The organism is Nocardioides sp. Root140, from assembly GCF_001426745.1.
Lineage (GTDB): Bacteria > Actinomycetota > Actinomycetes > Propionibacteriales > Nocardioidaceae > Nocardioides.
Genome location: NZ_LMFI01000001.1, coordinates 1,248,875 through 1,303,253 on the forward strand (window position 1 = coordinate 1,248,875; position 54,379 = coordinate 1,303,253).

The 54,379-nt window shown below is 68.8% G+C and carries 62 protein-coding genes and 1 riboswitch (2 of these 63 cut by a window edge); of the genes, 31 read left to right on the forward strand and 31 right to left on the reverse strand.

The annotated features are described in order from the left end of the window. Positions 1–1,198: the 5' portion of a KamA family radical SAM protein gene (locus tag ASD30_RS06100; RefSeq protein WP_056678227.1), read on the reverse strand. It extends 257 nt beyond the left edge of the window; 1,198 of the gene's 1,455 nt are visible here — the first part of the coding sequence; its start codon is at positions 1,196–1,198; the stop codon falls past the left edge of the window. A gap of 624 nt (positions 1,199–1,822) precedes the next feature. Here ASD30_RS06100 and lnt point away from each other — a divergent pair. From lnt to ASD30_RS06115, 3 genes are read left to right on the forward strand one after another with little or no spacing between them, the layout of a single operon-like run. Next, on the forward strand, positions 1,823–3,358 hold the full coding sequence (lnt, locus tag ASD30_RS06105; RefSeq protein WP_056678229.1) for an apolipoprotein N-acyltransferase: 1,536 nt from the start codon (positions 1,823–1,825) through the stop codon (positions 3,356–3,358). Between the two features lie 26 nt (positions 3,359–3,384). After that, positions 3,385–4,110: a polyprenol monophosphomannose synthase gene (locus ASD30_RS06110; protein ID WP_056679411.1), complete on the forward strand. Its 726-nt coding sequence runs from the start codon at positions 3,385–3,387 to the stop codon at positions 4,108–4,110. A 5-nt stretch (positions 4,111–4,115) separates the two neighbouring features. Continuing rightward, the gene (locus ASD30_RS06115) at positions 4,116–4,601 is read left to right on the forward strand and encodes an FxsA family protein (protein WP_056679413.1); all 486 of its coding nucleotides are present in this window, start codon (positions 4,116–4,118) and stop codon (positions 4,599–4,601) included. Here the strand turns inward: ASD30_RS06115 and ASD30_RS06120 are convergent. From ASD30_RS06120 to ASD30_RS06130, 3 genes are all read right to left on the reverse strand, one after another. Beyond that, the gene (locus tag ASD30_RS06120) at positions 4,598–4,984 is read right to left on the reverse strand and encodes an RNA polymerase-binding protein RbpA (RefSeq protein WP_056678231.1); all 387 of its coding nucleotides are present in this window, start codon (positions 4,982–4,984) and stop codon (positions 4,598–4,600) included. The genes ASD30_RS06115 and ASD30_RS06120 overlap by 4 nt on opposite strands. A gap of 180 nt (positions 4,985–5,164) precedes the next feature. After that, positions 5,165–6,523 carry an MFS transporter gene (locus ASD30_RS06125; RefSeq protein ID WP_056678233.1) on the reverse strand — a complete coding sequence of 453 codons (1,359 nt, stop codon included), beginning with the start codon at positions 6,521–6,523 and terminating at the stop codon, positions 5,165–5,167. A 4-nt stretch (positions 6,524–6,527) separates the two neighbouring features. Beyond that, entirely contained in the window at positions 6,528–7,322 is a 795-nt protein-coding gene (locus ASD30_RS06130; protein WP_235532514.1) for a glycerophosphodiester phosphodiesterase, read from the reverse strand. A 105-nt stretch (positions 7,323–7,427) separates the two neighbouring features. Here ASD30_RS06130 and ASD30_RS26850 point away from each other — a divergent pair, with 105 nt between their 5' ends. After that, the gene (locus ASD30_RS26850) at positions 7,428–7,694 is read left to right on the forward strand and encodes a TFIIB-type zinc ribbon-containing protein (RefSeq protein WP_056678236.1); all 267 of its coding nucleotides are present in this window, start codon (positions 7,428–7,430) and stop codon (positions 7,692–7,694) included. Between the two features lie 38 nt (positions 7,695–7,732). Here the strand turns inward: ASD30_RS26850 and ASD30_RS06140 are convergent, their stop codons facing one another. Further along, on the reverse strand, positions 7,733–9,262 hold the full coding sequence (locus ASD30_RS06140; protein WP_056678238.1) for a UDP-N-acetylglucosamine 1-carboxyvinyltransferase: 1,530 nt from the start codon (positions 9,260–9,262) through the stop codon (positions 7,733–7,735). Positions 9,263–9,328: 66 nt separating this feature from the next. Here ASD30_RS06140 and ASD30_RS06145 point away from each other — a divergent pair, with 66 nt between their 5' ends. Then, positions 9,329–10,345: a zinc-dependent alcohol dehydrogenase family protein gene (locus ASD30_RS06145; protein ID WP_056678240.1), complete on the forward strand. Its 1,017-nt coding sequence runs from the start codon at positions 9,329–9,331 to the stop codon at positions 10,343–10,345. Next, positions 10,342–10,530 (forward strand): hypothetical protein, encoded by a 189-nt coding sequence (locus ASD30_RS06150; RefSeq protein ID WP_056678242.1) that lies wholly within the window; start codon positions 10,342–10,344, stop codon positions 10,528–10,530. Before ASD30_RS06145 ends, ASD30_RS06150 begins: the two co-directional genes overlap by 4 nt. A 106-nt stretch (positions 10,531–10,636) precedes the next feature. Here ASD30_RS06150 and ASD30_RS06155 read toward each other — a convergent pair whose 3' ends face one another. Together ASD30_RS06155 and ASD30_RS06160 are read right to left on the reverse strand one after the other, a co-directional pair. Next, a complete protein-coding gene (locus ASD30_RS06155; RefSeq protein ID WP_056678243.1) occupies positions 10,637–10,951 on the reverse strand; it encodes a hypothetical protein in 315 nt (104 codons plus the stop codon). Between the two features lie 106 nt (positions 10,952–11,057). Beyond that, entirely contained in the window at positions 11,058–11,384 is a 327-nt protein-coding gene (locus ASD30_RS06160; RefSeq protein WP_162250919.1) for an HU family DNA-binding protein, read from the reverse strand. A gap of 209 nt (positions 11,385–11,593) precedes the next feature. On the opposite strand from ASD30_RS06160, the gene ASD30_RS06165 reads away from it, so the two are divergent. Then, positions 11,594–12,925, forward strand: a complete 1,332-nt coding sequence (locus ASD30_RS06165) for a TrkH family potassium uptake protein (protein ID WP_056678247.1) — start codon at positions 11,594–11,596, stop codon at positions 12,923–12,925. Between the two features lie 19 nt (positions 12,926–12,944). Continuing rightward, a complete protein-coding gene (locus tag ASD30_RS06170; protein WP_056678251.1) occupies positions 12,945–13,589 on the forward strand; it encodes a potassium channel family protein in 645 nt (214 codons plus the stop codon). A gap of 10 nt (positions 13,590–13,599) precedes the next feature. Here the strand turns inward: ASD30_RS06170 and ASD30_RS06175 are convergent, their stop codons facing one another. Then, positions 13,600–13,914, reverse strand: coding sequence for a DMT family transporter (locus ASD30_RS06175; protein WP_056679416.1), 315 nt, complete (start codon positions 13,912–13,914; stop codon positions 13,600–13,602). An 11-nt stretch (positions 13,915–13,925) separates the two neighbouring features. Next, positions 13,926–13,989: riboswitch (guanidine-III (ykkC-III) riboswitch) on the reverse strand. 71 nt (positions 13,990–14,060) lie between these two features. On the opposite strand from ASD30_RS06175, the gene ASD30_RS06180 reads away from it, so the two are divergent. Next, positions 14,061–14,600 (forward strand): MOSC domain-containing protein, encoded by a 540-nt coding sequence (locus ASD30_RS06180; protein ID WP_056678256.1) that lies wholly within the window; start codon positions 14,061–14,063, stop codon positions 14,598–14,600. Positions 14,601–14,658: 58 nt separating this feature from the next. Here ASD30_RS06180 and ASD30_RS27075 read toward each other — a convergent pair whose 3' ends face one another. Continuing rightward, complete coding sequence (locus ASD30_RS27075; RefSeq protein WP_200950022.1) at positions 14,659–14,817, reverse strand: hypothetical protein; 159 nt, start codon at positions 14,815–14,817, stop codon at positions 14,659–14,661. 167 nt (positions 14,818–14,984) lie between these two features. Between ASD30_RS27075 and ASD30_RS06185 the strand changes: the two genes are divergently transcribed. Beyond that, entirely contained in the window at positions 14,985–15,443 is a 459-nt protein-coding gene (locus ASD30_RS06185; RefSeq protein WP_056678258.1) for an SRPBCC family protein, read from the forward strand. A 208-nt stretch (positions 15,444–15,651) separates the two neighbouring features. On the opposite strand, the gene ASD30_RS06190 is transcribed toward ASD30_RS06185, so the two are convergent. Next, entirely contained in the window at positions 15,652–16,206 is a 555-nt protein-coding gene (locus ASD30_RS06190; RefSeq protein ID WP_056678261.1) for a pyridoxamine 5'-phosphate oxidase family protein, read from the reverse strand. Between the two features lie 98 nt (positions 16,207–16,304). Between ASD30_RS06190 and ASD30_RS06195 the strand changes: the two genes are divergently transcribed. Beyond that, positions 16,305–16,772: a GNAT family N-acetyltransferase gene (locus ASD30_RS06195; protein ID WP_056678265.1), complete on the forward strand. Its 468-nt coding sequence runs from the start codon at positions 16,305–16,307 to the stop codon at positions 16,770–16,772. Positions 16,773–16,806: 34 nt separating this feature from the next. On the opposite strand, the gene ASD30_RS06200 is transcribed toward ASD30_RS06195, so the two are convergent. After that, on the reverse strand, positions 16,807–17,265 hold the full coding sequence (locus ASD30_RS06200) for an HIT family protein (RefSeq protein ID WP_056678268.1): 459 nt from the start codon (positions 17,263–17,265) through the stop codon (positions 16,807–16,809). A 67-nt stretch (positions 17,266–17,332) separates the two neighbouring features. Here ASD30_RS06200 and ASD30_RS06205 point away from each other — a divergent pair, with 67 nt between their 5' ends. From ASD30_RS06205 to ASD30_RS06240, 8 genes are all read left to right on the forward strand, one after another. Then, positions 17,333–17,689: a VOC family protein gene (locus tag ASD30_RS06205; RefSeq protein WP_056678271.1), complete on the forward strand. Its 357-nt coding sequence runs from the start codon at positions 17,333–17,335 to the stop codon at positions 17,687–17,689. A gap of 79 nt (positions 17,690–17,768) precedes the next feature. Beyond that, positions 17,769–19,073: a lipase family protein gene (locus ASD30_RS06210; protein WP_082563576.1), complete on the forward strand. Its 1,305-nt coding sequence runs from the start codon at positions 17,769–17,771 to the stop codon at positions 19,071–19,073. 116 nt (positions 19,074–19,189) lie between these two features. Further along, positions 19,190–19,576, forward strand: coding sequence for a helix-turn-helix transcriptional regulator (locus ASD30_RS06215; protein WP_235530119.1), 387 nt, complete (start codon positions 19,190–19,192; stop codon positions 19,574–19,576). Between the two features lie 20 nt (positions 19,577–19,596). Next, entirely contained in the window at positions 19,597–20,019 is a 423-nt protein-coding gene (locus tag ASD30_RS06220) for a VOC family protein (RefSeq protein ID WP_056678276.1), read from the forward strand. A 10-nt stretch (positions 20,020–20,029) separates the two neighbouring features. After that, the gene (locus ASD30_RS06225) at positions 20,030–20,854 is read left to right on the forward strand and encodes a phosphotransferase family protein (RefSeq protein ID WP_056678278.1); all 825 of its coding nucleotides are present in this window, start codon (positions 20,030–20,032) and stop codon (positions 20,852–20,854) included. A gap of 2 nt (positions 20,855–20,856) precedes the next feature. Further along, positions 20,857–21,363, forward strand: coding sequence for a GNAT family N-acetyltransferase (locus ASD30_RS06230; RefSeq protein WP_056678282.1), 507 nt, complete (start codon positions 20,857–20,859; stop codon positions 21,361–21,363). A gap of 63 nt (positions 21,364–21,426) precedes the next feature. Next, positions 21,427–22,365, forward strand: a complete 939-nt coding sequence (locus tag ASD30_RS06235; RefSeq protein ID WP_235532516.1) for a GrpB family protein — start codon at positions 21,427–21,429, stop codon at positions 22,363–22,365. 76 nt (positions 22,366–22,441) lie between these two features. After that, positions 22,442–22,759 carry a GNAT family N-acetyltransferase gene (locus ASD30_RS06240; RefSeq protein WP_056678288.1) on the forward strand — a complete coding sequence of 106 codons (318 nt, stop codon included), beginning with the start codon at positions 22,442–22,444 and terminating at the stop codon, positions 22,757–22,759. 15 nt (positions 22,760–22,774) lie between these two features. Here ASD30_RS06240 and mraY read toward each other — a convergent pair whose 3' ends face one another. The 4 genes from mraY to ASD30_RS06255 all read right to left on the reverse strand — a co-directional run bounded on the left by mraY (position 22,775) and on the right by ASD30_RS06255 (position 26,044). Beyond that, the gene (mraY, locus tag ASD30_RS06245) at positions 22,775–23,860 is read right to left on the reverse strand and encodes a phospho-N-acetylmuramoyl-pentapeptide-transferase (RefSeq protein WP_056678291.1); all 1,086 of its coding nucleotides are present in this window, start codon (positions 23,858–23,860) and stop codon (positions 22,775–22,777) included. Positions 23,861–24,276: 416 nt separating this feature from the next. Continuing rightward, the gene (locus ASD30_RS26405) at positions 24,277–24,492 is read right to left on the reverse strand and encodes a hypothetical protein (protein WP_156393518.1); all 216 of its coding nucleotides are present in this window, start codon (positions 24,490–24,492) and stop codon (positions 24,277–24,279) included. An 83-nt stretch (positions 24,493–24,575) separates the two neighbouring features. Continuing rightward, on the reverse strand, positions 24,576–25,217 hold the full coding sequence (locus ASD30_RS06250; RefSeq protein WP_056678293.1) for an HAD family hydrolase: 642 nt from the start codon (positions 25,215–25,217) through the stop codon (positions 24,576–24,578). Next, positions 25,214–26,044: an inositol monophosphatase family protein gene (locus tag ASD30_RS06255; RefSeq protein WP_056678296.1), complete on the reverse strand. Its 831-nt coding sequence runs from the start codon at positions 26,042–26,044 to the stop codon at positions 25,214–25,216. The genes ASD30_RS06250 and ASD30_RS06255 overlap by 4 nt, the downstream gene beginning before the upstream one ends. 88 nt (positions 26,045–26,132) lie before the next feature. On the opposite strand from ASD30_RS06255, the gene ASD30_RS06260 reads away from it, so the two are divergent. After that, on the forward strand, positions 26,133–26,666 hold the full coding sequence (locus ASD30_RS06260; RefSeq protein ID WP_056678299.1) for a DUF402 domain-containing protein: 534 nt from the start codon (positions 26,133–26,135) through the stop codon (positions 26,664–26,666). 10 nt (positions 26,667–26,676) lie between these two features. Here the strand turns inward: ASD30_RS06260 and ASD30_RS06265 are convergent, their stop codons facing one another. The 6 genes from ASD30_RS06265 to ASD30_RS06290 form a co-directional block, all read right to left on the reverse strand. Then, entirely contained in the window at positions 26,677–27,318 is a 642-nt protein-coding gene (locus ASD30_RS06265) for a hypothetical protein (protein ID WP_056678303.1), read from the reverse strand. Positions 27,319–27,368: 50 nt separating this feature from the next. Further along, a complete protein-coding gene (locus tag ASD30_RS06270) occupies positions 27,369–27,881 on the reverse strand; it encodes a hypothetical protein (protein WP_056678306.1) in 513 nt (170 codons plus the stop codon). A 15-nt stretch (positions 27,882–27,896) separates the two neighbouring features. Beyond that, positions 27,897–28,553: an anti-sigma factor family protein gene (locus tag ASD30_RS06275; RefSeq protein ID WP_056678309.1), complete on the reverse strand. Its 657-nt coding sequence runs from the start codon at positions 28,551–28,553 to the stop codon at positions 27,897–27,899. Further along, on the reverse strand, positions 28,546–29,055 hold the full coding sequence (locus tag ASD30_RS06280) for a sigma-70 family RNA polymerase sigma factor (protein ID WP_082563662.1): 510 nt from the start codon (positions 29,053–29,055) through the stop codon (positions 28,546–28,548). The genes ASD30_RS06275 and ASD30_RS06280 overlap by 8 nt, the downstream gene beginning before the upstream one ends. 157 nt (positions 29,056–29,212) lie before the next feature. Then, positions 29,213–30,748 (reverse strand): M1 family metallopeptidase, encoded by a 1,536-nt coding sequence (locus ASD30_RS06285; protein ID WP_056678311.1) that lies wholly within the window; start codon positions 30,746–30,748, stop codon positions 29,213–29,215. A gap of 107 nt (positions 30,749–30,855) precedes the next feature. Then, positions 30,856–31,299 (reverse strand): hypothetical protein, encoded by a 444-nt coding sequence (locus tag ASD30_RS06290; RefSeq protein ID WP_056678313.1) that lies wholly within the window; start codon positions 31,297–31,299, stop codon positions 30,856–30,858. An 84-nt stretch (positions 31,300–31,383) separates the two neighbouring features. Here ASD30_RS06290 and ASD30_RS06295 point away from each other — a divergent pair, with 84 nt between their 5' ends. Beyond that, entirely contained in the window at positions 31,384–31,809 is a 426-nt protein-coding gene (locus tag ASD30_RS06295; RefSeq protein ID WP_056678318.1) for a hypothetical protein, read from the forward strand. Between the two features lie 24 nt (positions 31,810–31,833). Then, complete coding sequence (locus ASD30_RS06300; protein ID WP_056678320.1) at positions 31,834–32,604, forward strand: thioesterase family protein; 771 nt, start codon at positions 31,834–31,836, stop codon at positions 32,602–32,604. Positions 32,605–32,612: 8 nt separating this feature from the next. Here ASD30_RS06300 and ASD30_RS06305 read toward each other — a convergent pair whose 3' ends face one another. Continuing rightward, the gene (locus ASD30_RS06305) at positions 32,613–32,825 is read right to left on the reverse strand and encodes a hypothetical protein (RefSeq protein WP_156388657.1); all 213 of its coding nucleotides are present in this window, start codon (positions 32,823–32,825) and stop codon (positions 32,613–32,615) included. 179 nt (positions 32,826–33,004) lie between these two features. On the opposite strand from ASD30_RS06305, the gene ASD30_RS06310 reads away from it, so the two are divergent. Next, positions 33,005–34,159: a GDSL-type esterase/lipase family protein gene (locus ASD30_RS06310; RefSeq protein WP_056678328.1), complete on the forward strand. Its 1,155-nt coding sequence runs from the start codon at positions 33,005–33,007 to the stop codon at positions 34,157–34,159. Between the two features lie 8 nt (positions 34,160–34,167). Here the strand turns inward: ASD30_RS06310 and ASD30_RS06315 are convergent, their stop codons facing one another. Beyond that, a complete protein-coding gene (locus tag ASD30_RS06315) occupies positions 34,168–34,812 on the reverse strand; it encodes a class I SAM-dependent methyltransferase (RefSeq protein WP_056678331.1) in 645 nt (214 codons plus the stop codon). Between the two features lie 158 nt (positions 34,813–34,970). On the opposite strand from ASD30_RS06315, the gene ASD30_RS06320 reads away from it, so the two are divergent. Both ASD30_RS06320 and ASD30_RS06325 read left to right on the forward strand, forming a co-directional pair. Further along, on the forward strand, positions 34,971–35,996 hold the full coding sequence (locus tag ASD30_RS06320) for a methyltransferase domain-containing protein (protein ID WP_235532517.1): 1,026 nt from the start codon (positions 34,971–34,973) through the stop codon (positions 35,994–35,996). A gap of 10 nt (positions 35,997–36,006) precedes the next feature. Then, positions 36,007–36,684 carry a transporter substrate-binding domain-containing protein gene (locus tag ASD30_RS06325; protein ID WP_056678338.1) on the forward strand — a complete coding sequence of 226 codons (678 nt, stop codon included), beginning with the start codon at positions 36,007–36,009 and terminating at the stop codon, positions 36,682–36,684. Here ASD30_RS06325 and ASD30_RS06330 read toward each other — a convergent pair. Further along, a complete protein-coding gene (locus ASD30_RS06330; protein WP_235532518.1) occupies positions 36,653–37,354 on the reverse strand; it encodes a sortase domain-containing protein in 702 nt (233 codons plus the stop codon). The genes ASD30_RS06325 and ASD30_RS06330 overlap by 32 nt on opposite strands. 111 nt (positions 37,355–37,465) lie before the next feature. Here ASD30_RS06330 and ASD30_RS06335 point away from each other — a divergent pair, with 111 nt between their 5' ends. Next, a complete protein-coding gene (locus ASD30_RS06335; protein ID WP_056678343.1) occupies positions 37,466–38,224 on the forward strand; it encodes a YwaF family protein in 759 nt (252 codons plus the stop codon). On the opposite strand, the gene ASD30_RS06340 is transcribed toward ASD30_RS06335, so the two are convergent. Both ASD30_RS06340 and ASD30_RS06345 read right to left on the reverse strand, forming a co-directional pair. Continuing rightward, the gene (locus ASD30_RS06340; RefSeq protein ID WP_056678346.1) at positions 38,208–42,185 is read right to left on the reverse strand and encodes a S8 family serine peptidase; all 3,978 of its coding nucleotides are present in this window, start codon (positions 42,183–42,185) and stop codon (positions 38,208–38,210) included. The two genes, ASD30_RS06335 and ASD30_RS06340, sit on opposite strands and share 17 nt — an antisense overlap. A gap of 205 nt (positions 42,186–42,390) precedes the next feature. Then, positions 42,391–45,267, reverse strand: coding sequence for a helix-turn-helix transcriptional regulator (locus ASD30_RS06345; RefSeq protein WP_162250920.1), 2,877 nt, complete (start codon positions 45,265–45,267; stop codon positions 42,391–42,393). Positions 45,268–45,360: 93 nt separating this feature from the next. Between ASD30_RS06345 and ASD30_RS06350 the strand changes: the two genes are divergently transcribed. Beyond that, on the forward strand, positions 45,361–46,095 hold the full coding sequence (locus ASD30_RS06350) for a peptidylprolyl isomerase (RefSeq protein ID WP_056678361.1): 735 nt from the start codon (positions 45,361–45,363) through the stop codon (positions 46,093–46,095). 12 nt (positions 46,096–46,107) lie between these two features. On the opposite strand, the gene ASD30_RS06355 is transcribed toward ASD30_RS06350, so the two are convergent. Then, positions 46,108–47,013: an oxidoreductase gene (locus ASD30_RS06355; RefSeq protein ID WP_056678364.1), complete on the reverse strand. Its 906-nt coding sequence runs from the start codon at positions 47,011–47,013 to the stop codon at positions 46,108–46,110. A gap of 24 nt (positions 47,014–47,037) precedes the next feature. Then, positions 47,038–47,466 (reverse strand): OsmC family protein, encoded by a 429-nt coding sequence (locus ASD30_RS06360; protein ID WP_056678368.1) that lies wholly within the window; start codon positions 47,464–47,466, stop codon positions 47,038–47,040. A 92-nt stretch (positions 47,467–47,558) separates the two neighbouring features. On the opposite strand from ASD30_RS06360, the gene ASD30_RS06365 reads away from it, so the two are divergent. Continuing rightward, complete coding sequence (locus tag ASD30_RS06365) at positions 47,559–47,840, forward strand: Fe-S cluster assembly protein HesB (RefSeq protein ID WP_056678371.1); 282 nt, start codon at positions 47,559–47,561, stop codon at positions 47,838–47,840. Between the two features lie 54 nt (positions 47,841–47,894). Here the strand turns inward: ASD30_RS06365 and ASD30_RS25935 are convergent, their stop codons facing one another. Together ASD30_RS25935 and ASD30_RS26410 are read right to left on the reverse strand one after the other, a co-directional pair. Continuing rightward, complete coding sequence (locus ASD30_RS25935; protein ID WP_200950025.1) at positions 47,895–48,065, reverse strand: LuxR C-terminal-related transcriptional regulator; 171 nt, start codon at positions 48,063–48,065, stop codon at positions 47,895–47,897. A 144-nt stretch (positions 48,066–48,209) separates the two neighbouring features. Then, positions 48,210–48,347 (reverse strand): hypothetical protein, encoded by a 138-nt coding sequence (locus ASD30_RS26410; protein ID WP_156388658.1) that lies wholly within the window; start codon positions 48,345–48,347, stop codon positions 48,210–48,212. A 169-nt stretch (positions 48,348–48,516) separates the two neighbouring features. Between ASD30_RS26410 and pepN the strand changes: the two genes are divergently transcribed. Beyond that, on the forward strand, positions 48,517–50,985 hold the full coding sequence (gene pepN / locus ASD30_RS06370; protein WP_056678375.1) for an aminopeptidase N: 2,469 nt from the start codon (positions 48,517–48,519) through the stop codon (positions 50,983–50,985). A gap of 60 nt (positions 50,986–51,045) precedes the next feature. Here pepN and ASD30_RS06375 read toward each other — a convergent pair whose 3' ends face one another. Further along, entirely contained in the window at positions 51,046–51,810 is a 765-nt protein-coding gene (locus ASD30_RS06375) for an MOSC domain-containing protein (RefSeq protein ID WP_056678379.1), read from the reverse strand. A gap of 66 nt (positions 51,811–51,876) precedes the next feature. Here ASD30_RS06375 and ASD30_RS06380 point away from each other — a divergent pair, with 66 nt between their 5' ends. Both ASD30_RS06380 and ASD30_RS06385 read left to right on the forward strand, forming a co-directional pair. Continuing rightward, positions 51,877–53,046, forward strand: a complete 1,170-nt coding sequence (locus ASD30_RS06380) for an exonuclease SbcCD subunit D (protein ID WP_056678381.1) — start codon at positions 51,877–51,879, stop codon at positions 53,044–53,046. After that, positions 53,046–54,379: the 5' portion of an AAA family ATPase gene (locus tag ASD30_RS06385; RefSeq protein WP_056678384.1), read on the forward strand. The gene runs 1,666 nt beyond the window's last position; the window shows 1,334 of its 3,000 coding nt (coding positions 1–1,334); it begins with the start codon at positions 53,046–53,048; the stop codon falls past the right edge of the window. Before ASD30_RS06380 ends, ASD30_RS06385 begins: the two co-directional genes overlap by 1 nt.

Genomic DNA, 54,379 nt, shown 5'->3' on the forward strand with positions numbered 1-54,379 from the left:
TGCCGACGAACGGCACGTCACACACGATCCGCGGCGTCGCGAAGCCTGGCAGGTAGCCCATGATGTGGTGCTGCAGGCGCTGCGCGTCGGCGACCGAGACCCGCCAGTGCTCGGAGTAGGGGATCATGTCGCACATGTAGAAGTAGTAGGGCATGATCTGCGCCCCGTCGAGCAGTCGGAAGCACAGGTCGAGCAGCGCGTGCGGGTCGGCGTTGACGCCGTTGAGCAGCACGCCCTGGTTGCGCACGTCGCGGATGCCGGTCTCGAGCATCGTGGCCGCCGCCTTCGCCACCAGCGGCGTCACCGAGTTCGCGTGGTTGACGTGGGTGTGTATCGCGATCGACACACCACGCGACCGGGCCAGCGTGGCGACCCGGGTCATGCCGTCGACGACGTCGTCCTGGAGCCAGTGCTGGGGGAGTCCCATGAGCGCCTTGGTGGCCAGGCGTACGTCGCGGATGTTCTCGATCTCGAGCAACCGCATCAGGAAGTCCTCGAGCCGCGCCCACGGCATGTTGGCCACGTCGCCACCGGAGACGACCACGTCGCGCACCGTCGGCGTACGGCGCAGGTAGTCCATCATCGAGTCGAGCCGGTCGACGGGCTTTGCGGTGAACTTCAGCTTCTCGATCACCGGCGTGGAGTTGCCGACGAGGTCCATGCGGGTGCAGTGGCCGCAGTACTGGGGGCAGGTCGGCAGCAGCTCGGCCAGCACCTTGGTGGGGTAGCGGTGGGTCAGGCCCTCGGCCACCCACATGTCGTGCTCGTGCAGGGAGTCACGGGTGGCGTGCGGGTGTGAGGGCCAGTCGGTACGGCGGTCGGAGAAGACCGGCAGCATGTAGTGGCGCACCGGGTCGGCGTAGAACGCGTCGGTGAGTGAGCCCGGGCCCGTGGGTTCGGTGGTGGGCGCCATCGTGTTCATCATCTGCGGCGGCACCAGCATCGACATGGTGGCCCGCTCGGTCTGGTCACGCTCGAGGTCGGCGTAGAACCGGTCGTCGACGAGGTCGCCGAGCAGCTCGCGCAGCTGCTTGAGGTTCTTGATGCAGTGCGAGCGTTGCCACTGCACGGATTCCCACTCCGCGACGGTGACGTCCTTCCATCCGGGGAAGCGGGTCCAGTCGGGTTCGACCAGCTCGGTGCGGCGGTAGGGGTACGGCTGACCGGTGAGGGAGGCGATCGAGGTCTCGATGCTCATCGGAGGCTCCTGTCGGGACGACGTGGGGACGCATGGCGAGGCGGAAGGTGTGACGTGGGCCTCAAAGACCAGAATAGATGGAGATTATCCTGCAGTTCAAATGCAACACCGTAAATTGTCCCGCAAGATGAGTCCTGGTGCGGAATTGCCACCGAAGGCGGACCTCGCGTCGGATTTCGTGGGTGAACAGCGGTTGTCCTGGCGCCCTCCGCGGGCCGGTCTGGACCGCGCTTCCGGCGTGTCTCGCGAGACACGCCGGAGCTGCTGGAAAACAATGATGAATTCTTGGCGACCAGGCCCCCTGCCTGACCTGCGACAACGCGAGTTTGTGCAGGTCAAGGCCGTGTTGACAGCGCCCGGACTGGTGGGCAAAAGTGCCCGGGTCCGCCCATGCAGATCGTGATGGCGGACCGACGTCCAGGTGGTCGTCGGAGACGGTGCGAGCACCACGTGCCGGTCCCCGATGACTCGCGGAGGTCGGTCCCGCCGCTCGAGGGCGGATGCGGGAGGGCCTCCAGCTCCGTAGACAACTTCGCACCGACGGCCGCCAGTCGCCGATGAGGAGGTCCGAAGGGTTGCCTGGCCCTCCCGCGCCTGCATGAACCCCGCAGGTAGCCTTGCCGGGTGCTCCGCATCCTGCTCGCCCTGGTCAGCGGGATCGCCGTGGGACTGGCCTTCGAGCCGGTCGCAGCAGCCGTCCTCCTGCCACTCGGCCTGGCCCTCTTCCTGTGGTGCGTGCACCAGCAGTCGACGCGGTATGCCGCGCTGCTCGGCCTGGTCTTCGGGCTCGCCAACATGCTGGTCCTGCTGTTCTGGCTGCGCGTCATCGGCATCGACGCCTGGCTGGCGCTCTCCGCGTTCGAGGCGCTCTACTTCGCCCTGGCCGGCGTCGGCCTCGCCGCGGTGTCGCGGCTGCCGGGGTGGCCGGTGTGGTCAGCCGTGGTCTGGGTGGCCGTCGAGACGTTCCGCGGTGCCTGGCCGATGAGCGGGCTGACCTGGGGCCGGGTGTCGTTCGCGGTCATCGACACCCCGTTCGAGCGCTGGTTCCCGTGGGTCGGCGCCAACGGCGTCAGCCTCCTGGTCGTGCTGTGCTCGGCAGTCCTGCTGTGGTGCCTGCAGAACCTCCGCAACCGGCAGGTGCTGGCCGGGGGAGTGCTCAGCGGCACGGTCCTGGCCGTGGTCGTGCCCTGGTTCGTGCCGATCCACGCGACCTCCGACGAGACCGCGACCGTGGCGGTCGTTCAGGGCGACGTGCCCGGCAACGGCGACGACCTGATCGCCCACCACCGCGAGGTCACCGCCAGCCACATGGCACTCACCCAGGAGCTGGCGGAGCAGGTGGAGGACGGCAAGGCCGAGCGCCCCGACTTCGTGGTCTGGCCGGAGAACACGACCGCGGTCGACCCGTTTCTCGACAGCAGCGTCCGCCAGATGCTCTGGCTGACCTCGCAGATGATCGGGGTGCCGATCCTGGTCGGCGCCATCGTCGATGCCGATCGGGAGCACGTGCTCAACCAGGGGATCGTCTACGACCCGGTGACAGGTGCGGGCGACCGCTACACGAAGCGTCACCCCGTGCCGTTCGGCGAGTACATCCCGTATCGGCAACGCTTCGGCACCGCCAACTTCGGCCGTCTGGAGATGGTGCCGCGCGACATGCTCAGCGGCACCGGCGTCGAACCCCTGCGCGTCGACGGCCTCAAGGTGGCCGACGTGATCTGCTTCGACGTCTCCTACGACGACACGGTCACCGACCAGGTACGTCGTGGGGCCGACCTGCTCGTCGTACAGACCTCCAACGCGATGTTCATCCACACCGGCCAGATCGAGCAGCAGTTCGCGATCAGCCGACTGCGCGCCCTCGAGACCGGGCGCACCGTCGTGGTGGCGGCGGTGAACGGTCGCAGCGGAGTCATCGGTGCCGACGGCAACGTGATCAAGGCGATCGAACCGCGCACCCGCGACGTCCTCGTGCAGGAGGTGCGCCTGGCGGACGGCACGCCGCCGGCGATGGTGGTCGGTCCGTGGCTCGGGCGACTCGCCGTGCCGCTCGCCCTCGGTGCGGCGCTGTTCCCCCTGCTGTCGTATCGTCTGCAACGCAGGAAGCGGGTCCCCCACGAGGCGGATCCCGAGCCGGACGACCAAGGGGACAACGCGTGACGTACGACGGACTGGGCCGCGTCGTGATGGTGATTCCGACGTACAACGAGTCGCTCAACATCGAGTGGATCGTCGCGCGTCTGCGCGAGGCCCAACCCGGCGTCGACGTGATGATCGTCGACGACAACTCTCCCGACGGCACCGGCAAGCTGGCCGACAAGCTCGCCGAGGCCGATCCCCAGATCACCGTCGTGCACCGCACGGAGAAGGCCGGGCTCGGTGCGGCGTACCTGCACGGCTTCCGGGTCGCCCTTGACCTGGGCTACGACGTGATCGGCGAGATGGACGCCGACGGGTCCCACCAGCCCGAGCAGCTGCACAGGCTGCTCGACGCGCTGCGCACCGCCGACCTGGTCATCGGCTCCCGGTGGATCCCGGGCGGTTCGGTGGTCAACTGGCCCAGGTCCCGTGAGTTCCTCTCCCGGGGCGGCAACCTCTACGTCCGCCTGTTGCTCGGCGTGAAGATCAAGGACGCCACCGCCGGGTTCCGGGTCTTCAAGCGGGCCACGCTGGAGGCCATCGACATCGACACGGTCGAGTCCACCGGCTACGTCTTCCAGACCGACATGGCGTGGCGCACACTGCAGACCGGCGGCACCGTCGCCGAGGTGCCGATCGAGTTCATCGAGCGCGAGCGCGGCGACTCCAAGATGAGCGGTTCGGTGGCGACCGAGTCCCTGAAGCGGATCACCCGCTGGGGCCTGCACGAGCGGTGGGCCCGCCTCAAGCGCACCTTCCGGCGCGGGCGCTGACGACCATGCCTCGCCGTCGTCGGCTGCCCGGACTGCTGATCGCGGTCCTGTTCTTCGGGATCCCGCTGCTCGAGATCTACGTGCTGATCCAGGTCGGCCAGGTGATCGGCGTCGGCTGGACGATCCTGCTGCTGATCGCCGACAGCCTCCTCGGCGCCTGGTTGATCAAGCATGAGGGCGCCCGCGCGATGTCCGCGTTCAGCCAGGCGCTCTCCAGCGGCCGGATGCCGGCCAAGGAGATCGCCGACGGCATCCTGGTGCTGTCCGGCGGCATGCTCATGCTCTCGCCCGGTTTCGTGCTCGACATCGTGGGCCTGCTGCTCGTCCTCCCGTTCACCCGACCGTTGGCCCGCCGAGGACTGTCCCGGTTCGTCGCGGCACGGCTGGTCACCGACCTGCCGTTCGGGGGCGGAAATGACAAGCGCCCCCGACCCGGTTCACAGGGAACCGTGGTCGAGGGCGAAGTCGTCGATGACGACCCGTCGAACTAGACGGACGCCTTCTTCTTGCTCTTCGAGGCGCGGTGCAGGTGCGCCGGGCCGATCTCTCCACCGCGGAGCAGCTCGAGCCGCTCGCTGAGGATGTCTTCGAGCTCCTTGATCGAGCGACGCTCGAGCAGCATGTCCCAGTGAGTACGAGCCGGCTTCTCAGCCTTCTCCTCGGGGAGGATGCCGTCGACGTTCAGCGCGACCGCCCCACACTTGGGGCATTCCCAGTTGGCCGGGATGTCCGCCTCGACGGACATCGGGACCTCGAACTTGTGACCCTGCGGGCAGGCATAGCCCACCTGCTGACGTGCTGCGAACTCGATGCCGCGCTCGTCCTCGAAGCTCTGGCCTCCGAGCCGGGCTCCGCGCAATGTGCGCTCCGCCATGAGCTACCTCCGATTGACGTTCTGATTTGTCTCTTCGTGGTTGAGACGGAGTCCCCCCACAACCATGACGGGGCTTTCGTGCGTGCCACGTCACACCTACAAACGTACGACGGGGGCCAAGGATTCCTCAGGAGAGCTGAATGTGGCCGAACGCACGTTCGGGGCTCACTCCGGGAGGATCTAGATGACCGACGGCTCCACGTTACCGGCTTCGCGGATCCCGCGCGCGGTGTCCACCTTCAGGAGCAGCAGGCCACCGAGGACGAAGAACGCGATGAGGGCGAAGATGGCCGGCCGGTAGGAGTCGGTCAGCTGGTAGACCACACCGAAGGTGAGCGTGCCGAACCACGAGGTACCTCGGTCCATCGCGTGGTAGAAGCTGAAGAACTCACCCTCACGCCCGCGGGGGATCAGCAGGGAGAAGTAGGAGCGGGCCAGTGCCTGCGTGCCGCCGAGCACCAGACCGATCGCGAAGCCCATCGCCAGGAACGGCACGATCTGCTCCTTGGGCAGGACCAGGGCCACCGCCACGATGGCCATCCAGATGACCAACCCGACGAGGATGACCTGTTTCGCGCCGTACTTCTCGGCTGCCTTGCCGAAGACCAGGGCGCCCGCGAACGCGACGAACTGGACCATCAGGATCGTCCCGATCAGCACCGACGTGCCGAAGCCGAGCTCCTCGGCGCCATAGATCGAGGACGACGCGATGACGGTCTGGATGCCGTCGTTGAAGAAGAGGTAGGCGCCGAGGAAGGTCAGCGCCATCGGGTAGTTCTTCATGTCCTTGAGCGTGGCCCAGAGCTGGCCGAAGCTCTGCGAGATGATGCCGCCCTCCTCGGCGACCACGTGGACCGGCTCGTGGTTGCGCAGGCGCAGGTAGGGGATGAACGTGAACCCCGCCCACCAGATCGCCGCCGAGAGCATGCTCAGCCGCACCGAGAAGCCCTCCGACATGCCGAACGTGTCGTGGAACAGGAACATGACCAGGTTCACGACCAGCAGCAGTCCGCCGCCGAGGTAGCCCCAGGCCCAGCCCCGCGAGGAGACCCGGTCGCGTTCCTCCTCGGTGGAGATCAACGGCAGGATCGAGTCGTTGAACACGGTGGACGCGCCGAGGCAGAGGTTCGCCCCGATCACCGCGATCGCACCGATCTGCCAGTTCTCGCCCTTGCAGAAGAACAGCAGGGAGGCGAACGCGGCACCGGTCCACGCGAAGCCGGCGAGCAGACCCTTCTTGTTCGCCGTACGGTCGGCCACCGCGCCGAGCAGCGGCAGCAGGATCGCCGACAGGATCGTGGAGAAGGTGACGAGGTACGACGGCAGGGCCCCGGGTGCGATCGAGAGTCCGAGGACGTCGATGCGGTTGTCGACCGCCGCGTTCTTCGCGATCGCGATCAGGTAGGGGCCGAGCATGACCGTCGACACGGTGGTGACGTAGGCCGAGTTGGCCCAGTCGTACCAGTACCAGGCCTTCTGCTCCCGTGCCCGCGCCAGCGGCCTCAGGTCCGCAATCCCGCTGACTCCGTTGTCCGCCATGTGCTCATCCCTCCCAGTGGCCGTGCTCGACGAGCACGGTCTTGAGTATGTCGGTGCGATCGGTCATCAGACCGTCGACACCACGTTCGAGCAGCTCGACCATTTCGGCCGGCTCGTCGATCGTCCAGACGTGCACATGGGTGCCGACGGCGTGCGCCTTGCGCACCAGCCACCGGCTGGCCACCGGGATCGGCCCCCTGCGGTGGGGGATCTGCAGCGCGGCGACGTGGCCGCGGGTCAGCAGCCGGGCGATCCGTCCGGTGGGGGAGAGCACCCAGACCACCACCTCCAGCGGGTGCGCGCTGGTGGGCACCCGTCCGCCGGTCAGCCTGCGGAACTGGCCGAGGCTGCGACCGTTGAAGGAACCGACCAGGACCCGGTCGTGGGCCTCACGGGCTCCGATGAAGTCGGCCAGCGGGCGTACGGCGGCAGCCGACTTGATGTCGATGTTGAACCGGGCTCCGGGGAACGCGTCGAAGAGCTCGGCCAGGGTCGGCACCCGCTCCTTGCCACCGATCAGCGCGCCCTGCACCTCGGCGTAGGTCAGCGCCGCGATCTCGCCCTTGCGGTCGGTGACCCGGTCGAGGACGGTGTCGTGGAAGGCGAGCAGGACGCCGTCGCGGGTGGCGTGCACGTCGGTCTCGAGGTAGCGGTAGCCGAGGTCGAAGGCGTGCTGGAATGCCGCCATGGTGTTCTCCAACCCCTCGATCTCGGGGTGGAAGGCACCGCCCCGATGGGCGAAGGCGAGCGGTCCGGTGGGCTCGTCGAGGAACGGGAATCCTGTGGGGCGTCGGGTCACGACTGCATTCAACACGCACATGGGGCAATCGTGTCCCCGAAACGACGGCGCGGCATGCGCCCGGATACTCAGATTCCTTGCCCACAAAGGAGTAACGTGCGCCCCATGGAGGACTCGCTGAAGTGCCCGAACTGCGGCGCCGAGATGGTCGAACGCGATCTCGGCCGGATGAGTGTCAACCAGTGCCCCGAGGGGCACGGCGTGTTCCTGGCCCGGGCCGACCTGGGCGAGTTCATCGACGCCGAGAACGACTGGCACCGTGAGGGCGGCGGCTTCCACACCGCCCCGCTCCCACGCATCACGGCCGACATGAGCAAGCCCCCGCCGATGGCACCACGGGCTCCCGCGTTCATCGCCACGCTCTTCACCTGAGCCCGGTCGCCCCGCGCGGGGCGACCGGCCCGCGAGCCTCAGATGTCGCGGAAGGTGACGATGTTGGCACCGAGGGTGTTCAGCCGCTCGGCGAGGTCCTCGTAGCCACGGTGGATCACGTACGTCGAACGCAGCACCGAGGTGCCCTTCGACGCCAGCATGGCCAGCAGGATCACCACGGCGGGACGCAGCGCGGGCGGGCAGACGATCTCGGTGCCCGACCAGCGTGTGGGCCCCTCGACCAGCACCCGGTGCGGGTCGAGCAGCTTCACCTGTGCGCCGAGCTTGGTCAGCTCGGTGAGGTAGATGGCGCGGTTCTCGTAGACCCAGTCGTGCAGCAGCGTCTGGCCCTCGGCGACGGCGGCGATCACCGCGAAGAACGGCAGGTTGTCGATGTTGAGGCCCGGGAACGGCATCGGGTGGATCTTGTCCATGGGTGCCCGCAGCTGCGACTGGCGCGTGGAGACGTCGACAAGACGGGTGTGGCCGTTCTCCGCGAAGTACTCCTCGGAGCGGCTGTAGTTGAAGCCCATCTCCTCGAGGGTGGCCAGCTCGATCTCGAGGAACTCGATCGGCACCCGGCGGATGGTGATCTCGGAGTTGGTCACGATGGCCGCGGCCAGCAGTGACATCGCCTCGATCGGGTCCTCGCTGGGCGCGTAGTCCACGTCGACGTCGATCTGGGTGCGGCCGGTGACCGTCAGGGTGGTCGAGCCGATGCCCTCCACCGTGACGCCGAGACGCTGCAGGTAGAAGCAGAGGTCCTGGACCATGTAGTTGGACGACGCGTTGCGGATCACCGTGGTGCCGGGGTTCAGGGCGGCGGCCATCAGGGCGTTCTCGGTGACGGTGTCGCCGCGCTCTGTGAGCACGATCGGACGCAGCGGCTCGATGGCCCGGTTGACCGTGGCGTGGTAGCTGCCTTCGGTCGCCTTCACGTCGAGGCCGAACGGGCGCAGTGCGGCCATGTGCGGCTGGACCGTGCGGTCGCCGAGGTTGCAGCCGCCGGCGTACGGCAGGTCGAAGACGTCTTCACGGTGCAGGAGCGGGCCGAGGAACATGATGATCGAGCGGGTACGGCGCGCGGCCTCCTCGTCGATGTTGGCCAGGTCGAGCTGGGCCGGCGGCACTATCTCGAGGTCGTTGCTGTCGTTGAGCCACCGGGTCTGGACGCCGATGCTGTCGAGCACCTCGAGCAGGCGGTTGACCTCTTCGATGCGGGCGACCTTGCGCAGCGTCGTACGCCCCTTGTTGAGCAGGGAGGCACAGAGTAGGGCGACACCGGCGTTCTTCGACGACTTCACGTCGATGGTGCCCGAGAGCGTCGTCGGCCCGGTGACCCGCAGGTGGGTGGGTCCGCCGGCGCCGAGCGCCACGATCTCGGAGTCGAGGGCGGAGCCGATGCGGGCCAGCATCTCGAGGGAGAGGTTCTGGTGACCCTTCTCGATGCGGTTGACCGCAGACTGACTGGTGGCGAGCAGGTCGGCCAACTGCTGCTGGGTGAGTCCGCGGTGCTTGCGGGCATCGCGGATCAGGTTGCCGATGCGTCCGAGGTAGTCCTGAGTCATGCCGACGACGGTATCTCAGATATGAGATACGTCAAAAGTCCCACGCCGCGTGCAAGGATTCTTCACATGCGCGCCACCACCATCCACGGCACTCGGGACATCAGGATCTCCGAGGTGCCCGACCCGACCATCGATGCCCCTACCGACGCCATCGTCAAGGTCGTGGCGGGCTGCGTCTGCGGCTCCGACCTCTGGCCCTACCGGGGAGAGAACCGGATCACGGCGGGGGACACCATCGGCCACGAGGCCGTCGGGGTCGTGGAGGAAGTCGGGGCGGCGGTGACCAGCTTCAAGCCGGGCGACTTCGTGGTCATCCCGTTCTGTCACGCTGACAACACCTGCCCGCACTGTGCTGTCGGCATGCACTCGGTGTGCGACAACCTCGGATTCACCCACAGCGGCCAGGCGGAGTACACCAAGGTGTTCCAGGCCGAGGGCTCCTTGGTCAGGACCGACGGCATGCCCGACGAATCGCTGATCCCGTCGCTGCTGGCCCTGGCCGACGTGATGCCCACCGGCTGGCACGCAGCGACCGCGGCTCGGGTGAAGGCCGGCGACACGGTCGTCGTGGTCGGTGACGGCGCGGTCGGACTCTGCGGAGTCCTCGCTGCGGCACAGATGGGCGCCGAGCGCGTGGTCGCGATGTCGCGCCATGAGTCGCGCCAGGAGATCGCCCGCACCTTCGGGGCCACCGACATCGTCGCCGAACGCGGCGACGAGGGCGCGCAGCGGATCGCCGAGATCACCAACGGCATCGGCGCGGACGCCGTGCTCGAGTGCGTCGGCACCGACCAGTCGATCAAGACCGCCTTCAGGATCGCCCGGCCGGGAGCCACCGTCGGCTTCGTCGGCGCTCCCCACGGCGTCGAGCTCCCGGTGCGCAAGATGTTCGAGCGCAACGTCGGCCTGGCCGGTGGCATGGCGCCGGTCCGGGCCTACCTGCCCGACCTGCTCCAGCGCGTCGTGGACGGCACGATCAACCCCGGCCTCGTCTTCGACCTGACCCTGCCACTCGACCAGGTGGCCGATGCCTACAAGGCGATGGACGAGCGCACCGCGACGAAGGTCATGGTGCAGCCATGAGCCGCGGCATCCGCATCACCGTCGGCGTCCTTCTGGTCCTCCTCGGGTTCCTCTTCTGGGGCCAGGGCCTCGGCGCCATCGAGGGAAGCGCGATGACCGGCAGCACCTTCTGGGCGTACGCCGGCCCCGTCATCGCCGGACTCGGTGTGGCCCTGTTGTTCGTCACGTTCCAGAAGCGCCGCTGACCAGGTTCTCGTCGGGGGAGCTGAAGTTGAAAACACCTTCCTGGGTGCGGCGAGTGGTTTCGAGACAGGCGCTGGCGGGCCTTCCTCGACCATCGTGCGCTTGAGGTCAGCTGCGGGCGATCTCCGCGGCTGCTGCACGCAAGGCGGCTGCCGCGTGAGGCCGGGGGACCTGGTCCGCGATCTCATCGAGGGTGCGGGCCAGCAGCCACAGCAGCTCTTCACTGTGGTGCGACGTACGCCGGAGCAGGGGCAGCCGTCCGTGACACCAGCCGCGCACCAGCGGAGCGATCGACCGCGCCGGGTCGGCACCCCGTGCGTCAGCGGTGACAGCCACCCGCACCATGCGGTGCGCAGTGCAGACGATGCTGATCTCCTGGCGGGCCAGCGAGACCGGTCGGTCGTGCTTGAGGGCGAAGGTCATGTGCGTGAGGAGTCCGGCGGTGCACTCCAGATACGCAGGGGTCCCGACGCGACGAACCCCGCCCCGGTCAGGTGACGGGGCGGGGTTCGTGTCTGAGCGGTTGGCGTCAGCCGCGAGCCTTGCGGATCGCAGCCTGGTCCTTCTTCGACGCGGCCACGTAGGTCTTGAAGCCGGTGCCGGCCTTGAAGGCGGGCACGTTGGTCTTCTTGATCTTGATGGTCTCGCCGGTCTGCGGGTTGCGGGCCTCGCGGGCCGCGCGCTCACGCTTCTCGAAGGAGCCGAAGCCCGGGATCTGCACGCGGTCGCCCTCGGCAACGGCGTCGCTGATGGTGTTCACGACTGCATTGAGGCCCTGTTCGGCCTCCTTGCGGGTCCAGCCGGTCTGCTCGACGATCGCGTCCACCAGTTCACGCTTGTTCAATTTCTCCACCATTTCGGGTCTTGGGGATGTCCGTACACCCCGAAACTAACGACAGGGCCCCAAGAAATCGGCGCAGGACACCCCGAAACCCCCAAGAACTGGGGGTTTCGGGGCCATCGACCGCGGAAAGCCGGGCCTGACCTGGTCGCCGGAGCCGACCGCGCGGGAGTGCCGTCACCGGATGTCCATGCCCTAGGGTGTTCCCGATTCCGGGAGGTTCGATGAAGCGCACGCTGATGCACCCGACGCGCATCGTTCCTCTGGCGTTCCTGATGGCCATCGTGGTCGGCACGCTGCTGCTCTCCCTGCCGGCGGCGACGCCCGGTCCGAACCGCCCTCCCGTGCTGACCGCTGCCTTCACCAGTGTCTCCGCGGTCTGCGTCACCGGGCTCACCACTGTCGACACCGCGACCTACTGGTCGCCGTTCGGGCAGGTCGTGGTGCTGAGCCTGATCCAGGTCGGCGGCTTCGGCATCATGACCCTGGCCACCCTGCTCGGCCTGCTGGTCAGTGGCCGCCTGCGGCTCAGCTCCTCGTTGATCGCGCAGGCGGAGACGCACACGATGAACATCGGGGAGGTGCGCCACGTCGTACGCCGGGTGGCGATCACGATGCTGTCCTTCGAGGCCGTGTTCGCGCTCATCCTGGCCGGCCGTTTCCGGGCCAACTACGACGACACATGGGGCACGGCGCTGTGGCACGGCCTGTTCCACTCGGTCTCCGCGTTCAACAACGCCGGCTTCGCGCTCTACAGCGACAACCTGATCGGCTTCGTCTCCGATGCGTGGATCGCTTTCCCGATCTGCGTCGCGATCATCGTCGGCGGCCTCGGTTTCCCGGTGCTCTTCGAGCTCCGGCGCAAGTGGCGACGACCGCGCATGTGGACGGTGCACACCCGACTGACCGTCTACGGATCCGTGTTCCTCCTCGTGGTCGGGACCCTGGCCTTCCTCGCCCTCGAGTGGACCAACCAGGGCACTCTGGGCGGGCTGTCACCGTGGGGCAAGGTCGTCGGCGGCGTCACCGGCGGTGTCGTGCCCCGCACGGCTGGCTTCAACAGCGTCGACTACGGGGCCATCACGCCCGAGACGATGGCGGTCAACTACCTGCTGATGTTCATCGGCGGGGGCTCGGCCGGCACGGCGGGTGGCATCAAGGTCACCACGTTCTTCCTCCTCGCGTTCGCGATCTTCGCCGAGATCCGCGGCGAGCGGGACACCACCGTCGCCCACCGCAGCGTCAGTCACTCCACCATCCGCCAGGCCCTCACCGTCGTGCTGCTCGCCATCGCGGCGATCGCCACGGGGACCATGGTGATCCTGATGGCGACGGACTACGCGCTCGACGTCGTGCTCTTCGAGTCGATCTCTGCCTTCGCCACGGTCGGCCTGTCCACCGGCATCACGCCCGACCTTCCGCCCGTCGCTGAGGTGACCCTGATGGTGCTCATGTACGTCGGCCGCGTCGGCACGATCACCGTCGCCTCCGCACTGGCCTTCAGACGCGGACACCGCCACTACCAACTGCCCGAGGAGAGACCCGTCGTTGGCTAAGTTCAAGAAGGAAGAGCCCATGTCGATCATCGTGATCGGCCTGGGACGTTTCGGCACCGCTGTCGCGACCTCGTTGGTCCGGTTGGGTCGCGAGGTGCTCGCCGTCGACGAACGTGACGACCTCGTGCAGCGGTGGTCCGACGAGCTCACCCACGTCGTCCAGGCCGACAGCACCGACGAACAGGCCCTGCGCCAGCTCGGGGTCGGTGAGTTCGACCGCGCGGTGGTCGCCATCGGCACCGACATCGAGGCCAGTGTGCTCACCGTGCTGGCTCTCGCCGAGGCCGGCGTCCCGGACATCTGGGCCAAGGCGATCACCCGCAAGCACGGCAAGATCCTGCAGCGCGTCGGGGCACACCACGTGGTCTATCCCGAGTTCTCGATGGGGGAGCGGGTGGCCCACATGCTCACCGGCGGAATGATGGACTACATCGAGTTCGACGACGACTTCTCCATCGCCCGCGCCCCTGCCCCGCCGGAGACGTGGGACAAGACCCTGGCCGAGTCGTCCCCGCGGACCCGTCACGGCGTGACCATCGTCGGTGTGAAGCGCCTGGGCGAGGACTTCACGTATGCCCGCCCGGAGACGAGGGTGGCCCGACACGACCAGTTGATCGTGTCGGGTCCCACCGCCAAGGTGGAGAAGTTCTGCACGCTGCGCTGAGGGCGTCGGCTCAGTGCACGTACTTGAGGCCGACCACGCAGCCGATGAGGCCGGCGACCAGCAGCACCTTGGCCAGCGACACCGGTTCGGCGCCGGTGGCCATCGCCCACGCCACGGTCAGCGTGGCGCCGATGCCTACCCACACGGCGTACGACGTGCCGACCGGCAGCTCACGCATCGCCCAGGCCAGGCCCCCCATGCTGAGCACGAGCGCCACCACGAACGTGGCCGTGGGCACGGGACGGGTGAAGCCCTCGGACTTGTCGAGCGCGGTCGCCCAGACCGCTTCGAGGACACCGGAGACAATGAGCACGAGCCAGGACATGACGTTCTCCTCAGGCGCCGTCTTGTCGCACACCGGGTACGGCACACCTCGTCCGGGAGCCACGTCGGGCTCTTCGCTGATCGTCTCAAAGGTGCTGCGCGGGGGCAACTCGAGCGGTGCACGAAGGGCGATGCGAGACTGGGCACGTGCCCGCCACCGTCGCCGCCGTCCACCTCAGTGACACGCACGCCTTCAGCAAGGACCCGACCGACCGGATCAGGCTGATCGAAGGCCAGGGCGTGGAGGGTGACGCGCACTGCGGTGTCACCGTGCAGCACCGGTCCCGGGTGGCGGTCGACCCTTCGCAACCCAACCTGCGGCAGGTTCACCTGATCCATGCGGAACTGCTCGACGAGCTGTCGGCGTCCGGCTTCGACATCGCACCGGGGCAGCTGGGCGAGAACGTCACCACCACCGGACTCGACCTGCTGTCGTTGCCCGTCGGCACCCGGCTCGAGGTGGGCGGCGCGGTGGTCATCGTCACCGGGCTGCGCAACCCGTGCCAGCAGATCAACACCTTCCGCGACGGTCTGCTCAAGCAGGTCGTGCGCACCGGCGAGGACGGCGCGGTCGAACGGCGCGCCGGTGTCATGGGCGTGGTCGCGCGCGGGGGAGACGTCGGCCCGGGTGACCCGATCGAGGTCACGCTGCCTCCGCAACCGCACCTTCCGTTGACCCGGGTCTGATCACCGGTTAGTCCGTGCGGAGCGGCTGCCGCCGGCTCGTCGTACGGGCGCGGTTGCCTCAGGCGGCGGAGTAGGCGCCGACCGTGCCGGGCAGCGGCTGCGGAACACACGCACAGCTGTCTGAGCACGACAGGTAGGTGTGGACTGCGTGGCCGCAGCCGGGGCACGGCAGGTCGTGCGAGAGGTGTGCCGAGTGGTTGTCCACGGTGTCCCACATGATGGTGCTCCTTCCTGCGGTGTCGTAGGTCAAGGTGTGTCCGGTTTGCCTGCTGATACCCACTTTGACCCCGACCACCGACAAGATTCATCGAATTCCCACTGAATGGGCCGTTCGAAGGGGGAGAACTACCCGATCGGGTGACCCCCACATGGCAGGGTTCGACCATGCGAGGAGCAGTCACGGTGCACATGAAGGCAGCACCCGAGAAGGTCTGGGGTCTGGTCAGCGACGTCACGAGGATCGGCGAGTTCAGCCCGGAGACGTTCGAGGCCGAGTGGACCGACGGTGCCACCGGCCCCGAGGTCGGCGCCCAATTCCGTGGCCACGTGAAGCGCAACGGCGTCGGGCCGGTCTACTGGACGAACTGCAAGGTCATCACCTGCGAGCCGGGGAGTGACTTCGGCTTCGCGGTGTACGCCGCCGGGCAGCGGGCCAACACCTGGCGCTACCAGTTGCGGGAACGCGACGGCGGCACCGACGTCACCGAGTCCTACGAGCTCGGGACCCATCCCGCGTTGCGCCTCTACGGACTCGTACTCGGCCCGTTGCGCGGGCGCACCAACCTGCGGGGCATGCGGCAGACGCTCGAGCGCATCAAGGCGGTCGTCGAGGTCGGGAGCTGACGCGGTCCGTCGAGCGGGGAGGGCGCGAGCCTCGGCCACCGGGAATTGCAGGGCGAACGGACCATTCAACATGCAGTTCGCTGTTCCGGATGCTGTTTGACGCTCACGGCTCGCCGGTTCGGCATGAACTGCATGTTCGATGGTCCGCCTGTGCTCGATCGTCAGCCGCAGGTTCAGGCGCCGAGTGCGGCCACGCCCTGCTCGCGGCTCAGGATCGAGCGTGCTCGGGAAGGCCGGTCGGGAAGCCGTCGATGCTGAGCAGGTTCTTCTGCTGCTGGTAGACGTCGATGCCGTCGTCGCCCTTCTTGCGGGCCCAGTTGTCCATCAGGTCGCGTTGTCCCTGGAGCTCCATCAGCGGCACGCCGTAGCCGCACGAGGTCTGCACCAGGTCGATGTCGAGGACGAAGATGTTGCGGGCGCCGAGCATCGGCGGGAAGAGCGACTGGAGGTCGTCCCAGTCCGCGTCGTCGGGGTGCACGGCCCTGGCGTCGCCGTACAACCGCAGGATCAGCGGCTCGCGCACGAACGAGCAGAACATGATCGTCATCCGCGGGGTGTCGAGCAGGTGGGCCGCGGTCTCGTTCCCGCTGCCGGTGCCGTTGAGCCACACGACGCGCGTGGGGGAGAGGACCCGCAAGGAGTCGACGCCCTTCGGCGAGACGTTGACCCGGCCGTCGCGGGCGGCGGTGGCCACGAAGTACATGGACTGCTCGGCGATGAAGTCGCTCAGTCGGTCGGTCAGCTCCGGGAACTGCTTGGCCATTGATCCTCCAGGTCGGCTCGTCCCGCCATCTTCACGCCGACCCTGCGGCTCCGCAAATCCTTTCGGCTGCGCGGGCTCACCATGGCAGGATCCCGTGGATGGACTCGATCAGAACGGCCGTTCCTGCGGACGCACCCGCACTGGCGGAGCTGCACCTCGAGGTCTGGGACGACGGGTACGCCGGCCTGGTCCCGCAGTCGGTCCTCGACGCGCGGCGAGCCGAGCCGTCGTCGAAGCGGATCGCGCGTTGGGAGACCAGGCTCGAGAACTCGCCGACGTGGGTGGCCGAGGACGAGCAGGGGCTCGTCGGGTTCGCCAGCTGTGGACCGGGTCGCGACGACAGCGACCTCCTGGAGCTGATGGCGCTCTACGTGCGGGCCCGCGTCTACGGGACCGGTGTGGGGCATCGGCTGCTCTCGGCATCCGTCGGCGAACGGCCGGCGTACCTCTGGGTGCTCGACGGCAACACCCGGGCGATCACGTTCTATGAACGGCAGGGCTTCCGGTTCGACGGGCAGGTCCAGGACTGCGACGAGGGACCCGAACGGCGCATGGTGCGCCGCTGATCCCACCCGCACGGATCAGCGCCCCAACCAGCGCTCACGGCAGGGCAGCGCGTACGGCGAGCGCGATCTCGTCGCGACGGGAGTGCGGCAGCCACTGGGTCTGGTCCGGGCTCAGGTAGCTGAACACCTTCGGCCCCATCGCCGTGGCGGGCTGGTCGGGCATGCGCGGCACGAGGTGCAGGTGCAGGTGTGAGAAGCCCTCGGCCTCGGAGAACTGCATCAGGTAGGTCTTCACGCACCCGGTGACCTGCTCGAGCGCGATGCCCAGCCGGCGTACCAGTCCGCCCAGCTCGTCGGCAGCCTCGGCCGACAGCTCCGTGAACGAGGTGAGGTGCCGGGTCGGCAGCAGCACCAGCCACCCGGGCATGGTCGAGTTGAACGCATGGACCACCCGCCAGTGCTGCGTGTGCAGCAGGTCCTCCCGCGGCGGCCGGGACACCGCGCCCTGCAGCTCGCAGGGGAAGCATCCGGGCTGCAGGGCGTCGTGGGTCATCGGAGCAGGCTAGCCGCGTCGCGGAAGAGGACGGGGAACGTCCGCAACCGTCCGTAGCGTGTCGGGCATGCCCATCGCACAGTTCCCGTCCTTCGTCCTCGACTGCCCCGACGCCGCCGTCCTGGCCTCGTTCTACGCCGCGATCCTCGAGTGGGAGGTGAAGGAGCAGGACGGCTGGTTCGACATCCGCGCCGACAACGGCAACTGCATCTCGTTCCAGCAGGTCGACGACTACCGGGCGCCGACGTGGCCGACCCAGGAGGTCCCGCAACAGATGCACCTGGACGTCGTCGTCGCCGACCTCGACGTGGCCGAGGATGCCGTGGTCGAGCTCGGCGCCACCCGTCACGAGCACCAACCCGGCACCACGTTCCGGGTCATGCTCGATCCGGCCGGGCACCCGTTCTGTCTCTGCCTGAGTTGAGCAGCGGTGAAACCTACGGTTCGGTAACCTTGGTCTGATCCACCGGATCTCCCCGCGGTGGCAGGCAAAGGAGAGCGGCGTGGCCGAGACCATCGCCCATGCGGACGACGTGTCGCCCGACGACGACACCGTGGCCACCGGACGACCCCTGCGACCGCGGGACGACCCCTTCCACGACGCGCCGCCGAACCTCGGCGCCCTCGCCGACGGCACCGTGATCCGCAGTCGGCGAGTGCGCCTGGGATTCCTCGGGCTGGTGCCGCAACGAGGGCTCACCGCCTGGCAGCTCGCGCACCGCAGCAACGATCTCGACGGGAAGGCCGAGGTCGCCGTGACCACCGTTCTCGTGCCGCGCGGCTACGACCCGACCCGGCCGCAGCGGGTGATCGCCTACCAGTGCGCGATCGACGCCATCTCCGACAAGTGCTTCCCGTCCTATGCCCTGCGCCAGGGCGCACGGTCCTGGGGTGCCCTGCCGCAGTTCGAGCTGCTGTTGATCTCCGGACTGCTCGACCGCGGCTTCGTCGTGTCGCTCTCGGACCACGAGGGCCGCGGCGGGCACTTCGCGGCGCCGCGGGAGCCCGGCCACCGGGTGCTCGACGGCATCCGCGCCGTGCTCCGCTTCGAGCCGCTCGGGCTCGCCCACGACACACCCGTCGGCATCTTCGGCTACTCGGGCGGCGGGATGGCCTCTGCGTGGGCGGCCGAGCTTGCGCCGTCGTACGCACCGGAGCTGCGGGTGGTCGGCGCCGTGCTCGGGTCGCCGGTCGGTGACCCGGGGGAGGCCTTCATCAAGCTCAACACGGGCCTCAACGCAGGGCTGCCTGCGCTGGTCGTCTCGGGGCTGCGCCATGTCTATCCGGGGTTGGCCCGGGTGATCCGGCAGCACGCCAGCGCCGGCGGCCAGAGGCGCCTCGACGCCCTCGGCGAGATGACCACGGTCAGTGCCGTGCTGCGCTACGCGTTCGACGACTTCGACGACTATCTGGATGCTCCGCTGGCCGATGTGCTGGCCCTGCCCGAGGTGCTCGCGCTCTTCGACGACCTGCGCCTCGGCAAGAACGTCCCGGCCTGCCCGCTTCTGGTGGTGCAGGCCGTGCACGACCAGGTCATCGACAAGGCCGAGGTCGACGCCCAGGTGGCCAAGTACGTCGACGGCGGCGCCGACGTTCGCTACCTCAGTGACCGGCTCAGTGAGCACATCAGCCTGATGGTGCTGGCGATGCCGACGATGCTGGGCTGGCTGGAGGATCGCTTCGAGGGCGCTGAGGTGCCCACCGGCAGCGACACCACCTTCTCCGTGGCCCTGTCGCCGCGTGCGTGGATCGGCTACGCGCGCATGCTGGCGTCGGCTGCCAGGGCCACCGTCGGCCGCGCCGGCTGAATCGTGTCGGCTGGCCGGGTCTCCGTGCCCGTGGCACGATCGTGGGTGTGACCAGCACACCGGCCAACGACGATCGGCTGCGTGACCTCGCCCTGCTGCGGCGGGTCCGCGACCGGATGGACCGTGAGTACGCCCAGCCGCTCGACGTCGAGGCACTCGCCCGTGGGGTGCACATGTCGTCCGGCCACCTGAGCCGCCAGTTCAAGCAGGCGTACGGCGAGTCGCCGTACTCCTACCTGATGACGCGACGCATCGAGCGTGCGATGGCGTTGCTGCGCCGCGGCGACCTGAGCGTCACGGAGGTCTGCTTCGAGGTGGGTTGCTCGTCGCTCGGCACGTTCAGCACCCGTTTCACCGAGCTGGTCGGTGTGCCCCCGAGTGTCTATCGGCAGCGCGCCCCGGAAGCCCATCCGACCACCGGCATCCCTTCCTGTGTGGAGAAACAGGTCACCCGGCCGGTGCGCGAGCGATCAATCAGGAATGAAGAAGCGCCCACGTCCTGAGCGCCGCTAGCGTGAGCGCCATGAACCTCACCATCCACGCCAGCTTCCTTCCGCACACCGACCCGGACGCGTCGATCGCGTTCTACCGCGACGCACTCGGCTTCGAGGTCCGCATGGACGTCGGCGAGGGCACGATGCGCTGGGTGACCATCGGCTCGCCCGATCAGCCCGACACCAACATCGTGCTGACTCCTCTCGGCGTCGACCCGGGCGTCACGGAGGACGAGACGCGCATGATCAACGAGATGATGGCCAAGGGCACCTACGCCACCATCGTCCTGACCACGCCCGACCTCGACGGCGTCTTCGACCGGGTGCAGGCGACCGGCGCCGAGGTGATCCAGGAGCCGATCGACCAGCCGTACGGCGTCCGCGACTGCGCGTTCCGCGACCCGGCCGGCAACCACGTGCGGATCAACGATCAGGGGGAGCTGCCTCGGTAGGGTCGCGAACGTGCAGACGCAGACCCACGACCTCGAGTTCACTCCGACCGAGGTGCGAAAGCGGTTCGTCCGCTGGGACCGCGGTGAGGCAGACCGCGAGTGGGGCTGCCTGAGCGTGCTGGCAGAGCACGCGCCCGGTGTGGCCCCACGTCCGTTGCGTCGCGAGACCGGTTCCGATGGCGCCCCGGTGGTGGTCATGGAGCGGCTTGCGGGGGAGCCGCTGGGGGGCCGACCGCTCACTGCGGAGCAGACCGCGTCACTCGGTCGAGCGCTGCGTCGGATGTACGACGTCCCGAGCTCGGCCGTGGAAGCAGCCGGCATCGGCGAGCGCTTCTACGGTCCGTCTTCCCAGGTAGCCACGATGACCGAATGGCTGGGCGAGACCTACGACCTGGCCAAGTGCCAGGAGCCCGACCTGGTGCAGCTGGCGGTCGATGCTGCGACGGAGTGGTTGGCCGCGGAGTCACTGCCCGCGCCGCACCTCGGCTCTCTCGGCATTGCCGACCTGAACCCGGCCAACGTCATGTGGGACGGCCACACGTGTCGGCTGATCGACTTCGAGGACGGTGGCCTCAGCGACCCGGCGTACGAACTCGCCGACCACGTGGAGCACATCGCCGGCCGACTCGCCGGGGTCTTCGACGCCGACGCGCTGGTCGAGGCGGTCGGGTTGTCGGCGGGGGAGCGGGAGCGGTTCCACGCCTACCGTCCCCTGTGGGCGACGTTCTGGCTGGCCATGCTGCTGCCCGGCAACGGCGGGTTCCACCGCAACCCGCCGGGCACCACGGAGGTGCAGGCGTCCCACCTGCTCTCGTTGCTTGCGGATCCGGTCTGACGATGTCGGTCCTGTTGCCAGAACCCACGGCAAGGCTCACGTTCGGGCGCATGGGTCCCGAGGACCTCGACGACCTGGCCGCCCTGATGGCCTCGCCCGAGGTCATGGCGTTCTTCCCCCGGACACGCTCTCGCGCGGAGGCCGCCGAATGGATCGAGTGGAACCAGCAGGGCTACGCCAGGGACGGCCTCGGACTGTGGGTGCTGCACGACGCGAACGGCACCTTCGTCGGGCAGTGCGGCCTGTCCTGGCAGTGGATCGACGGTGCCGAGCACCTCGAGGTCGGCTATCACCTCATGCCCGAGCACCAGGGCCGCGGGCTCGCGACGGAGGCCGCACTGGCCAGCCGCGACTTCGCACGCATCCGGGGGATCACTCGCCTGATCGCAATCATCCACCGGGACAACCTCGCCTCACAGCGAGTTGCCGGGAAGATCGGGCTGGCGCTCGAGAGTGAGGGCCCCAGCGCGCTCGGCGTACCGACGCGGATCTACGCCACCACGCTCTGACACATGCATAGGCGCGGGTGCATGGCCACGCACCCGCTCTGGAACCCCTTCGAGACTCCGTCGATGGAAGAGATCGAAGCCGCACGGGTCTCCATCGGCGCCTGGACACCGCAGTCCGTCGAGGTCGTCGCGCCGGATCCGTCGTGGCCCGCGGCGTACGACGTCGCACGTGGTCAGATCGTTGCCGCGCTGGGGGAGCGGGTGCTCTCGATCGAGCACGTGGGTTCGACCTCCGTGCCCGGTCTGTGGGCCAAGCCGATGATCGACGTCGACCTGACGGTTGCCGACTCCGGCGACGAGGCCGCGTGGTTGCCCGACCTCGAGGCCGCGGGTTTCACGCTGCGTGTGCGAGAGCCCGAGTGGGAGGAGCATCGTTGCCTTCGCGGCGAGGAGCCGGCGGTCACGCTCCACATCTTCTCGCCGGGTGCGCGCGAGCCTCGACGACACAGGCTGTTCCGTGACTGGCTGCGCACCCACGCAGAGGATCGCGACGAGTACGCCGCGGTGAAGCGTGAGGTGGCGGCCAGAGGATTCGCCGACGTGATGCGCTACAACAACGCGAAGGGGGCGTTCATCTACGACCTCTACGAGAAGGTCTTCGCCGGCGACCCTTCGCACGATCATGATCCGCACCCGCGACCGCCGACCGTGCTGGTGATCGGCCTGGACCCGTATCGCGTCCTCGGGCCGTGGGATCCCGAACCAGTGGCGACCGCCATCGAGGCTGCGACCGTGACCCTCGCCGAGCGTGGCTACGACGCGACGAACTGCCTGGTCGGACTGGACGGCAGTGACGACATCCCCGCAGTGGTGGCCACGGCGCTGCAGTCGCGTCCGTGGGACTGCGTCCTCGTCGGGGGCGGCATCCGCAAGCAAGCGGACTTGCTCGAGGTCTTCGAGGAGATCGTCAATCTCGTACGTCGCCACGCCCCGCACGCCGCCATCGCCTTCAACAGCACGCCCGAGAGCATCGTCGAGGCCGTGGACCGCGCAGTTCGTTGAGGGCCACACGAGGGAGCGGCTCGTGGAGTGACCTAGCGTGTCTCTCGAGCGCACATGCCCACAGAAGGAGTTCGCCATGGCCAGGGCCGAGAACGTCATCGTCACCGACAACCGCGAGGCACACCACTACGAGGCCCACGTGGACGGCGTACTCGCCGGATTCGTCGACTACCAGGTGGCGAACGAGCTCGTCGTACTCACCCACACCGAGGTCGATGAGGCGTTCGAAGGGCAGGGGATAGGCAGCGCGTTGGCCCGTGCCGCTCTGGACGACGTACGCGAGCGCGGCAGCCAGGCCTTGGTGATCTGTCCGTTCATCACCGGATGGATCGGCAATCACCGCGACTACGCCGACGTCCTCTACGGCGCACCCAAGAGCAAGGTCACCGACTGAGCGTCGGGCGCCGACTCACACCAGCCAGGCGGCATAGAAGATGCCGAGCCCAGCGGCGACGAAGACTCCAGCGACGATCCAGAAGCGGACCACCACGGTGACCTCTTCCCAGCCGAGGTGCTCGAAGTGGTGGTGGATGGGTGAGATGCGGAAGATGCGGCGCCCCGTGCCGGTGAGACGACGGGTGAGCTTGAAGTAGCTCATCTGCAGGATCACCGACAACGTCTCGAGCACGAAGAGTCCGGCGATGACGGCCATCAGGAGCTCGGTGCGCGACATGATCGCCAGCCCGGCCAGGGCGCCACCTATGGCAAGGGAGCCGACGTCGCCCATGATGATGCGCGCGGGCTTGGCGTTCCACCACAAGAAGCCGATGCAGGCCGCGGAGATGGCGGCGGAGAACACCGCGAGGTCGAGTGGGTCACGCACCTGGTAGCACTGTGACTCCACCACCGTGGGGCGCGCGGAACCGCAGAGCTGGTTGCTCTGCCAGACGTTCACGAGTGTGTAGGCGCCGAAGACCATCGCCGACGTGCCGGCGAGCAGGCCGTCGGCGCCATCGGTGAGGTTGGCGCCGTTGGAGGTGGCGGTGACGATGAACCAGATCAGCAACAAGGTCACGACCAAGGGCAGCTTGACTCCCCAGTCGTGGGTGGTCGAGAGGTGCTGCGACGCCGGCCGGACACCGCGCTCGTCGGCGAAGAGGCTCGTGGCGAGGACACCGAAGACCAGCGCGACCAGCGTCTGACCGGCCATCTTGGCCCGGCTGCTCAGGCCCTGGTTGTGCTGGGTGTAGACCTTGATGAAGTCATCGAGAAAGCCCACCACACCACAGCCGAGGAACAGCAGCAGCAGGAGCCAGGCGCTGGCACTCGGCCAGTTGCCGGTGAGGATCGTGGCGACCAGATAGGCCGCCGTGGCGCTCAACAGGATCACGAGGCCGCCCATCGTCGGCGTACCGCGCTTGACGTGATGCGTCGTCGGCCCGTCGACCCTGATCGGTTGGCCGAACCCGCGCCGGGTGAACCAGCCGATGGCGAGCCAGGTGCCCAGCAGCGAGCAGACCATCGCCAGTCCACCGCTCAGGAGCAGTGCCCGCATGAAGTCCAGCCTCTCGTCCGATGATCGGTCCCTGCGATGGGCGAGGGAGTCGTCGAGCCGCCCATTGTGCGCATGGTGGCGCGAAAAGTCGGTCGAGGCTCACCGACGAGCGCCCGATTGGCTCAGCGGCGGAAAATGTCGTTTTCTGCGAGGTTGTGCTCTCTCACCCGATCTGACGTTTTCAGGCAGACCCGACGTGTGGTGAGCCAACTTCAGTTGAGGCTGGAGGCAGTCGTGTGCCTCCATGAAGTTGACGCAACCGTCCGGGTCCTTGCGTCGGACGAGCACCGAGAAGGCGTTTCAGACCTGCCGGAAGAGCTCGTGCCTAACCGCCGATAACGTACATTATGTCAATTAATACAGGTGATTACCTCGGGAGATCGATGCCCTGGGCCGCTCGAGCCGCCTGTGCAAGGTCACTCCAGAAACGATGCGTGGTCCGGATGCGCGGGCCACCACACGTCGTCACGATCGGGCGGTTCGCCGCCGACGGGTGCCAGCGCTTCGGCGCGCGCCTCATTGAAGGTCTCGGGAAACGTGATGCGTCGAAGTCCATCAAAGTGATAGACAGACGTGTCATTCACCTCTGAGAGGGTCAGATCACGCGGTTCGATGCCGGAGCCGACCACCACCGCGTCGACCGCGGCGCAGGGTGCCCACCAGGAGCCACGGACGCGTGCCGGCCCGTGTCGATGATGACACCTGCTCCCCCGGCTCATCTCGAGTCGAGGACGATGCCCGTCAATTCACTCAGGGAACTGATTCGATGAGTGGCCCGGGAGAAGTCCTGTGACTTGGTGAAGTCGTTGTGAACGATGGCGCAGTCGATACCGGCCGCCACGGCTGAGTTGAGCCCTCGCGACGAATCTTCGACGACCAGCGCTTCTTCCTTTCCGGCTCCGAAGCGCCGCAAGCCGGTGAGATACGGCTCTGGATGCGGCTTTGCGAGGTTGTAGTCCTCGCGAACCAGGACGAAGTCCATGAACTGTCGGATGTGACGCTTCTTGTGGATGATCTCGAAGTCCACGCGCTTGGCAGTCGTCACGATGCCCATGCGCACGTATTTCGAGAGCTCAGCAAGGGCGTCGACGACGCCCTCTATCTCGATGGCTTCGGTTTGCAGGTGTTCCTGGTAGTAGTGATCGCGAACCTCCCGTTGCCGGTCGAGGGTCTGCTCATCGATTCCTGCCGCCCTGGCCTGGGCCCACGTGCCGATCGCGTTGCCCATCCCCCGCAGGTATTCCTCCTTGTCGAGGGTGAAACCGATGTCCGCAAGGGCACGTTCACCGGCCTTGTAGTACCAGAACTCGGTGTCCACAAGAACGCCGTCATGATCGAAGAGGATGTACTTCTTCACCTTCGTGATCCCTTCCCAGCAGTGAGAGCAACAAGATGTGGCCGCACGATGCTGAGCAACTGCCGGTGGGTCGAATCGTCCGCCGCGACGAGCAGGCCTCTGCCTTCGCCGAGCGAACCACCGGCCAGGTCGGTCACCACGCAGCCGGCTGCCCGGCACAGCTCGATCCCGGCCGCGAAGTGCACGTTGTCCACGAATCCGCCGTCGCTGACGTAACCCGCTCTCCTACCGGCCGCGACCCAGGCGACCGCCAGCGTCGAGGAGACGACCCGCGGTCCGAACGCCGCTCTGAACTCCGGATCGGCAAGCAGCTGAGGCCCCACGAAGGAGCGGTCGAGCGGACCATCGCAGTTGACGTCGACGAGCCTGGAGGCCACCGACGGCAGCGCCCTCTCGTCGACGCCGTCCTTGCGGACCCACGCGGCCACACTGTCGCTCCAGAAGGTCTCCCCCGCGATCGGATCAGTCGAGGCAGCTGCCAGAGTGCCCCTCTCGCCGATCAACGCGACGTTCACGGCCACGAGTGGTGTCTGCGCCGCGAAGTTCAAGGTGCCGCAGAGTGGGTCCACCAGCCAGCGGCGGCTGGCTGCGCCTCGTGATTCACCGGTCTCCTCCCCCAGGAAGCCGTCTGCGGGTCGCCGTACGGCGAGAACCTCGCGGATCACGCGCTCGGCGGCGAGATCGGTGTCCGTGGCGAAGTCGTTGCCCGACTTGGCATGACGGATCACCACCCCGCCGTACGCCTCTCGAACCTTGGCCGCACCGGCCTCGGCAGCTGAGATCGCGACCTCCACATCCGACAGCTCGGCGCCCGTTGCCTGTGTCATGGGTCCCGCAGCGGGAACTGCTCGACGTAGCTGTTCACACGCGCCAAACTACACAGACCCCGTCGCAACCGGCCTAGCATCGTGCGAGATGACGCGATTCGAACCGGGGACGACCCTTCAACGGCGCGAGGTCCTCCACGGACAGCTCTGGTTCGCGCAACCTGCAGTCGTCGTACACGACGTCGGCGACGTCCTGGCGATTCGGGTGGACCCCGGCTCCGCATTCCACTTCCCGGACCATCCACACGGGCCGCATCCCTGGTCTGGGCGCACGGAGTGGGGCGAGACGATCGTCTTGCAGCTCTACCGCGCCGGCGACCTCTACAGCGTCTGGAAGGTCTTCGCCCACGACGGCACATTCCGGCACTGGTACGTCAACTTCGAGGCTCCGGTCATCAGGAGCTCGACGGGCATCGACACCGACGACCACGGACTCGACCTGATCATCCGGGCGGACGGAACCCGGGAGTGGAAGGACGTCACCGACCTCCATCACCAACGCACCGAAGGTCGCATCACGGAGCAGACGGTGACTGACGTCTTGTGTGCCGCGGCTGGAGTCGAGGATGCCTTGCGCGACGGTGACCACTGGTGGCGGGACTGGGACGACTGGACCCCTTGAAGGTGAGCCCTCAGGTCGTGCGGGTCGCGTCGCCCGATCCGCCGTTGTCGATGACCCAGGTTGCTCGCTGCCGTGGTCGGCAGGAGTCGAGATAGAGACGCTGACCCTCGACGTAGCGTCGCGTCAGTGGATCGGCCGAGTCAAGCTCCAGGCCATCGCGTTTCCCCTTGCGGGCAAGGGAAATCTCTGTCTCGACGTCGAGAAAGATGGAGTGGTCCCACCGGCCGAAGAGTTCATCCCGAAGGAGGAACAGTCCCTCGACGAGGACGATGGTCCCGTGGCCGGCGTACTGCCGCGGGTGAGGCACCACGACGTCTCGAGCACGGTCGACCACGCCGCCGCGGAACCAGCCGTCTCCGCCCGGGCCGAGGGGCTCGAGCACGTGCCGGGTCAGGGACCCGTAGTCGTAGCTGTCGTGGAAGTAGCCCTCGGGTGAGTTCCGGCCCTGCCTGTGACGCACGGAGCTCGTGTGGAGGAAGTCATCGACATGGATCACCAGGACGCTTCGTGTGAGCACCCGCAGCTGGTCTGCCAGCGACTGGGCGAAGGTGGTCTTCCCACTCCCGTCGACACCGTCGATCGCCACGAGCACCCGCCGTTCGGGTCGAGAGTCGGCGAGGGCTTCGGCGACAACGGCGACATTGAGGGGCATTGCCGGATCCTCGCATGTTCGGCCGAGGCGTTCCTTGCCGCCGCCAGCTCCTAGTAGTCGTAGCCGTTTCCCGTGTCAGGACTGGACGACGTGTCCGACGGGGCCGCTCCCCCGGCGTCCACGACGTGCCAGGTGAAGCTCACGCCGTCGAACTCGTCGGTCACGTCGTTCCCGGTGACCTCGCCGGATCCTTCCAATGTGAAGGTGTAGACCGGGGCGCCCTCGAAGGTCACCTGCTTCTCGTCAGTGTCGGGCCGGGTCAGGGTGCCGAAGTCACCGGTCGTGGCCGAGCCGGACGCGATCACCGGCTTCCAGACGTCGAGGCAGGAGTCGGTGCACAGCACCTTGCCCGACTTCTCCTCCTCGGCGACGTAGACCGCGCGGCCGTCTGCGTCGACGTACACGTCGCCGGCGCTGCCGACGCTGCGGACCGCGAGCGGTCCGGTGTTCGTGTCGGAGCCGGCGGTGTCGTCGTCGGAACCACCATCGTTGCCACAGGCCACAAGGGTCGTGGCCAGGCCGGGTACGACGAGCACGACCAGGATCAGCTTGTTGATTTTCATGGGATCTCCAGTGGGTCAGGGCGACAGGGTGAGCACGGCCTTGTCCGTGCGGTTGCGCACCTCGACCGTGGCGATCTCGTCGAGGTCCAGGGAGGTCGACCCGTCAACGGTCGTCGTCTCCCCCGGTACGACCGCCCAGGTCGCCAGCTGCTGGACGGTGCCGTCGTTGTCGGTGACGACCAGTCGGTAGGTGCCCGGCCGATAGCTGGACGTGTCGCGGTACCAGCAATGCAGGCGAATATGAGTGCCCCAGGCCTTGGCGTCAAGGACGGCCTCGGCCTGAACCGGGCTTCCGGCCGCGACAGCAGTCATCTCGATCGCGCTCGGGTCGGTGTCCGGCGGGGGCGGCCGGAGGCCGATGAAGGCGCCAGCCGCGATGGCGATGATCACAGCTGCTGCTGTCGCGACAAGCACGACGCGTCGCCTGCGCGCGCGACGGCGGGCCACCTCGGCAAGCAGTGCGGGCAGCAGGCTCTCGGGCACCGGACCCGGGGCGTCGACCAGGTCGGGCTGCGGCGCCTTGGCCAGGAGTCCCGGCAACCCGCTGAGACGAGTGACACTCGCGGAGCAGTCGGCGCAGCCACGCAGGTGCGTTTCGAAGTCGCGGCGCTCCTCGGGGCTCAATGCGCCGAGGAGGTACGCCGCGTCGTACGTCGAGTAGTCGTCAGTCATCCTCGACCCCCATCTCCTGGAGCACCAGGCGCAGCGAGGTCAGCGCATAGTGGAGACGCGACTTCACGGTCCCGTCGGGCACCCCGAGACGACGCGCTGCCTCGGCCGTCGTGTGGCCGCGGTAGTAGCACTCCACGATCACGTCGCGATGGGCACTCGACAACCGCTGGAGTCCGTCGGCGACGAGCCAGGCCTGGAGGGCGGCGTCGGTCTCGTCGTGCGACGGCGGCTCCGGAGGTGAGTCGGTGACCACCTCAGGGTGCCGCACGCTGCTGCGCCACTCATCGATCGTGATGCGCCGCGCCACCGTCAACAGCCACCCTCGCGCGGAGCCGCTGGAGCGCGCCAGGACCTCCGGGTGACGCCAGGCGCGCAGCAACGTCTCCTGCACGACGTCCTCGGCCCGGCCGCGGTCGCCGTTGGTCAAGGCCAGGGCGTAGGCCCACAGCGCGGGAGCGTGCTCGTCGTGCAGGGCCCGCATCAGGTCTGCCTCTTGCGTCACCACCGTGCCTCCGCGACCGTCCGGTCAACTCCAGCATGTCCCACACCCGAGAACACGACGACGGTTCGCGAAAGGTTCAGTCGAACGGCGCTGACTCCGGCGGCGCACTCCGGCAGCGCTGGTCCCGACCCGGGCCAGGACCAGCGCCGCGGATCCGTCAGCGGCCGAGCTCGGCGGCGATCAACTGGCGGTGGGTGCGCTGGATCTTCGTGAACGACGCGGGCGCCGACTTCTCGCTCGTGACGCTGCGCTGGGAGCCGGCGAACCCTGCCGGGAAGCCGTTCTCCGGTGTCATCTCCGGCTTGGTGGGCTGGTAGAGCCAGGCGTCGAAGAACGACGCCAGGTCCTCACCGGAGTTCGTCTCGGCGAGAGTGATGAACTCCAAGATCTCGGCGTTCCCGTAGCGGTGATCGGCGGCCCAGTCACGCATGGTGGCGAAGAAGGCGGCGTCGCCGATCCGCACCCGCAGGGCTTGCAGGGTCATGGCACCGCGGTCATAGACGGCACCCGCGAACTCGTGCCCGGCACCGGGGTCACCGATGACCCTGGTCCAGAACGCGTCGTTGCCCTGGTAGTAGTCCCAGTACTCGTCGAAGAGCTCGGCACCCGTGCCCTCGCCGTGGTCCTCGGACCACAGCCACTCCGTGAAGGACGCAAAGCCCTCGTTGAGCCAGATGTCGCGCCAGTTGTGCACCGACACCGAGTCGCCGTACCACTGGTGGGCGAGCTCGTGCACGACCACGTAGATGTTGGGCCCGCCACGCCAGAAGCCCCGGGTGTAGACCGGACGCGTCTGGTTCTCCAGCGCGAAGCCGAAGTCGGCTGCGGGTGCCACGCCACCCATGGCGTCGAAGGGGTAGGCGCCCCACTGAAGCGACGCCCATTCGACGACCTCGGGGGTGCGCGCAAGATCAGCTGCGGCGTACTCCCCCTCCGCGCCGCCGTCGGAGGCGACCGCTGTGACCACGGGCAGTCCTGCCGGGGAGGTGCTCTGGGTGATGTCGTACTGGCCGGACGCGAAGAAGGCCAGGTAGGTCGCCATCGGCTTGGACTCACGCCAGTGCCAGGCACGGGTGTCGCCGTGGAGCTCGTTGGAGACCAGGACGCCGTTGCTCAGCGCTTCCTGGTCGGCGGGCGTGGTCACCGTGACGTCGAAGGTGGCCTTGTCGCGGGGATGGTCGTTCGACGGGTACCACCAGGCCGCGATCTCGGGCTCGCCGACGGCTGCGGCTCCGGTGCTGGTCTGGATCCACGGCGAGGCGCCGTACTCGGGGACCTCGATGCTCGAAGGCTGCCCCGCGTAGACCACTCGAACCTTCATCGTCTGGCCCGGCCGCAGCGGACTGCGCGGGGTGACGACGAGCTCGTGCGGCTTCGCGGTGAAACCGGCCGCCTTGCCGTTGACCTGGACGGATGAGACCGGCAGCACGAAGTCGAGGTCGAAGCTGCGGAGCCGGTCGGTGGCAGTGGCGGTGACGGTCGTGGTGCCGGCCAGCGTGTCGGTGGCCTTGTCGTAGGAGACCGCGATGTCGTAGTGGGCGACGTCGTAGCCGCCGTTGCCGTAGAGGGGGTAGTACGGGTCCCCGATGCCGGGGTCGCCGGCTCCGGGCGGTGCTGCGGCGGCAACCCCGATGGGTAGTGCGAGTGCTCCCGCGGACACCAGTGCGATCCGGCGCATCAGGCCGATGGACATGTTTCCTCCCGAGTTGGACCGCTGTAGCGGCCTCTAGGTTGCGTGACCCACCCACACAACCAGACCCGGTCTGCGCCGTCGAGCGCAAAAGTCGAGCGAGCTCACCGTCACAGGATCGTGAGGGTCACCGTGGTCCCGGCGTCCATGGTGAGCGTGGTCAGCTCGAGCGAGGTTCCGTCGTCGACGTCGAACTCCTTCTCGTCGGAGTTCAGGTTGATGCCGCCGCCGTCCTGCTTCGTCGACATGGCCTGGTCGGTCTCGACCGTGATGCCGTCATCGCGGATCTCGGTGACCTCGAACGTCATGGGGCCACCCACCACGGCGACCTCGAACGTCTCTCCTTCGGCGACGTCCACCGTGGTGGTCTTGGGATCGGCCTGCCCCTTGCTCCACCCGCTCCAGTCCTCAGAGACCACTTTGAGCTCGGCCGAGCCGGGACCGGACGCCTGCTGGTCGGAGCCCTCCTCGCCACAGGCGGCAAGCAGCCAACCGCACAGGGCGAGCAGGACCAGGGGAAGGAGTCGGCGAGGGGCAACCCGTGTGATCGTCATGACAGTCGGACGTGCCCGTCGACGAACCGGTTCCCGCCTCGTTCTACGCTGGCCCGCCCGGCCTTCTCATCAAGGGACCCACACATGACCCGCACCATGCGCGCGCTCGCCAGCGCCGCCGCCGTCACCGCGCTCGCGTTCACCGGCGCCTGCTCCGACGACGACACCACGTCCGACTCCACGCCCGACTCGTCGACCTCTCCCACCGAGTCGGAAAGCTCGGGTGGCGGCCACGCGTTGCCCGAGGGCTGGCCGATCCACTCGCTGCCGATTCCGCCGGGCGGCACCGTCGAGGACGAGAACGTCACCGCCGACATGGTGTTCTTCCACGTCGGCGGGGTCGAGGCCGACGAGGGCATGGCCTTCTACGACACGGCGCTCCCAGAACTGGGCCTGACGCGGAGCAAGTCCGCTGTCGTCGATCCCGTGGCCTACGAGAGCAGTGAGCTGAAGGTCATCGTCCAGTCGGGCGACTTCGGCGACGTGACCCTCACCGTCACTCGTCCCTGACTCGTCACGCCACAGGAGGCGACCATGGCTTACTTCGAGCGGCTCGGAGCGACCCGCTTCCGGGCCACCGAACACGTCAGCGGTGCCTGGGACGTCACGACCCAGCACATCGCCCCGGCCCTAGGGCTGCTGGCGCACGCCGTCGAGGCCGACCACGCCGAACGTCGTACGGACCGACTGGTGGTCAGCCGGCTCTCCTACGACATCCTCGGCACGCTGCCGGTCGACGTCATGGACGTCGAGGTCGAGGTGATCCGCCCCGGGCGCACCATCGAACTCGTGCAGGCCACCGCGTCGTACGCCGGGCGGGCCGGCGTGATCCTGCGCGCCTGGCTGCTCGAACCCCGCGACACCACCGGGATCGAAGGCACCCCGCTCCCCCGGATCCCCGGACCCGACGACATGCCTGCATGGAACCCGTCGAGCCTGTGGCCGGGCGGCTTCATTGCATCCGCCGAGCTGCGTCGTGTCCAGGAGGCGCCGGGGCGTGGCACGTTCTGGGCGCGCACTCCCCTGCCTCTCATCGCGAACGAGAAGACCAGCGAACTGGCCCGGTTCACCGGCCTGCTCGACATCGCCAACGGGATGACCGTGCGAGAGGACCCGACGCATGTGGCCTTCCCCAACGTCGACCTGACCGCGCACTTCTTCACCGAGCCGCGAGGCGAGTGGGTCGGCTTCGACACCAGCGTCTCGTTCGGAGCGGGTGGGCTCGGCCTCACCAGCAGCGTGATCCACGACGTCCACGGCCCCGTCGGCACGGTGTCCCAGTCACTGACGGTGCGGCCGAACTGAGTCGTTCGTCAGCGCGAGGAGAGCGCTGCCCTGAGCCGAGCGATGACACCGGGACGCTTGGGCTTCTCGGCCGGTGTCTTCCCGAAGACCTCGAGGGGCGGGTCACCGAACACGATGCCGTCCTTGCCGTTCGCCTTCACCGGAAAGACGACGCCGTCCTTGCCGTTGGCACGAACCTTCTGCATGTTCCTGTAGAGGTCGCTGCCGAATCCCTTGCTCATCGCCATCCCCGCTTCCGGGTCGCTCGAGGGAGCGCCCACGTGCTACCGACACTACTCGCGCGACGCCGGCCAGGAGTCGAAAACCCGGTCGCGTTCGAGAGGCCCCACCAGACACACTGGTCGCGATGAGTTCCGGTCATGCATCGGACCCGACCAGCCGACCCGTCACGGAGCCCACCATGCAGAGCCTCACCACGCCCGTCACCGCCGACCTGATCCGCGGAGCCCTCGACATCGAGACGACCGAACGCGGCGTACTCCCCCACCGGCTGCCGCCGAAGGCACGTGCTCAGGTCAACGACGAGCAGCTGAGGATGGCCGAGGCTCAGCCCTCGGGCTGCCGCATCGCGTTCCGCACCTCAGCCTCCTGGATCGAGCTGGACTCCGTGCCGACCAAGCGCGTGTACGTCGGAGCGCCGCCGCGTCCCGACGGCGTCTACGAGCTGGCGGTCGACGGTGACGTGATCGGTCAAGGAAGCGTCACGGGCGGCAACACGATCACCATCGACATGACCGCCGGCACCTTCTCCCACGACGTCGGGGACCCCGGCACCGTGCGCTTCGACGGTCTGCCGGACAGCGACAAGGACGTCGAGATCTGGCTGCCTCACAACGAGACCGCCGAGCTGGTCGTCCTGCGCAGTGATGCGCCACTCGAGGCCGCCGCGCCCTCGGATCGTCCGGTCTGGCTGCACCACGGCAGCTCGATCAGCCACGGCACAGACTCACCCAACCCGACCGGCACCTGGCCGGCCATCGCCGCACGCCGGGCCGGGGTCGAGCTGGTCAACCTCGGGTTCGGCGGCGGCGCCGTGCTGGACCCGTTCACGGCGCGGGCGATGCGCGACACCGCGGCCGACCTGGTGACGGTGAAGATCGGGATCAACGTGATCAACCTCGACGCGATGCGCCTGCGCGCCTTCGCCCCGGCGGTGCATGGCTTCCTGGACACGATCCGCGAGGGCCACCCGACGACTCCGCTGGTCGTGATCTCGTCGGTGCTCTGCCCGATCCACGAGGAGACGCCCGGCCCGAGCGGTCCGGACATGGAGGCGCTCGGTCGGGGTGAGATGCGCTTCGTGGCCACCGGCAACCCGGCCGAGGTGCCGGCGGGCAAGCTGACGCTGCGCGTGATCCGCGACGAGCTGGCCCGCATCGTCGCCGACCGGTCGGCCCACGACCCGCACCTCCACCACGTCGACGGCACCGAGCTCTACGGCGTGGTCGACGCCGCCGACCTGCCCTTGCCGGACGGGCTGCACCCCGACGCCGCCACTCACGAGTTGATCGGTGAGCGGTTCGTCGAGCTGGTGCTGGGTCCGCGTCTGGGCTGACCTGCGGCCTATCGCCTGCGCGCCACGAGGTGTGCGTGCGGGGTCTTCTCGTCCTCGAGCCGGGCCCGCACCAGCGACGCCACCACGTCGAATCCCCTGTCCTGCAACAGGATTGCGAACCTCTCGGGGTCGATGCGGTGGAAGTCGAGCTCGATCGCGTGACCGCCCAGCTCGTCGATCCGGCGTACGCCGTCACCCATCTGGAAGGCCACGGCGAGGTGCCCACCCGGGCGGAGCACGCGGTGGAACTCGTCGAGGGCGTCGGGCAACCGTTCCGGCGGGAGATGGATCAGCGAATACCAGGTCACCACGCCGGCCAGCGCCCCGTCGGCGTACGGCAGCTCGAGCATCGAGCCCACGGAGAACGACAGGTGGGGCTGGTCCGCGCGCGCGATCCCCACCATCTCCGGCGACAGGTCGAGACCCGAGATCGAGAGGCCCCGGTCGTGCAGGAAGGCCGTGGTCTCGCCCGGTCCGCTGCCGACCTCCAGCACCTCTCCCCCACCGTCGGCCAGCACCAGCTCGGCGTAGGCGGTCAGCATCGCGCGGAAGAACGGTAGTTCTTCGATCTCGCCGGCGAAGGTGGCGGTGTAGTCGGCCGCGATCGTGTCGTAGCCGTGGCGGGTACGTCGGAGAAAGTCTGGCTCAGTCATCGGCGACAGGCTAACCGGGTGAGGAGCCGACACACGGGGGCCACGCGGGGCCGTAGGGTTGCGGCGTGCAATGTGGCTACTTCGACGCGGGTGTGTGCCGCTCGTGCACGCACATGGGCGTCGACCACGCCGAGCAAGTCGCACGCAAACAGGCAACCGTGTCCGACGCGCTCGGCCCGCGCCTCTCGTGGACCGAACCGGTGACCGGCGCCGAGTCGGCCTTCCGGAACAAGGCGAAGCTGGTCGTCGGCGGACGCCGTGGCGAGCCGACGCTCGGCATCCTCGACGGTGGTCAGCGCGGCGTCGACCTGACCGGCTGCGGGCTCTACGAACCGGGTCTGGCCGACGTCGTGCACCGACTCCCGGCAGTCGTCGCCGACCTCGGCCTCACGCCGTACGACGTGCCGGGGCGCACCGGTGAGCTCAAGCACCTGCTGGTCACCCACTCCCCCGACGGCGAGGTGATGCTGCGGTTCGTGCTCCGCTCCCCCGGCCAGCTCCGGCGGATACGCGAGGGACTGGACGTCATTCGCGAGCGGGTGCCGGAGACCCGCGTCGTGAGCGTCAACCTGCAGCCCGAGCACAAGGCCGTGCTCGAGGGCCCGGACGAGGAGGTCCTGACCGACCTCGACACCCTGCCGATGCGGGTCAACGACGTCACCCTGCACCTGCGACCACGCAGCTTCTTCCAGACCAACACGTTCATCGCCGAGGCTCTCTACGCCCGGGCCCGTGCGTGGATCAGCGAGCTGCGACCGAGCACGGTGCTCGACCTCTACTGCGGTGTCGGCGGGTTCGGCCTGCACGCACTGGGACACGGCGCCCACCACGTGATCGGAGTCGAGTCGTCGGCCGACGCCATCCTGAGCGCGCGGCGCAGCGCAACCGAGCTCCCCGAGGGGCTGACCAGCGAATGGCACGCCGGCGACGCCACGCAACACCTCATGGACGCCACCCCCGACCTCGTCGTCGTCAACCCGCCCCGACGCGGCATCGGGCCCGAGCTCTGTGGGCGGCTGGAGACCGGCGGACCGGCCCACCTCATCTACTCCAGCTGCAACGTCACCACACTGGCCCGCGACCTGGCCGCCCTGCCGTCGTACGACGTCCGCACCGCGGGCCTGTTCGACATGTTCCCCCAGACCGGGCACCACGAGGTCATGGTGCTGCTGGCCCGCCGGTAGCGTCATCGGCATGACCATCGTTGAGGACCTCGCCCCGACCGGCACCCTGCGTGCCTCGATCAACCTGGGCAATCCCGTGCTGGCGCAGGGCACCGCCGCGGAGCCGCGCGGCGTGACCGTCGACATCGCCCGCGAGATCGCGCGACGCCTCGAGGTCCCGGTCGAGTTCCTCTGCTTCGATGCAGCCCGCAAGTCGTTCGAGGCAATGGCCACGGGTGCCGCCGACCTGTGCTTCCTGGCCATCGACCCGGCCCGGGCCACGGAAGTCGCGTTCACGGAGCCCTATGTCGTGATCGAGGGCGTCTTCGCCGTGCCGCGCGACTCCCCGCTGCACGCCCTGGACGAGATCGATCAACCCGGCGTGCGGGTGGGCGTCAAGCAGGGCTCGGCGTACGACCTGCACCTGAGCCGCTCGCTGCAGCGGGCGGAGATCGTGCGCGGGGCCGAGGGCGTCGACGTCTTCCGCAGCGAGGACCTCGAGGTCGCCGCCGGCATCCGCCAGCCCCTCACGGCGTACGTCGAGGAGCACGACGACCTGCGGCTCATCGACGAGCCGTTCATGCAGATCCGCCAGGCGGTCGGCACCACGGTGAGCCGGCAGCCGACCACCGTCGCCTTCCTGCGCGAGGTCGTCGACGAGCTCGTCGAGTCCGGCTTCATCGCCGCGTCGCTGGAGACCTCCGCCTGACGGGTCCCGAGGCGACCAGCACGCCGACCTTGTCGATGCGGTGCTCGGGGTTGTGGAACTCGTCGGACCAGTAGTTGCCGGCCGTGTGGTCCTCCTGCGTCGCGCAGGTCGAGAGCGTGACCATCGCCCTCGTCGGGACGGCCCCGGGCCGGCCGGGAACAGCGGCCTCCTGGCGAGCCCGCGACCGGTCGGAGCGGAACGAGGTCGACCGGGTCAGCCTGATCTCGTAGACGTAGCGCACCCCTGCCGCCTCCACCACGACCCGGTCACCTCGTCGCAGCTCCGGAAGCCGGGCGAAAGCCCGCGTGCTCGACGTGCGGTGAGCGGTGACCAGGTAGTTGCCGACCCCGCCCGGACCCGTGCCGCCGCGTGGCCCGTGAGGACTGGCGCCGAGGCCGCGGTCCTGGAGGCGGGTGCCCGGTGCGTCGTCCGGGCGTCCCCGGTAGGGCTCCACGACCAGTCCGGCCAGCCCGATTCTCGGGATCCGCACCGTCGCGCGTCGCGGCATGCCGTCCGACGGCTGCGGACCACGATGCTCCAGGACCACCCGGGGACCCGTCGAGCGAGGGCTGTCGGCACGCGTCGACGGGGCGCTGGCCGGCGACGACCCGTCGCACGCGCTCGCCACGAGCAACAGGCCCACGACCGCCATCGGCCACGTCGACGCCACGCCGTCGAGCCTAGGCCGTGACACGGCCTACGTCCGGGTGTGGTGGCACCCAGCCCGAACTGAGTACCCGCACGGATGTCCCGAAGCGGTCCGGGCACGAGAGTTGAAGGCATGAACCCGATGACTGCCTCGACCTTCGTGACCTTCGGTCCCAGCCACCTGCTGATGCTCGCGCTGTTCGCCGCCGGCATCTGGCCGGTGGTCCTGCTCGGTCGCGCCCAGCGCGGTGCCGCGGACCCACGGCGGGTCAGCCGCTGGTTCGCCTTCGCGATCATGGGCTTCACGATCCCGATGCAGCTGGTCGACTTCATGCCGTCGCAGTTCTCCTTCAACACCACGCTCCCCCTGCAGCTGTGCGACTTCGCCTGGATCGCCGCGGTGCTCGCCCTGCTGACCCACCACAGGTTCTTCGTCGCCATGACCTACTTCTGGGGGCTGGTGCTGACCACCCAGGGGCTGCTGACGCCGTGGCTCACCGCCGACTTCCCCAACCCGAAGTACATCGGCTTCTGGGGCATGCACATGCTCATCGTGTGGGCCGCGATCTACCTGGTGTGGGGCCTCGGTCTCAGACCCGCCTGGCACGACTACGCCACCACCGTGGCCACCACGCTGACCTGGGCGGTCTCGGTGTTCACCTTCAACGCGATCACCGGCACCAACTACGGGTTCCTGAACCACAAGCCCAGCAGCGGCTCGGTCCTGGACTACCTCGGCCCGTGGCCGTCGTACGTCGTGATCGAGGTCGTGATCGTGGCCACGGTGTGGGCGCTGATGACGTGGCCGTGGGTGGTCGCGCACCGCCGGCAGAACCTGCCGGGGCACACGACCACCTCACCGGTGACCGGCGCGACTAGCGGCGCAGAGTGATCGGCACGACTCGGGTCGGCCGCGCACCGCCGTTGCCACGCAGGACCAGGTTCACCTGCTTGACTCCCTTCGGTACCGCGGCCCAGTTGATGCGCACCGGGATGCTCACCGTCTTGTTCACGCCCACGGCACCCGTGTCCGTCGGCACCGAGACCCACCGGGGCTGCCGGGTGATCGGGTCGCTCGTCCTCACGGTCACGATCGTCCCGCTGGCGAAGAACATCGCGACCAGGTCACCGTGCTCGTCGAGGTCGAGGGACGTGCTCGGCATCCCGGGCGTCGAGTACGACGGCACGTTCACCGTTGCCTGCTCCGCGCAGGTGGCCGGGTCGACCTGTCGGAACTTCGACATGTTGCGTTTCAGCGGAATACCCGTGATGTCCTGGGTGTGGGTCCAGAGTGCCTGAGAGTCAGGGTTCCAACCCAGGCCCTGCCCCTGACGGGCATAGGTGCACCTGCCCAGCACGTCACCAGTGTTGGGGTGCTCCAGCCCGGCGATCGTGCGCACCTGGTGCTGCCAGCCGCCCGAACGTGCCCCGGCGATCACGAAGAACCGGTCCCGCTCCGCGTCGTACGCCAGGCCCTGGACGGAAAGTGCACTTCGGAGGCCGGTCTCGACCACGGCGATGTCATGAGCGCTGACCCGGTCAGGATCCACACAGGCGATGTCGTTGGTGAAGTTGTAGAAGGTCATGCACAACATGCCGCGGGACGGCACCCAGGCGAGGTCCGCGGGAGTCAGGGTCAGGTCGTCGGTCACACCCAGCGCCTCGGCGACCGGGGCCAGCGGGATCGTCCTCCCGGTGGGACTGCCGGTCGAGGTGACCTCGACGGCCCTGTGCGCCAGCACGTCACCGACCCAGTACTGCCCGTCGACCTCCTCGACGGCGATCGCTGCCTTGCCGTAGTCCGTCCTGCCCACCTCGGTGCCCGGCTTGGGTCCCGACGTCGCCGGGAGGGCCAGAGAGGCCCGCCAGCGCAGGGCTGCACTGCCGGTGTTCTTGAGGCTCACCCTGACGGCCGCGCCTCGCTTCGCGGTCACCGACGTCGGGAGCGTCATCCTCCCCCCGGACAACGGCGTCCGGAGCATGATCGTCTGTCGGTCCCTGGTCACCCTCACCGAGGCCCTCTGCGCTGCATAGCCGGGGCGCTTGAGGACCGAGACGGTGTAGTTCCGGCCGGCCATCAGCTGGAACCGGTAGCGACCGGCCGCGTTGGTGAAGGCGCGCTGGGTGAGCCACCCGTTGGCGTCGACGAGGTCGACGCTTGCATTCGCGACGGCGGCGCCGGTGCGCTTGTCGGTCACCAGGCCGCTGACGAAGCCGTTCGCGGGCAGGCTGAACCTGATCTGCCGGTCACTGCCGAGGATCGGCTCGTTCACCGAGTAGAGGAACTGGGTCCTCAGGCCGGCGCGACCGTCGGGACTGTGGTCCTGCATCGAGACCTCGGTCTGCTGGCCCCGCTCGAGCAGGTTCGCCGGGTCGATGCCGTCGTAGGCGAAGACGATGTCGCCGTCCTCGTGCAACGTGACCTCGTAGCTCATCCGGGTGTCGGGGCTGTTGAGCACCGTGAAGTCGCGGAACTCGATCGTGAACGCGCGGTTCGGCGCCGTGCCCGTGGTGCGGGTCAGCAGCTTGGCGGAGCCGTCGTCGGAGGCGATCGGTCCCAAGCTCGGCACGATCCCGCGGATGAGGGTGTCGATGCCGTACTCGGCGTACGGATACGTGGCGCTGTTGTAAGGAGAGGTCCAGAACCCGACTTGGGCGAGGCTGGTGGGACTGGCGTAGATGGTGGAGTAGTCCTTGCCGAAATAGGAGAACCTGAACGGCAGACGGACCGCCGTCGTGTCATAGACGTCAGGCTTCTCGATCTCCGTGGTGCCCTTGATCCACTTCGTGGGCTCCAACAGGCAGGAGTAGCCGTACGGTCCCCCGTTCCAGCCGGCCGGGCTCGCCGGCTCGTCGGTCCGGCGACGCAGCTCGACCGGTGCGATCGCCGCGTCGCCGGTGATCTCGAGGCTGCGGTAGACCGGCGTGGCACAGGCTCCGCCGTCGTCGATGCGGACGGTGTAGTTCCGAGGTCCCGGCACTCCCTTGATCGCGAAGTGCCCCGAGGCGTCGGCGGTGGCCGAGTAGCGCGATCCGATCACGCTCGCCGTGCCGGCGATCGGCTTCCCGGTCGTCCTGTCAGTGATGACACCGCTGACCGTGAAGCCCTCGGCGGCAGCCAGGGAGACGTTCGTGGTCGTGCTCTGGCCGGAGGTCACCTCGATGGTGACCTTCCCCGGTGCGAACCCGAAAGCCGTGACGGTCGCCTGGTAGGTGCCGATCGGGAGCTCGGCGACTCCGTAGGCGCCGTCGCTGCCGGTGCGAGTCGAACGTTGGCCCGCACCGCCGGTCAGGGTGACCGCGGCGCCCTCGACGGGCTCGCCGCCGTCGTCGGTGACCGTTCCGTCGATCGCGCCCGACTCACCGGAGTCGACCGCCTCCACGAGGGCGAGCGCGTCGAGCCGGCCCTCGCCGTAGACGTTGTTGTCGGCATCGGTGCCGCCGCACTGGTCGTCGACGGTGTCGATCGCGGTTTCGTCGAGGAGCTGCCGGATCTGTGCCACGTTGCCGATCAGCTCGGGGTGGGCGGAGAGCAGTAGCGCCACCGAGCCGGAGACGTGGGGGGCCGCCATCGACGTACCGCTCATCGAGGCGTAGCGGCCGCCCGGGTAGCTCGAGCGCACACTTGCCCCGGGAGCCGCGATGTTCGGCTTGATCTCGCCGTCCTGTCCCGTGCCGCGACTGGAGAAGCTGGCGATGGTCCCGGCTTCGGTGGTGGCACCGACCGCGTAGTTGAGGGTGCGACTGCCGGGTGAGCTGGCCGTGTTGCAGGCTGGGCCGAGGTTGCCGTTGGACCAGACCCCGAAGATCCCGGAGTCGGCCCACGCCTGCTGGATGTCTTCGAGGAACGGGTCCGTGGCCGGGTTCTCGGAACCCCAGGAGTTGTTCACCACGTGCGGCCGTTTCGCGGGGTCGGGCGCGGTGCCGTCCGTCTTGGTGGGGGCCAGCATCCACTGGGAGGCAGCCAGCAGTGTCTCGTCCGAGGCACAGCAGCCGTTCGCCTCGATCCACTTGGCCCCGGGGGCTACGCCGACCTGGTTGGCGGCACCGTCGTCGCCGACCATCGTGCCCATGGTGTGCGTGCCGTGCCCGTGTGCGTCCGTGGGGAAGTCGGAGGCACCCGTGGTGTCGAGCCAGTTGTAGTCGTTGGTGAACGTGCCGTCCCCGTTGCTGCCCCGGTAGTGCTCCACCAGCGCCGGGTGGTCCAGCTCGGTGCCGGTGTCGATGCTGGCCACGACGATGCCGTCACCGCGGGCGCCGTACTTCTGCCACACCTGATCGGCCTTGATGTCGCGGACACCCCACTCGGGTGCGGCGTCGTGGGTGCTCATCCGTCCGGTGAGCTCCTGCTTCACCGGCTCCGGCTCCGTGTAGCTGACCGGTGCGAAGATGCGCTCCACGTCGGTGGACCCCGCAAGGCTCAGGGCCAACGTGTAGTCGCCGCCGTGGACCCGGATGGCATTGGTGATCCAGTACGCCGTGTAGTCCGCACCGGCTGCGTCGAGTGCGGCGATCGTGTCGGCCTGGGCGGTCTTGGCGGTGCTCCTGAGCCGGTCGACGACCTGTTGACCGCGCCTGGCCCAGTCGCCCGTGGCCGAGGCTGCGCTGGTGTCGGCGTCGGCGTCGAAGCTGATCCAGAAGTCGCGCGGCTCGGTCGCGTCCGTGTCGAACTTGCGCTGGAGGGCTGGAGCGATCTTGGCTCCCGGGTCGACCGCGCCGGTGGGCGACGCTGACGGCTGGGCGTTCGTGGGTTGCTGGCCGAGGGTTGTCACTGCCAGGGCGAGCGACAGCGCGACCAGAATGAGGCCGCGGACCAGGCGATGGCGGGCGCGGGGACGGGAGTGGTGAGGCATGACGACTTCCTGTCGATGAGGATGAAGGTGAGCTCAGACCGGTTCGTAGTCGTCGTCCGCGGGTTCGGGGTCGGGCTGACCCGGACGGGGGCGGTTGGCGAGCGGATCGGTCATGGTCGACAGTCAAACGCTCGGCGCGACACCGTGGTGACCCTCGACGTACCAATGTCGAGCCTCGGCGCACCAAAGTGAACCCGTGGTCGGCTCAGTCAGGCACGACCAGATCGCGTCGCGACGAGACGCCGAGCTTGCGCATCGCTGAGCTCAACTGGGTCGAGACCGTGTGGGGAGAGCGGAACAGTGCCTCGGCCACCTCCCGGTTGGTCTTCCCCTGCGCCACCAACCGCACCACCTCGCGCTCGCGCGGCGAGAGGTTGACTCCATAACCGGTGCGTCCGCCCCACCACGGCCGACTTCGCTCCACGCCGTGTTCGGCCAAGGTCTCGAGCACCCGCGTCGCATCGGCCCGTGCACCGAGGTCGGCGAGGCCGTCGAACACCGCGGACAGTCGAGCGATCCCCGGCTCGGTGGCACCGACGGCGAGCTCGTGCCGAGCCCAGCGCTCGCGAACCAGGAGGGCCGGATGTGGGCGAGGCATCCGGCTCCAGGCGTCCACTGCGCGTTGGTAGGCCGCTCCGGCGAGTGCCACGTCGTCGTCGCGCTCGGCGAGCATCGCCTTGCAGGTTGCCAGGCCCGCCTCTGCGGCTGGGATCCCGCGTCCCCGGATGCCCCGCTCGCACTCCACGGTCAAGGATCGGGCTGCCTTCGCGTCACCGCCTGCCAGCAGTGCCGCCACCCGCACGGGTGCCAACTCCGATGCCCACAGCCACAGTTGCTTGAGACGGACCATCGCCAGGGCCTCGGAGGAGACCCGGAGGGCGTCGTCGAGGCGCCCGGCAATGAGGTGGCGCAGGGCGAGCAGGCTCCCGGCCTCGATCGTGATCGGCTCCAACGGGAACTGTCGAGCCAGCTCCCAGGCGTGCTCCAGGCGAGGCCGGGCCGTCCCCTCCGGTGCCGAGGCGAACTGCAGGCCGATCGCGACCACGAGCGGCTCGAGACGCGTGTGTGGCGGGATGTCCTCGTTGTCCGCAAGGTGTTCGACTCGCGCGGCGAGGCCGTCCCACGTGCCGGTGAGCCAGTCGAACCGCGCACGGTTGAGCATGAGCAGGTCGTCGACCCGCGGGTAGCCGCCGCCGCGAGCCAGGTGCTCCGCACGCGCCAGTGACCGCCCAGCGACGTCGAACCGACCCCACAACATCGCGACGTCGCTCAGGTTCACGTGCCCGCGCACCAAGTGGTCCCGCTCCTGGGCGTCGGCGGTGTCGTCCGGGAGGTGCGCGGCCTCGTCCCACCCGGACGGCTGCCCGAGGCCCAGCAGGGCTGTGACACGGTCGACCAACACCCGTGTGCGGTCACTTCGCCTCACCGGCGGCTCGACCCGTTGCGCCCGGTCGAGCCACTCCAGGTGGCGTGACCCCGACCAGTCCGTGCCGAACGGTGACCCGAGCATCAGCATCGCCCGGAGCGCGGTCTCCGCGTCGGCGAGGTCTGGGATTGCGAGCTCGAGCTCGTTCCTTGACTGCACGTAGTCCCCCGCATTGCTGAGCGCCCTGCCGAGCTGGAACCTCAGCAAACCGCGCACCTGCGGTGCGGCGTCACCAGCATCGACAGCGCGATGCAGGGTCGCCACCAGTCCGTGGAGGCGCTCGACGCCGACTGCTGCGCTGTAGGTGATCTTGTCGGCCAACCTGGCGAGCTCGGCGGGCGACAGCTCCGCGTGCAACACGACCTCGAGGAGCAGTGAGACAGCGGTCGTCTCGTCCCCGCTGGACGAGGCGAGCTCGGCCGCCTGCTCGGCGTACCGGCACCACCGGGGCACGTCCCCCGCCCTGCGGAAGTGCGCGGCGAGCCGGGCAAGCGGCGGCCGCTCCCTCTGCTCCAGGACCTCGCCGGCAATCCGGTGGCCACGCCGTGCCTCCGAGGGCGAGATCGCGTCGTACACGGCCTGCCCGACCAGGACATGGCGGAACCGGAACTGCGAGCCACGGACCTCGAGCATCAACACGGTCAGCGCTTCGTCGAGGCCCTTGCCGACCTCGTCCGGAGACAGTCCCGACATGGCAACCAACGTCGCCTCGTCGACGGCATCCCCGAACGTCGCGGCTGCCCGGAGGACGCCTCGTGCCTCCGCGCCGAGCCGCCGGTACCGCTCGAGTACTCCGTCACGCACCGTAGGCGGCACCTCGATCCGGTCGAGGTGGCGACGCACCCACTCGCCGTCCCTGCGGGTCAGGTCAGCCCGGTCGTGCAGCAGACGGACAGTCTCCTCGAGGGCGAGCGGCACACCCTCCGTGCGGGCATGGAGGAACTCGGCGAACGCTCCGGTGACCGGTCGCTCCTGCAGCATCGACGACACCATCTGGCGGGTGTCGTCGACACCGAGACTGGCGAGGCCGATCCGTAGCATGCTCGTCCCCGTCGGCGCCTTGCCGGTGAGACGGTGCAAGTTGGAGGTTGCCTCCAGCTCCGAGGGCCGGTAGGTCAGCACAATTCGGTGGGCGGCCGTCGGGCGGGACGCCAGGAAGAGGAGCAGGTCCAGGGTGGCCGGGTCGGCCCAGTGCGCGTCGTCGACCACGAGAAGGCCGGGTGCCAGGGCGTCGACCAGCTCGGCAAGGGCACGGAAGATCCGGTGCTGGGAGGCGGCAGGATCGGAGAGGGCCTCCGGGCTCGGCGGTAGATGAGGGCCCCACTCGGGGAACAACGGCCTCAGTGCACCGGCGAGCGGGGTGAGCGAGAGCCGGCGTACGTCACCGACCGTGTCCCGGAGCGCGTCGATGACCGGCGCGAGGGTGAACGAACGGCTGTAGGCAGGGCACGCGACCACGAGCACGTCGACGTGCGTGCGCAACAGCTCCTGGACAAGGCGAGTCTTGCCGATGCCTGTCTCGCCCTCGATGAGGACGAGCGCGCGATCGGCGCGCACCAGCACCTCGTTGATCCGCGACAGCTCTTCTGCCCGGCCCACGAAGGCCGGGGTGGAGAGCGAGGAGGGACTTCCGCGCTGCATCGTGGATTCGCTCACTCGCGCGCGATCCCCCTGCCGAGACAGCCGGACGGGAAACCGTCCGAGGCAACCTGCGTGGCAGCCTAATGCCTCGCTGGCTACCATCGCCGCATGTTCAAGCGAAGCCTGGCCGCGATGGCCGCACTGACCCTCTTCTCCCTCGCGGCCTGTTCGGACGACGGCGGCGACAAGGACGACGACACCGTCGCGGGCGACCCTTCCGCCAGTGCCACGACGGACCCGAGCGAGACCGCCGACCCGTCGACGCCCGCGGAGACCACGCCCGCCGCGGGAGCGTGCGCCTACGACGCGGACGGCACGCAGCCGGCCAAGGAGGTCGACCCCCCACCCGGCGACCCGAAGAAGAAGGGCCTGGTCCACGTCACCATCGAGACCAGCGCCGGTGACATCAAGGCCACACTGAACGCCAAGAAGACTCCCTGCACGGTCAACTCGTTCCTCTCGCTGGCCGACCAGGACTACTTCGACGACACCAGCTGCCACCGGGTGACCACCCAGGGCATCTACGTCCTCCAGTGCGGTGACCCGACCGGCACCGGCATGGGCGGCCCCGGCTACCAGTTCGACGACGAGCTGGCCGGCACGGAGAAGTACCCGGCCGGCACCCTCGCGATGGCCAACGCAGGCCCGGGCACCAACGGATCGCAGTTCTTCATGGTCTACAAGGACTCGTCCGCAGCGCTGTCCCCGGCGTACACCGTCTTCGGCACGTTCGACACCGCGAGCATCAAGCTGCTCCAGAAGGTGGCCGCCAAGGGCACCGACAACGGCACCGCCGACGGCGCCCCGAAGGTGCCGGTCACCATCGACGAGGTCGACGACTGACCACACCGATGGTCACAGCGGGAACGTGACTCCCGTGAGCGACTCGGACTTCCGCCACAACGCACTGGCGAGGTCCGGGTCGTTCGCCATTTCGGAGCGACCGACAAGGGTCGGGTGGCCGAGCAGCTCACCGGGGCCGTGCGGACCGACATAGCTGTTGCCGGGCAGGTCCCCGGTGGCGGCGTACAGGAGCGGCTGCGCGCCCTGCGACGGCTTCATGCCGATCAGCGCGTTGCCCAGGCTGCCCAACCGGGTGAAGGCCTTGTTCCCCGTGCCGCCATGGATTCCGGTCGCCGTGTAGCCCGGGTGCGCTCCGACCGCACGCACGTCGGATCCGGTCGCCGCGAGGCGCCGGTCGAGCTCGGCGAGGAACAGCAGGTTCGCCAGCTTCGACTGTGCGTACGCCGCATAGGGGACGTAGCCGCGTCGGGCGAAGTCGAGGTCGTCGACCTCGATCGTGCCGCTGCGGTGGGAGGCCGACGAGACCACCACGACCCGGTCGTGGAGCCGTGGCAGCAGCAGGTTCGTCAGGGCGAAGTGGCCCAGGTGGTTCGTACCGATCTGCGACTCGAACCCGTCGACCGTGCGCGACTCGGGAACGGCCATGATGCCGGCGTTGTTGACCAGCACGTCGAGGCGATCGAGGTTGCTGGCGAACGCGTGCACCGAGCCCAGGTCGGCGACATCGAGCCAGCGCACCTCGATCCGGCCGGGTGCGCCGGTCCGGCGCACCCGCTCGGCCCCGGCCTCGCCCTTCGCGGTGTCGCGGACCGCCACCACCACCTCGGCACCGGCCGTGGCCAGCGCGCGGGTCAGCTCGAGTCCAAGGCCTCCGGTGGCACCGGTGACGACGAAGCGTCGTCCGTCCTGGGCGGGCATCTGCGCCGTGGTCCACGGCGTGCGTCGATGTCGGGCCATGGGCGGCACCCTATGCGGGACCGGTCACGCGTCGGGCGTGAACTCGACGGGCACGCCGATCTGCACGGTGCGGCTCACCGTGCACAGCCGGTCACGTGACATGGCGACCGCGCGGGGCAGGAACTCCCGGGCCGCGTCGCCGCCCTCCCCCTCGGGGAAGACCACGTCGAAGGTCACCTTCAGGTTGGTCAGGTGGTTGCCCTGCTCGTCACGGATCTTGTCGCCCTCCGCGTGTACGTCGAACGCGACGGGGGCTGCACGCTTGCCGGTGATCGCGTCGACGTCGATCGCGCTGCAGCCCGCCAGCGCGGCGAGCAACAGCTCCACCGGGGTGAAGTCGGGGTCGTCGCCCGAGCCGATGGGGAGCACTCCCCCGCGACGGTTGACCGCCTTGTAGCGGCCGTCGCCGATGCGGGTCAGGTCGATGCTGCGCAGGGTGTCGGAATCAGTCATGCACCGAGCCTGCCAGACCCGCCGCGTTTGCGTGAGCCGCCCGACCGCGCAATGGTGGAGGGGTCATGCCCGCAATCAGCGAAGGAGAGCACATGCTCACCCTCACCGAGAACGCCAGCACGATCGTCAAGGACATCGCCGCCCAAGCAGGCGACGAGGCCGCAGGACTCCGCATCACCAGTGACGACACCCCCGAGCCGGCTTTCGCGGTCAACGCCGCGCCCGCCCCTGAGCCCGGTGACCAGACCGTCGAGCAGGACGGTGCGACCATCTTCCTCGACGAGGATGCTGCCCAGCAGCTCGACGACAAGGTGCTCGACGCCGCAGTCGACCAGGCCGGTGGCGTGCAGTTCTCGCTCACCGTCCAGGCCTGAGCAGAACCACGAAGAAGGCAGGGCCCGGGGTCTCCCGGGCCCTGCGCTCATTTCCTAGAGCCAGCCGTTCTGCTCGGCCGTTCGCACGGCCTCGCTGCGGTTGTCGGCGCCGGTCTTGCCGATCGCGGCCGAGAGGTGGTTGCGCACCGTGCCCTCGCTGAGGTGCAGCCGCTTGGCCACCACGGCCACACGCGAGCCGTCGCGGGCTTTCAGTGATGAGGTCATGGCTCAAGCCTCGTGGCGCGAAGGCCTCTCCACCTCGGTCAGCACTCACGATCCCGCCATGACAAATGTCAGGACCCGACCCCGAAATGGCCGCAGGGCCCGAGATCGCTCCCGGGCCCTGCGGCGCTCATGACTCCTGACGGATCAGAGGCCGCGCAGCCGACGTCGTTCGCGACGCGCCTCGGCGCGGGCTGCCTCCAGCGCCCGGACCGCGATGGTGTCCTGGGTCTGGTGGATCCGCCCGGCGATGATTCCCTGGGCGACGTACAACTGGGCCTTCATGATCCTTCTCGTCCTCTCGCGTCATCGTTGACGCAGGTGATTGGTGTAATAAGTACTTCAGGCAAGGTGCCTCTTACATTCTACGGGAGCCAGCACCGCCGATCGGCCAGTTCAGGGGTGATCTCAGCCACCACGCGGCGGGTGTGGACGCGCCTCGTAGGGTGATGCCGTGTCTTCCGCCGAAACTCCCTTCCGCAGCCTGCAGCAGACCGAGGCAGTCGCCAGGTTCGACCTGCTCGACGTCACGTCGTACGACGTCCGTCTGGACCTCGCGACCGGTGACGAGACGTTCGCCTCGACCACCACGATCAGGTTCACCAGCCGCGGCGGCGCGACGTTCGCCGACCTGAAAGCAACCGCCGTGAACCGCATCGTGTTCAACGGGTCGACGCTGAGCCCCGACCTGGTCGAGCGAGGCCGGCTCCCCCTCGCCACGCAGGCCGGCGAGAACGAGCTCGTCGTCGATGCGGTCATGCCGTTCCGCAACGACGGGGAGGGCCTGCACGCCCACGTCGACCCGGCCGACGGACGGCGCTACGTCTACGGGATGTCGTTCATGGATGCCGCGCCGACGATCTTCGCGTGCTTCGACCAGCCCGATCTCAAGGCGCCGTACACCTTCCACGTCCGTGCGCCCCTGGACTGGACCGTGATCGGCAACGCCCCCGGCAAGCAGGTGGAGCCCGGCACCTGGGAGTTCGACGAGACCCCGCCACTGTCGACGTACTTCGTGACCCTGGTCGCCGGGCCCTACCACGTGATCCACGAGAACCACGACGGCATTCCGCTCTCGCTCAGCTCGCGGCAGTCGATCGCCCAGGCCCTCGACGACGACGCCGACGAGCTGTTCACGATGACCAAGCAGTGCTTCGACGAGTTCCACCGACTGTTCGGCATCCGCTACCCGTTCGGCAACTACCACCAGGCGTTCGTGCCGGAGTTCAACGCCGGCGCGATGGAGAACCCGGGATGCGTGACCTACCGGGACCCGCTGCTCTTCACCAGCAAGGTCACCCGCGGAGAGCGCATCCAGCGAGCCACCACCGTCGCCCACGAGATGGCGCACCAGTGGTTCGGCAACATCACCACGCCCAAGTGGTGGGACGACCTGTGGCTCAACGAGTCGTTCGCCGAATACATGGGCAACCGGGTCACCGCCGACGTCACGCAGTACGACGACGCCTGGATCCACAACGGCTACGCCCGCCGCCAGTGGGGACTCGTCGCGGACCAGCGGCCCAGCACGCACCCGGTGGCCGGCAACGGCGCGTTCGACGCGACCGCCGCCCTGCAGGACTTCGACGGCATCTCCTATGCCAAGGGCTCCACGATCCTCAAGCAGCTGAACGCGACCCTCGGCGACGACGTCTTCTTCGCCGGGGTGATCGACCACTTCACCCGCAACCGCTACGGCAACGCGACCATGCACGACCTGTTCGCCTCGTGGGAACGCGCCGGCGCCGGCGACCTCGGGCCGTTCAGCGAGCGCTGGCTGCGCACGGCCGGACCCGACACCCTCGAGCTCGACCGCGCTGCCGGCGTCGTACGCCGCACTCCCCCGGCCGGTCAGACCGAAGCACGTGACCACACCATCCACGTGACCACCGCGGACGCCGACGGCCGATGGACCACCACTCCGCTGCACGTCGATGCCGACGAGATCACGGTCGACGTGCCTGACGACGCGGCGTTCCTGGTCGACCCGGGCATGGAGACCTGGGCGTCCACGCTGGCCGACGACGTCTCCCTCGAGGCCTTCCCGCGCCTCATCGCTGCGACCTCCGACCTGACGATCCGCTCGGGCATCTGGAACTCCGTCCGCTCCGGCTTCCACCACGCGCGCGTCTCCCCCGAGTCCGTCGTACGCCTGGCCGAGGCATCGCTCCCGACCGAGACCAACGACGACGCGCTGCGCACCCTGCCGTTCCTGATCGGCACGGTGGCCGGGCTCAGCCACGACCCGGCCTCTGCCCTGGCACGGCTCCACGCGGCGTGCCGTTCACTGCTGGACGTCGCCACACCGGGAGGCACCGTGCAGCTGGGCGCCTTCCGGGGAGCGGTCGACTCCGCCGCCGACGTGACCACCCTGCGCACCTGGCTGGACTCGGCCGATCTTCCTGACGGTGTGGTTGTCGACGCCGACCTGCGCTGGCGGATCATGATCAGGCTGGCCTCGCTCGACGCGATCAGCCGGCCGGGCCTCGACGGCGAACTGGCCGCCGAGCCCACCACCAAGGCCCGCGTCGACCATGCCCGCGCGGTCTCGGGTCGGCCCGACGCGGAGAGCAAGGCGTGGGCCTGGGACCGGTTCACCGGGTCCGCGCCGGCCACGAACTACGAGCTGATCGCCTGCGGCACCGGTCTCTGGCAGCCGGGGCAGGAGTCGTTCACCGAGCCCTACGTCGACCGCTACCTGAGCGAGCTGCCGGGGGCGGCGAAGGTGCACTCGGGGTGGGTGCTCGGCGACGTGACCGAGCACTTCTTCCCGATCACCTCGGTGCGGCAGTCGACCGTCGACCGGGCTGACGAGCTGATCGCTCGGGACGGACTCGACCTGACGATCCGCCGCAACGTGGTCGACATGACCGACGAGCTGCGCCGACGCCTCTCCATCCGCACCACCTTCGATACTCCCTGACGTTTCGGCCCTCCAGCCGGGATACTCCCTGACGTTTCGGCCCTGGCAGGGGCGCGATCGTCAGGGAGTATCGAGAACGTCGCCGAGCCGGACGACGCCCGGAGTGACCACGACGGCGTCGACCGCGAGGTAGGGGTCGCCGGCATCGTTGGCCGGGCGGTAGCCCGCGAGCGCCTTCAGGACCGGGGCGTCGGCGAGCGCGGTCACCGGATGCCGGTTCGGCACGCCGCAGCGCCCGATGCGCCCGGTCACGTGCACGACGGTCTCGCCCACGCGCACGTCCTGTCCGACCCAGGAGTCCTCGACCCACGGCTCGTCGGTCTCGACGAGGATCGTGCTGCGGAACCGTTCTGACTGGTCGACGAGGTCGGGGCGCCCCATCCGCGTGGCAAGGTCACGCACCGACGCGGTGCCGAGCAGGCTCACCGGCGCTCCGAAGACCACGTCTCCGCGCCCGGCACGGGCCAGTCGCACCGGGCGCCCGACCTGCTCGGCCAGCAGCCCGGCCGGCTCCCCGTCGTACGGCGTGACCAGGATCCGGCGGCCCCAGTAGTCCACGGCCACCGGCTCATCGGCGATCACGAGCCGCCCCGACGCGCTGCGGCCGTCGCCGAGCGTCACCCGCAGGTGGTCGCCCTCGGCCTCGACCGTGGTCGCCAACAACGGCTCGTTGATCGTGCGCAGCACCCGGGCGGCCCCGGGCTCGACCAGGCACCACTCGCGGTCCCCGACTGGGCCGGCGGCGTCCAGCGTGATCGCGTCGTACGCCGTGTGCCGGGTGCCCTTGAGCGGGGTGAATCCGAGCCTCGTGACGGTGGTCTCCATGGGTCGAAGGCTACTTCCGGGCGTGGGATGCCGGGGACTGTCGGTGGTGCCTTCTAGGTTCTAGGTGTGCGCATCCTCCACACCTCCGACTGGCATCTCGGGCGTTCCTTCCACCGCGAAGGCATGCTCGGGTTCCAGGCTGCGTACGTCGACCACCTGCTCGAGGTGATCGAGCGCGAGCGGGTCGACCTGGTCGTGGTCGCGGGCGACATCTATGACCGCGCGCTGCCGCCGGTCGACGCCGTCCGCCTGGCCAACGAGACCTTCACCCGCATCGCGAGGTCGCGCGCCAAGCTGGTGGTGACCAGCGGCAACCACGACTCGGCCCACCGGCTCGGCTTCGGCGCCGAGCTGATGGACGCTGCCGGGGTCTTCGTCCGCACCAGCGCGTTGTCCGTGGGCGCCCCGGTGCTGCTCGACGACGAGCACGGTCCGGTCGCGGTCTACGGCCTTCCATACCTCGAGCCCGATCTCGTGCGGGAGCCCTGGGCGTTGGCCGGGCGCAGCCACGAGGCGGCGCTGGCCGAGGCGATGCGGCGCGTGCGAGCCGACCTCGCCGGGCAGCCACGGGGCACCCGTTCGGTAGTGATGGCCCACGCCTTCGTGGCCGGCACCAGGCCGGTGGAGCCCAGTGACTCCGAGCGCGACATCAGCGTAGGCGGGGTCAGCATCGTCCCCACCGACGTGTTCGACGGCATCGACTACGTCGCGCTCGGCCACCTGCACGGCCAACACACGCTCACCGAGGCGATTCGCTACAGCGGCTCACCACTGGCCTACTCGTTCTCCGAGACGGGCCACCGCAAGGGCACCTGGCTGGTCGACCTCGACGCCTCCGGGCTCGCCCACGCCGAGTTCGTCGAGGCACCGGTCACCCGCGCCCTGGCCCGCATCAGCGGCGACATCGAGCACCTGCTCTCCGACCGCGCGTTCGACGTCCACGAGCAGTCATGGGTGCACGCCACCCTGACCGACAACGCCCGCCCTGCCCGGGCGATGGAGCGGCTCCAGAAGCGCTTTCCGCACACGCTCGTGCTGTCCTTCGAGCCGGCCGGTGGCCATGCTGCCAGGCTTCCGTCGGCCCGTCCGGCCGCAGGCAAGCCCGACCACGCGATCGCGGTCGACTTCCTCCGCGAGATGCGGGGTCGACCCGCCAGCGCCGAGGAGTCGGCCCTGCTGCGCGACGCCTGCGACTCCTGCAGCCCCGACCGCGACCTCGACACGGCGGTGGGCTGATGCGCCTCCACCAGCTCGACGCCACCGCGTTCGGCCCGTTCGCCGAGACCGTGTCGGTCGACTTCGACGACCTCTCCTCGGCGGGGCTGTTCCTGCTCACCGGCCCCACCGGGTCCGGCAAGACCTCGATCCTCGACGCCGTCTGCTTCGCGATGTACGGCGACGTGCCCGGCGACCGCAACCACGCCAAGCGGTTCCGTTGCGACACCGCCGACCCCCGGTTGGCGCCGCGGGTGCGGCTCGAGGCCACGTTGTCGGGCCGCCGGTTCCGGATCACCAGGTCCCCGGCCTGGGTCCGCCCGAAGAAGCGGGGCACCGGGCTGACCACTGAGCAGGCCTCGGTGCGGGTCGAGGAGCGCATCAGCGGTGAGTGGGTCATGCAGTCGACCCGGCTCGACGAGGCGGGTCATCTGCTGACCGGGCTCGTCGGCATGACCATGACCCAGTTCTGCCAGGTCGCGATGCTGCCGCAGGGCGAGTTCCAGAAGTTTCTCCGGGCCAGCTCGAACGAACGCCACGCCCTGCTGCAACAGCTGTTCAGCACGCAGCGCTTCGAAGACATCGAACGCTGGATCCGCGACCACACCCGCGCCCTCCACCGGCAGGGACAGGAGCTCCAGCGCTCGGTCTCCCGCGTGGTCAGCCGCATCCTCGAGGCCACCGGCGAAACGCTGCCCGACGACTGGTCCGGCGACGACCTGGCCCCGGTGATGGCCGACGGCATCCTCATCGACTGGGTCGACGCACTCCGGGGGCAGACCCGAGCGGCCGACGACGAGGCCACCGCGGCACTCGCCGCCTCTGTCGAGGCCGAGCGTGCTGCCGGCGAACGACGCGAGGAGGCCCATCGGGTGGCCGGGCTCCAGCAGCGCGCCACCGCTGCCCGCACCGAACTGGCCGAGCTGGCGGCCTCCGCCGACCGGCACGAGTCGCGACGCGGTCGCCTGGCCCTGGCACGGCGGGCCGCTCCCGTCGTCCCGCTCCACAGGCTCGCGCTGGCAGCCGAGCAGCAGCGCGACCGGGCAGTCGAGGCAGCCGCCACCGCGCTCTCCCGCGTCGCGGGGCCCGACGAGGTCGTCGACCTCGACACGCTCGTACGCCGGGCGCGGGCGTCACGCGACACGATCTCCGTCGCCACGGCCGCGGTTCCCCGTGAGGGCGAGCTGCGCGTCCTGCGCGAGCGCATCGCTGGCGATCGGTCCCGTCTCGAACACCTGCAGGCCGAGGAAGTGTCGACGGCGAACTCCGTCGACGCGCTGCCCGAGCAGATCTCCTCTCTCCGCCAGCGACTGGGCCTGGCGCGCGAGGCGGGCGTCGAGTCACAGCGTCTCGC

Bases quoted from the DNA above. Each gene is read 5' to 3' on its own strand.
- ASD30_RS06160 (WP_162250919.1), bottom strand. From the start codon at position 11,384: ATGGTGGAGAAATTGAACAAGCGTGAACTGGTGGACGCGATCGTCGAG.
- ASD30_RS06120 (WP_056678231.1), bottom strand. From the start codon at position 4,984: ATGGCGGAGCGCACATTGCGCGGAGCCCGGCTCGGAGGCCAGAGCTTC.
- ASD30_RS06295 (WP_056678318.1), top strand. From the start codon at position 31,384: ATGACCCGCACCATGCGCGCGCTCGCCAGCGCCGCCGCCGTCACCGCG.
- ASD30_RS06355 (WP_056678364.1), bottom strand. From the start codon at position 47,013: ATGGCCCGACATCGACGCACGCCGTGGACCACGGCGCAGATGCCCGCC.
- ASD30_RS06230 (WP_056678282.1), top strand. From the start codon at position 20,857: ATGTCGGTCCTGTTGCCAGAACCCACGGCAAGGCTCACGTTCGGGCGC.
- ASD30_RS25935 (WP_200950025.1), bottom strand. From the start codon at position 48,065: ATGACCTCATCACTGAAAGCCCGCGACGGCTCGCGTGTGGCCGTGGTG.
- ASD30_RS06265 (WP_056678303.1), bottom strand. From the start codon at position 27,318: ATGCCCCTCAATGTCGCCGTTGTCGCCGAAGCCCTCGCCGACTCTCGA.
- ASD30_RS06270 (WP_056678306.1), bottom strand. From the start codon at position 27,881: ATGAAAATCAACAAGCTGATCCTGGTCGTGCTCGTCGTACCCGGCCTG.
- ASD30_RS06310 (WP_056678328.1), top strand. From the start codon at position 33,005: ATGCAGAGCCTCACCACGCCCGTCACCGCCGACCTGATCCGCGGAGCC.
- ASD30_RS06165 (WP_056678247.1), top strand. From the start codon at position 11,594: ATGAAGCGCACGCTGATGCACCCGACGCGCATCGTTCCTCTGGCGTTC.
- ASD30_RS06195 (WP_056678265.1), top strand. From the start codon at position 16,305: ATGGACTCGATCAGAACGGCCGTTCCTGCGGACGCACCCGCACTGGCG.
- ASD30_RS06290 (WP_056678313.1), bottom strand. From the start codon at position 31,299: ATGACGATCACACGGGTTGCCCCTCGCCGACTCCTTCCCCTGGTCCTG.
- ASD30_RS26850 (WP_056678236.1), top strand. From the start codon at position 7,428: ATGGAGGACTCGCTGAAGTGCCCGAACTGCGGCGCCGAGATGGTCGAA.
- ASD30_RS06350 (WP_056678361.1), top strand. From the start codon at position 45,361: ATGTTCAAGCGAAGCCTGGCCGCGATGGCCGCACTGACCCTCTTCTCC.
- ASD30_RS06205 (WP_056678271.1), top strand. From the start codon at position 17,333: ATGCCCATCGCACAGTTCCCGTCCTTCGTCCTCGACTGCCCCGACGCC.
- ASD30_RS06110 (WP_056679411.1), top strand. From the start codon at position 3,385: ATGGTGATTCCGACGTACAACGAGTCGCTCAACATCGAGTGGATCGTC.
- ASD30_RS06285 (WP_056678311.1), bottom strand. From the start codon at position 30,748: ATGTCCATCGGCCTGATGCGCCGGATCGCACTGGTGTCCGCGGGAGCA.
- ASD30_RS06305 (WP_156388657.1), bottom strand. From the start codon at position 32,825: ATGAGCAAGGGATTCGGCAGCGACCTCTACAGGAACATGCAGAAGGTT.
- ASD30_RS06145 (WP_056678240.1), top strand. From the start codon at position 9,329: ATGCGCGCCACCACCATCCACGGCACTCGGGACATCAGGATCTCCGAG.
- ASD30_RS06220 (WP_056678276.1), top strand. From the start codon at position 19,597: ATGAACCTCACCATCCACGCCAGCTTCCTTCCGCACACCGACCCGGAC.
- ASD30_RS27075 (WP_200950022.1), bottom strand. From the start codon at position 14,817: ATGTGGGACACCGTGGACAACCACTCGGCACACCTCTCGCACGACCTG.
- ASD30_RS06140 (WP_056678238.1), bottom strand. From the start codon at position 9,262: ATGACTCAGGACTACCTCGGACGCATCGGCAACCTGATCCGCGATGCC.
- ASD30_RS06325 (WP_056678338.1), top strand. From the start codon at position 36,007: ATGACCATCGTTGAGGACCTCGCCCCGACCGGCACCCTGCGTGCCTCG.
- mraY (WP_056678291.1), bottom strand. From the start codon at position 23,860: ATGCGGGCACTGCTCCTGAGCGGTGGACTGGCGATGGTCTGCTCGCTG.
- ASD30_RS06365 (WP_056678371.1), top strand. From the start codon at position 47,559: ATGCTCACCCTCACCGAGAACGCCAGCACGATCGTCAAGGACATCGCC.
- ASD30_RS06255 (WP_056678296.1), bottom strand. From the start codon at position 26,044: ATGACACAGGCAACGGGCGCCGAGCTGTCGGATGTGGAGGTCGCGATC.
- ASD30_RS06340 (WP_056678346.1), bottom strand. From the start codon at position 42,185: ATGCCTCACCACTCCCGTCCCCGCGCCCGCCATCGCCTGGTCCGCGGC.
- ASD30_RS06200 (WP_056678268.1), bottom strand. From the start codon at position 17,265: ATGACCCACGACGCCCTGCAGCCCGGATGCTTCCCCTGCGAGCTGCAG.
- ASD30_RS06125 (WP_056678233.1), bottom strand. From the start codon at position 6,523: ATGGCGGACAACGGAGTCAGCGGGATTGCGGACCTGAGGCCGCTGGCG.
- ASD30_RS06315 (WP_056678331.1), bottom strand. From the start codon at position 34,812: ATGACTGAGCCAGACTTTCTCCGACGTACCCGCCACGGCTACGACACG.
- ASD30_RS06260 (WP_056678299.1), top strand. From the start codon at position 26,133: ATGACGCGATTCGAACCGGGGACGACCCTTCAACGGCGCGAGGTCCTC.
- ASD30_RS06115 (WP_056679413.1), top strand. From the start codon at position 4,116: ATGCCTCGCCGTCGTCGGCTGCCCGGACTGCTGATCGCGGTCCTGTTC.
- ASD30_RS06375 (WP_056678379.1), bottom strand. From the start codon at position 51,810: ATGGAGACCACCGTCACGAGGCTCGGATTCACCCCGCTCAAGGGCACC.
- ASD30_RS06335 (WP_056678343.1), top strand. From the start codon at position 37,466: ATGAACCCGATGACTGCCTCGACCTTCGTGACCTTCGGTCCCAGCCAC.
- ASD30_RS26410 (WP_156388658.1), bottom strand. From the start codon at position 48,347: ATGAAGGCCCAGTTGTACGTCGCCCAGGGAATCATCGCCGGGCGGATC.
- ASD30_RS06360 (WP_056678368.1), bottom strand. From the start codon at position 47,466: ATGACTGATTCCGACACCCTGCGCAGCATCGACCTGACCCGCATCGGC.
- ASD30_RS06175 (WP_056679416.1), bottom strand. From the start codon at position 13,914: ATGTCCTGGCTCGTGCTCATTGTCTCCGGTGTCCTCGAAGCGGTCTGG.
- ASD30_RS06300 (WP_056678320.1), top strand. From the start codon at position 31,834: ATGGCTTACTTCGAGCGGCTCGGAGCGACCCGCTTCCGGGCCACCGAA.
- ASD30_RS06150 (WP_056678242.1), top strand. From the start codon at position 10,342: ATGAGCCGCGGCATCCGCATCACCGTCGGCGTCCTTCTGGTCCTCCTC.
- ASD30_RS06215 (WP_235530119.1), top strand. From the start codon at position 19,190: ATGGACCGTGAGTACGCCCAGCCGCTCGACGTCGAGGCACTCGCCCGT.
- ASD30_RS06240 (WP_056678288.1), top strand. From the start codon at position 22,442: ATGGCCAGGGCCGAGAACGTCATCGTCACCGACAACCGCGAGGCACAC.
- ASD30_RS06155 (WP_056678243.1), bottom strand. From the start codon at position 10,951: ATGACCTTCGCCCTCAAGCACGACCGACCGGTCTCGCTGGCCCGCCAG.
- ASD30_RS06185 (WP_056678258.1), top strand. From the start codon at position 14,985: ATGCGAGGAGCAGTCACGGTGCACATGAAGGCAGCACCCGAGAAGGTC.
- ASD30_RS06275 (WP_056678309.1), bottom strand. From the start codon at position 28,553: ATGACTGACGACTACTCGACGTACGACGCGGCGTACCTCCTCGGCGCA.
- ASD30_RS06170 (WP_056678251.1), top strand. From the start codon at position 12,945: ATGTCGATCATCGTGATCGGCCTGGGACGTTTCGGCACCGCTGTCGCG.
- ASD30_RS06235 (WP_235532516.1), top strand. From the start codon at position 21,427: ATGGAAGAGATCGAAGCCGCACGGGTCTCCATCGGCGCCTGGACACCG.
- ASD30_RS06190 (WP_056678261.1), bottom strand. From the start codon at position 16,206: ATGGCCAAGCAGTTCCCGGAGCTGACCGACCGACTGAGCGACTTCATC.